The organism is Bacillus marasmi, assembly GCF_902168435.1.
Taxonomy (GTDB): domain Bacteria; phylum Bacillota; class Bacilli; order Bacillales; family Cytobacillaceae; genus Bacillus_BU; species Bacillus_BU marasmi.
The window spans coordinates 1-57,671 of sequence record NZ_LR656166.1 but is presented as its reverse complement, the minus strand read 5'-3'; the positions used below and the strand labels follow the sequence as shown (position 1 = coordinate 57,671).

Sequence of the window (57,671 nt, the reverse complement as noted above, 5' to 3'; positions counted from 1 at the left end):
AAATAAAACTCATCAACCTGATCTGGCGTTAACAAGCCTTTATAAACGATCGTTTGTGATGAAAGGCTGGCGAAATATAAGCGAGAGTCCTTTTCTTGTGCAAAAAATTCAACTTGCTTACGAATTACATATAATTTTCGTTCAAATGCTAATCTCTCGGTAAGCTCTGGATTAGCTCCAATAAACACTTGACGAATAACTGGTTGACTCTGTTTTCCGACAGTTCCAAGTTTTTCGACATTTACAGGCACATCTCTCCAACCAAGTATGGTCTGCCCCTCAAAAACAACTAGATTATTTATATAATCTTCTATCTCATTTCGAGATTGTAAATCATTCGTAAAAAATATCATTCCGACTCCGTAGCTGCCCTTTTTAGGTAATTTAAGCTCCGGACATTCTCTCCTAAAAAATTCATCTGGGATTTGAACCATTATTCCCGCGCCATCTCCAGTAAGCGGATCACTACCTTGACCACCGCGGTGATCCAACTTACAGAGCATTTGCAATCCCTTTTTGACAATATCGTGCGAAGCTTTCCCTTTCACATTTGCATATAGACCGATTCCACATGCATCGTGTTCAAACTCCGGTCGGTAGAGGCCAGTTGCAGATGGAAGTTGATTAAATGACATTTTTTCTCCCCCGTTTCACTTTTTGTTTCCTAAAACAATACTATCTGTTAAAATCGATATTAACAATATATAATTTCGATAAAATCATTCTCAAAACGATATATATAAAGGAGTGGAAGTAATGGAAGTTCGACAATTACGCTATTTTTGTGAAGTCGCAAATCGGGAACACGTGTCAGAAGCTGCCCAATTTCTACATATTGCACAGTCCGCTATTAGTAGGCAAATTACAAATTTAGAAACAGAGCTTGGGGTCCAATTATTCGAAAAGGAAGGTCGAAATGTAAAGTTGACACCGGCTGGGAGGCTTTTTTTAGAACATGCTGAAACTGCATTAAAATCAATTGATTATGCGAAAAAACAGATAGATGAATATTTAGACCCTGAACGGGGAACAATCAAAATTGGATTTCCAACCAGTTTAGCCAGTCACTTTTTGCCTACGGTTATTTCTGCTTTTAAAGAAAACTTTGAAAATGTCAGCTTCCAATTAAGACAGGGCTCTTACCGTTTCTTAATAGATTCGGTAAAAAATAGAGACATTGATATCGCTTTTTTGGGTCCGGTACCATTGGAGGATACAGATATAGAGGGACATATACTTTTTTCGGAAAGTATTTCTGCTCTTCTACCAATCAACCACCGGCTCGCCAAGCGCCAAAAACTACGCTTAAATGAATTATGTCATGATGATTTTGTGTTATTTCCAGAGGGAATGATTCTGCACCGTATTGTCATCGATTCCTGTAAACAGGCTGGATTCGTTCCTCACGCCTCTACAATTGGGGAGGATCTGGATGCCATAAAAGGCCTTGTTTCAGCTGGAATGGGAGTGGCTCTTCTTCCGGAAAGCACCATATTTGATGCTACACCTCCTTTAACTGTAAAAATACCGATTTCAACACCTAAAGTAAGACGATCCGTCGGTTTAATTGTTCCAAAGAAGCGAGAGCTTGCACCTTCAGAGAAAGTTTTTTTTGATTTTGTAAAAAAATTTTATAATCAACTCGAGCAATATAGTTAACGAGAAAAGAAATCGTTTTCATAACTGCCTCAATTTCCTCACAAAATTTTTTTCGATAAAACGAATTCAGTGTCGTTTTATGGTATAATAAAAATGTTACCAAGTTTTAGTACCTGGTAATAGTTGGAGCTTGCTTTTGAGTTGAAATCAGCAATGTTCGAAGGAAGTTTACCAATTATTTTTTTTGAAAAGGGGTATTATGTTGAACTTTCCACAACTAAAAATAGGACATATGACGCCAAAGGTTCCAATTATGCAGGGTGGTATGGGCATTGGCATTTCATTAAGTGGATTATCTGCTGCGGTATCCAACGCAGGCGGAATCGGGATTATTTCCGGTACAGGCATCTCCATTGAAGAAATGCGCTACCATATTAGACGTGCTCGTGAACTGACAAATGGGCAAGGATATATAGGTGTGAATGTATTGTTCGCAATGAACGATTTTGCAGATAAAATGAAAGCAGCAATCGAAGAAAAAGTAGATTTTATTATTTCTGGAGCAGGTATTTCCAGGGATATGTATGCTTGGGGTCGTGAAGCAGGAATTCCGGTTCTCTCAATCGTTGCATCTGGTAAACTTGCAAGAATTTCAGAAAAACTTGGTGCTGCTGCAGTCGTGGTTGAAGGCTTTGAAGCAGGAGGTCACTTAGGAACCGACCGTCCAATGTTTGATATTCTTCCAGAAGTAGTTGAAGCAGTTAAGATTCCTGTAATCGCAGCTGGCGGTATTCTAACTGGAGCAGATATTAAAAAAGCACTCGATATGGGCGCTTCTGGTGTCCAAATGGGTACCCGCTTCGTTGCCTCAGTTGAGTGTGATGCACCAGACGTCTTCAAGCAACGCTATGTTGATGCGTGTGAAGATGATATCGTTCTTGTTAAAACAACTGTTGGCTATCAAGGCCGCGCATTAATCAATCAGTTTACAGATTCAATTAGTGATAATAAAAAGGTTCGTATTAAAAAATGTATCGATTGTTTAAAGAGCTGCTCACATCGCTTCTGTACACTTGACTCACTTCTTACTTCTGTAGGTGGAGATGTTGAGCACGGATTAGTATTTGCCGGTGCACGTGTGACAGAAATTCACGATATTCTTCCAGTCCAAGAGATTATTAATAATCTTACAGCTGAATACGATGCCGCAACGCAATCAGCTTAATTTATGCAAAAATCCAATTCCTAATGAGGAATTGGATTTTTTTATCTGATTGGCAACTCATACTCTCGCGTTTGAGTTCCATCATTTGAATAAACTCTTTCTTTAAAAAATATTTCTGATTCGGTCATTTTTAGGACTGTTGAGCTCCTTGTCCCGTAATTCTCTGACTGGATAAACATCGACGAGAGAACCCTCTCCCACTCCAAAGAAACCCCTGTTTTCGGCAGTTCTTGCTCACAAGCTTGTTCTGCATTTTGCAACAGCGCAAAAAGTTCCTCGTCAAAATCGTTCGACCCTAACTTGATTATTTTCTGCAAACCTGCCTTACCAAGCCTTACTTTCGGCCATTCCGTATCCAACAAATGATTACTTAAGCCGTATACTCCTGGAGCTAATCTTTTTACGATATCCTCAATATTAGAGTAGTAAAACAACTCATTTGTATCCCCCACAAGCAAATTAAAACTAGGATACATTTCTTTATATTCCGCTACTTCTCTTAAATAGTTCTCCGCAGAACTCTGTTCTATAAGGAATTTCCCAACAAGTTCCCCACGTGAACGTTTCCCTTCTGTCTTTTCTCTGGGATTACGATAATTGGTTAATGCTGAAAAATGACCAGATTTCGTAATCCCCATCCATGTTCCCATTTGCTTTAAATCCCGACCAGCCAGTATCTCGGGATGATCCTCCCAATAATGGACGGGTGCAGTCGGTCTTTCGTAAAACTCATCACGATTTGCTGCAACAATCAGTTTATATTTCGGATGTACTTTATAGGCAAATAATATTAAACACAACACTACCACAACTCTCTTTAGGAATTTTTCCGAGGTTTGTCTTCGGCCATGACTACATACTTCACTTCATTTAGAGACATGATAAGGCTATATTAGCAAAAAACACCTTAAATCGCACTCGTTTAAGCTTAACACTATCAGAGCTGGAGGTTGCCTGAATGGCTAAAGAAAAGAATTATTCGGATTTTAAGAATGTTGAAAAACAGCAAGAATTTCTAACCGCTGAAGAATTTCCAGAGGGGCCATATGGGTCACCGACTGGAGTTAGTGAACCCGTCGAAAATAAATCGACGCCTTGGGAAAAAGGGCAGCAATATTATAGCGCATTTACTTATGAGAATCGGAATTTACACGAGGATCTTCCTCGTCAGTATCCCGGCGCCCATCCTCCTCACGATGAAAAGAATAGTGAGGAGTAATAGTGGATTAATGTAGCTTGATTAGTACAAGTTTCCTTTTTTCGATTTAGCATTAAAAATAGGGCACTTATTACCTCTCTTAGTGCCCTGTTTTCAATATGCGTAGAAAAACAGGGCACTTAGCAAACTCCTAAGTACCCTCTTTTAATGTTATTCTAGATTTTAGGGCACATAAGTGGGTAAACCCCTTTGCCCTCAAACACCTCTAACGATATTGCCCGTTGACGTAAAGAAGTGGCTCCCCTTCTTCTTGAACAAATAGATCAATCACCTTACCAATAAATAGTGTGTGATCGCCCTCGACGTGCTCGTTAACAACCTCGCAAACCACCTGTGCTAGCGCCCCATCAATGACTGGTAAATCAGCTAACCTGCTAAACTCGACATCTCGTTTATCCTTGATTTGGCCGGCAAAAATCATCGAAAGCTCCTGCTGATCAGCAGCCAAAATATTCACTGCGAACTTTTGGCTCTGCTTTATTTTCGAGAGCATCTGCGCTCTTCCACCAATGGACACGACTACTAACATCGGTGATAATGATACGGACATAAATGCATTTGCTGTCATTCCATGAATAACACCCTCAGCCTCAGTTGTAATCACCGTTACGCCTGTTGCGAATTTTCCCATTGCCTTTCTGAACGTACGCTCATCCATCATGCAGTCAGCCTCCATTATCTATTTTTCAAACCAACATGTCGGAGTATGATTATCGATAATATCAGCTACATAAACATTGGAGCCTTATATTCATTATTATTCTACCAGGTTCACAAACATGCCATCGATCTGGGCTGTTTTATTAAGCAAACCTTTATCCTTAAACCAATTCGCAGTTTCCTGCCAAGACTCTTCGGTTTGACTTCCAAAGCCCGCTTCTGATTCCATTTTTGGTAACAGTATTTCTAAGCTTTCCTTTTCAATTTTTTCATCTAAAGGATAGTTCGTTTCGTCTTGATATTTCAAGAGAATCGCCAATGCCTCATCCGGGTTTTTCTTCATAAACTCATAGCCTTTTGAAGCTGCGCGCCAAAACGCTTTAATCTCAGCTTGTTCTTTTTCCCAAGTTTTATCACCAGTAACCGCAACTAATTCGTAATAACTTGGCACCCCGTATTGTGTTGGATCAAAATAATCAACTTTACTTCCTTTCGCATTTAAGATAGGAACTTCGTGATTTACATAAGCCCCAATCACAGCGTCTGTCTTTTTCGTAGCAAGAGTCGATACAAGCTCAAAACCAACATCCACCAATTTCACTTTATCGGGATTTCCACCATCGTGCTTAATCATTTCTGCAAGATATACTTCATTTAATGGCGTGCCTGGATACCCGACCGTTTTCCCTTCTAAATCCTTTGGAGAATGAATCGAGCTATCCTTTAAGAAAACCGCTGAATTTAATGGCGAACGGACGATTGCTCCGATTGATTTTACTGGAATATCTTCATTAGTACGAGCCATAATGACATCTGGCTGATAATAAAGACCAATTGTAATTTTCCCGGCAGCTGCCAAATTCAATGGATCTGTTGGATTCGCCGGAAACTGAATGTTTACTTTTACGCCTTCCTCTTTAAAATATCCCTTTTCCTCTGCAACGTATAAGAAGCTATGAACCGCATTTGGATACCAATCTAACATGATATCAATTTGAGATAGGTCCTCTGATTTTTCATCCTTCGACACACCTTCTTGCTGCTTCGCTCCACAAGCTGTCATAACGAAAGCAAGCATGACGCTAATACACGCTAAAATCCACTTTTTCATTCTATTTCCTCCATCTAAATGTTCTTTTTTCCATCAAAATAACCAATAAAAACAAAACAATTCCAAGTAATGACAGGAGAATAATCGGTGCGAATACTCCTGCGCCATCAAACTGCGTCATCATCCTTCTACTAAAATAACCAAGACCTGCTTGAGCACCGAGCCATTCACCAATCGCTGCGCCAATGACGCTTAACGGAAACGCCACCTTCAAGCCAGAATAAAAGAATGGCAGTGCTGAAGGAATATCGAGCTTTAGGAAAATGTCCTTTTTCTTCGCCCCCATTGTCAGCATCAATTCCCGCAATTCCTTATTGCTCGACCGCAATCCGTCAAACGTATTCACCACAATCGGGAAAAAGGTAATCAAAACCGTCACGACCACCTTGCTCCAAATCGAATAACCAAACCACAGCACGAAGATTGGTGCTAGGGCAATTGTCGGAATCGTTTGTGAGACGATCATTAGTGGGTAAAAAGCCCGCTGGACTGTTTTACTTGCGTGCATCGATATCGCCAACCCAACACCTAAAACAATTGATATCAAAAGTCCTATCAATACGATCATTAACGTTGCGGGTAAATGCTCGAGCAGGAGTGTCGTTCGGAGCTCCCAAAGCTTACTGGCAATTTCTGTTGGTGCCGGCAAAATAAATGGCATGGCGATGATACGCGCGCCGATTTCCCAACCCATTCCGAGCACAAGCACCAACAATACAGGAGCCATAAAGTGGTTCTGCGACTTCATAGCGCCACCTTCAATCGAAGCTGTTCAATAAGATTTTGCTTCAAATCAATCATTTCTGGACTATGTAAATCATGAAGCGAGCGTTGGCGATTTATCGGCACCACGATTTCTCGTAAACTTGCAACTGGAGTTTCCGTAAAAATCAGGATTCGATCTGATAGGAATAACGCTTCATCAACATCATGCGTAATAAAAAGCACTGTTTTTTTCCTTTTCTCCCACTGTGCTAGGAGCCATTCCTGCATGCTTAATCTAGTAATAGCATCTAGCGCACTAAACGGTTCATCCAAGAGTAGGACATTACTCCCTGTGAGATTTGTTCGTAAAAATGAAACCCTTTGCTTCATTCCACCTGATAAATCACTAGGATATTTATCCTGGACACCATTTAAACCAAATTCTTCAAACAGTGGCAGCACCAAGGATTCAGCATACTCCTTTTTCATTCCCTTTAATTCAAGCGGGAGTTTCGCATTTTCAAGTATTGTTCGCCATGGCATAAGTAAGTCTTGCTGTGGCATATAACCGACTTGACCAAGACGCGATTGGTACGTCTGACCATTGATTAGTACGTTACCCTGTTCGGGTTCTTCAAGTCCGGTGATAATTCGAAATAATGTACTTTTCCCACATCCACTCGGTCCGATAATACTGACAAATTCATTGTTGTTGATTTGAAGATTAAAATCCTTCAATATCGGGCTTTGGTCCATGTTAGATTGTTGTTGTTTATATCGGAATGTCACATTCGCAAACTCAACTGCGAGATTACTGTTCATCTGTTGGCCACATCGCTTCATTCCATGCCATATCCCAAAACATATACTCATAACGAGTTGTGTTAAGAAAAATCTCTTCTAAACGCGCCAGTTCCTGCTCAGGTTTTCCAACAGTAAGTTCATCGAGTAAGTCAATGCACCATAGTGCAAGTGTGCCGAATTCATCTGATGCGTAATTTTTTATCCATTCACCATACAACTCGTGTTCACTAGCACCTGGATTTCCACTTAATTCCTTGCCAATTTCCCAGTAACTCCACATGCACGGTAATAATGCTGCGACTAGCTCTGACAGTGTTCCATTATTGGCCACATGAAGCATATAGTGAGAGTAAGCTAATGTGATGGGTGAAGGCTTTGCTGTCTCCAATTCAGATTCACTGATGCCGAATTTTTCAGCATAGCTACGATGGAGCGCCATTTCTTCATGTAAAGTAGAATCTAGTAATCTAGCAAATTTAGCCATTGTTGCCACATCTGTAGCTTTTACCGCACCTAACGCAAATAATTTTGCATAATCAATTAAATATACATAGTCTTGAATCATATAAAACCGGAATTTCTGTGGGTCTAAGCTACCGTCCCCCATTCCTTTGACAAACGGATGTGCATGATTTTTCCGCCAAATATGTTGTAATTTTTCGTATAATCGTTCACTAAATTTCATCATTCTTCTCCTCTTTTTCTGTATGGCACCATTGATAAATGAATTTCACCATTACCTTTGTGAAGTCTAGTAATTGTTCAATCGAAACCTGCTCATTCATACGATGCGCATTGTCTAAATCCCCAGGACCATATATCGCAGCAGGAATACCCGCAACACCAAACCAACCTCCATCAGTGACCGATGGCGATACATCCAGCTTGGCAGGAGCTTTTGTGACTGCTTGATGTGAATGGGCCAACAATTGCACACCTGCGTGACTTGGATCTAATTCTAATGAAGGAAAAATTTCACCACGATCTTCAATCATTGAAGTTCCACCCCACTTAAATGTAGGCGGATTTTCTCTCAACCACAGGTCAGCATTTGCAACCTGTATAATATGCTCTTCGATTTCTTTTGTAATTTGCTCATGATGTTCATTTGGATAGTAATGAACAGTAATCCATAAACGACATTCATCGGCAATAAATGCTGCGTGTCTTCCACCTTCAATCACCGCAGGATTAATCGTATTTGTACCTGGCGGGAAGCCTGGATAGCTTTTTGTAATCGACCAGTGTCGCTCCAATTCCTGTAATCCTGTAATAATTTTCATCATTTTTTCGATTGCACTTGCAGCAACTAAGCCTCCACCGGCATGAATCATATTTCTCCGCGTCGCATCGTGATAGGTTTGCTTACTTTTTACCGTAATCCATCCAGTGATGACTCCACCCTGACCTTGAATCTGAAGATCACTCGTATCGACAACGACAGCAAAATCAGCATTATATCCACGTTCACAGCACTGCAAAGTCCCCGCTTCTCCTACTTCTTCACCTATTACCGATTGAAATAATAGATTACCCGGCAAGTCCACACCTGCATCACGCAATATTTTAATCGCAAATAACGCACCGGCAAGACCACCCTTCATGTCTGCCGCTCCCCTACCAATTATGGCTCCATTTTTTACAATTGGAGTAAACGGATCAACTTCCCACTCTTCATCTTCACTAACTTCCGCAACATCGACATGACCGTTAATAATTAAGCTCTGATATTTATCTGGGACACTTCCAGTTAAGGTCCCAACCACGTTTGGGTCATTGTGATACACATCCCACATATCAATGGAAAATCCTAGTTTTTCTAAATAATTGGCAATAAACTGCTGCGCCTGGGCCGTATTTCGTGCCGGAGGAGCAGGTGTTTTATAAGAAATAAGCGCTTTGACTAACTCTATCAATTCATTTTGTCGTACATCGACCTGACCAATTAACTTTTCTAAATCAGGGTTAATGGTTGTATTCATTGACGTTTTTCCTCCTTATTGTTACAACATTTCATAAACATTAACTTCTTTGATTCAAGTTTGCCTCAGCTATTTTCCGAGCTGCCGCAGGATTTTTCATAAATACCTTCAATATGACATACCCAATTGTAGCTCCTGCGAAAGAACTAATAATAAATGCAGGAATAAAACCGAATAAAGTTGCTTCCTTGCCAAGAAAAAGAATTGAAATCGGGTAGCACAATATAGCGCCAATAATGCCTGTACCAACCACTTCCCCAGCATAAGCGAGCAATACTTTACCAGATTTTTTATATAAGTAAGCGGCTAGGAACGCACCAACTATGCTCCCTGGAAAAGCAAATACCGAACCAGTCCCCATAATATTTCGTAATAACGATACAGACAAAGCTTGTGCCACTGCATAATATGGCCCTAATAGCACAGCTGACAAAACATTAATAAAATGTTGCATCGGAAACACCTTTACAACCCCTAATGGAATAAAAAACACATGACTAGTCAATGTTCCAATTGCAATCAGCATTGCAGTTAGTGTTAACTTCTGAGTTTTTCTCAAAAAAATAACCTCCCAGTATCTACACACTGGGAGGCAAACTAAATCTGCATTGAAGGAACAAAAGCGCAAGCACCTTGCTCAGGGGCGACAGGCACAAGGCGAGCCCTGCAGGAAATCCTGATTTCCGGAAGGGATTGACTTGTGACCCCGAGCCCCTAGGCGCTGTAGCTGGACTAATTTAACGTTGAAAAAGTTATTCACAACGTAAAATTTTATAAATTCCTATACTATCAGAAAAACAGACTCCAGCAAAAGGAATCTGTTTATGTATACAAGAATGAATACACTTCCCTACGCTGGTATTACCCAGATCAAGTTTAAGGGTCAAAGATATTGGATCTTTATCTCAGCCGGCCATTGCCCGGCACCCCCAGTGTGAAATGATTGATTTATTTAATTATTTTATACAATATCATAATTTTGACATCTTTCAAGCTTTTTCTACTATTTCTTACAAGCAAATTGGTAAGCTTTGTTTTTTAACCAATATTTTAGCATGAAAAAGGTGAATAGTGGGAACTGCTAACATTATAGATGTTGTGAAAGGACTTAGCTTGAATGCGAACATTTCGTAGAATCCGTAAAAATATTAAATTAAAAAATCAAGAGAAACCCTCACGATCAAAGGAACTTTCTGTTGCTTTGCAAATTACAGGTGATTTCGATTATGACATACAAATCATTCGCAGTACCTTTGAAAAAAGTAAAGATGTTATTATTCGGGAATTCAAAATTGGTCAAGAAAACAAGCTCAATGCAGCGATTATTTATACTGACGGCCTAGCCGATTCGAATATGATACAGCATTTCATCCTGGACCCGCTGATGAATGAGCCGTTCGATGAAGTGCTAGCAAATCACACACTGGAATCTAATAATATTTTGAGATGGTTTGAAAAAAGCAAATTAACAATTGGTGATATTAAGGAAATACCGGACTTTCACGAGCTTAATAATGCCGTTTTAACAGGGAATACCGTAATTATTATCGATGGAAACAAAATGGCGATTTCAGCATCAACGCTCGGTTGGGAAGACCGCGGCGTTACCGAACCAGCCTCTCAAACCGTTGTTCGAGGTCCACGAGAAGGTTTTTCTGAAAATTTCCGGACTAACACAGCACTAATTAGAAGAAAAATAAACGATGCTAATCTTCTTTGCGAGCAGAAAAAGATTGGTAAAGTGACAAAAACAAATGTGGCAGTGATGTACATAAAAGGAATTGTCACCGATAGTATTGTCGAAGAAGTACATCGTCGCTTAGATAGGATTGATATTGACGGAATTTTAGAAAGCGGATATATCGAGGAATTGATACAGGATGAAACCTATACACCTTTTCCAACCATTTATAATACAGAACGTCCAGATGTAGTGGCAGGCTGTCTGTTAGAAGGCCGTGTCGCCATCGTTGTTGATGGTACTCCATTTGTCCTCATTGTACCATCTCTGTTTATCCAAAGCTTTCAAGTCGCAGAGGATTATTATCAACGCGCCGATATTGCAACGCTTTTAAGAATTCTGCGAATTACTTGTTTTTTAATCGCATTAATTGGACCTTCCTTCTACATAGCTGTCACTACCTATCATCAAGAAATGCTGCCAACGCCATTACTAATTAGCTTGGCGGCTCAACGTGAAGGTGTTCCATTTCCTGCTTTTGTTGAAGCAATCATGATGGAAGTAACCTTTGAAATTTTGCGAGAAGCTGGAATTAGAATGCCGAGAGCAGTTGGGCAAGCTGTATCCATCGTTGGCGCATTGGTCTTGGGACAGGCGGCTGTTGAAGCGGGGATTGTTTCAGCCTCAATGGTCATCGTGGTATCCATTACAGCCATAGCTAATTTCGTATTTCCGGCCTATAATATGGCAATTTCTGTTCGGATGCTTCGATTTGGAATGATGGGGTTAGCGGCATCCTTCGGGTTATATGGAATTACACTTGGTCTTTTGGCACTTCTACTACATTTAAATAGCTTAAGATCATTTGGCATTCCTTACATGTCCCCATTTGGACCATTTATTTTAGAGGATCAGCGCGATACATTATTAAGATTTCCACATTGGAAAATGCTGTCACGACCACGTTTAATCAATCAAAACAACCTAAAACGGCAAAAACATTAAAGGTTTGAGTTCGAAGGAAAGGGACGAAATGAATGAAAAACATATTATTTTTCCTGATTTTTATTCCTTGTCTCCTCATTCTTACAGGATGCTGGAACCGTCGAGAATTAAACGAGCTCGCCTTAGTAGTAGCCATGTCTATCGATAAAGGTGATGCAGGATATGAGATTACAGCTCAAGTTGTAGAGCCTAGTGAAGTTGCTTCTCAAAAAGGTGGAAGTGGACGCACCCCTGTCACAACATATTCAGAAAAAGGTCAATATATTTTTGAAGCTATACGAAGAATGACAACCATCAGTCCACGTAAACTTTATTTCTCTCATCTTCAAATGCTCGTGGTCGGAGAGGAGCTGGCCAAGGAAGGGATTAGTAAACCACTGGAAATGTTAACGAGGGACCCGGAATTTCGTAAGGACTTTTATATTGTCGTGTCAAAGGACATAAAAGCAAAAGATGTTCTTGAAAATCTTACATCACTTGAAAAAATTCCTGCTAACAAGCTACATGCTTCATTAGAATCATCAGAATCAGCTTGGGCTCCTACTGTCGCAGTGCAAATGGATGAACTAATCGCGGACATAACCGCTGCAGGAAAGAATGCTGTCTTAACGGGTATTACGATAAAGGGAAATGTTGATAAGGCAGCTACTATGGATAATGTAACAAGAATTGAACCATACGCTCGCCTCCAGTATAAAAACATTGCTGTTTTCAAAACAGATAAGCTAGTTGGCTGGCTTAATGAAAAAGAAAGTAAAGGATTGAATTATATTACTGACAATGTAACGAATACAGTTGGTGATATACCCTGTCCTGATGGTAAAAGCCTCGTGATTGAGATTGTTCGTTCGAAGTCAAAGGTATCCGGGAAAGTAATCAACGGGAAGCCAAATATAGATATTAAAATCAATGCAGAGGCCAATATTGGAGAGGTTGCCTGTAGAATTAATCTAACAAACCCTGAATCCATTAAAAAACTAGAAAAAGCAGTAAATATGGTAAATGAGGACATCATAACTTCTTCCATAAAAAAAGCCCAAGAACTCGGTGTCGATATTTATGGATTTGGCGAAGTCATCCATCGAGCAGATCCAAAAGCATGGAAAAAACTTAAAAATAATTGGGATGAGCATTTCCAAGAACTAGAAGTAAGCGTCGATTCCACTTTTAACATTAGACGTACAGGTGTTTCAAACGAATCTTACACTAACAAAATACAGGGAGAGTAACAATTTGATACCTTCAGCCGGCATTGTCTTAACAAGTCTAGTAATAGCACTTTTTGAAGTCCCAAAACTAAAAAAAGAAAAAGCATACAAAGAACTTTTTGTGTTTTGCTTTTTCTTAGTCAACGGAACGGTTCTTGGAATATTATCGGCTTTAAGAGTTAAGATTCCCAATCCAGTCGATTGGCTCATTGTAGTATTTAAACCTATCAGTTTGTGGATTGAAAGAATGTTAGCGTAAGAAAGGAGGTAGTATCATGATTGAACATGGAAAAATTTCTAATTTGCAACTATCTGTCCTGATCATTACCTATATAATCGGTACATCTATCATAACTGTGCCATCCACTGTCACTATAACCGCTAAACAGGACGGCTGGCTATCTGCAATTCTGGCACTAGGTATTGGCGTATTAATTGCTTATATTAATGGTGTGTTAGCTGAACGATACCCTAGCTTAACCTTACCCCAAACGATTGAAAAAATTTTAGGTAAATGGCTAGGAATCCCGATATCAATTCTTTATTTCCTGTTTTTTTTATTATTAACCACTACATTTCTTCGGGTGGTGGGCGATTTAATTACGACTCATATATTACCCGAAACACCGATACAGGCGATTGAAATATTATTTTTACTAACCATCATCATGGCCGTAAAGTTGGGATTAGAACCAATTGGAAGAACATCAGAAATGCTCTTTCCTCATATCATTTTATTTGTACTATTTGCGGTGCTCTTCCTTTTACCCCATATAGAAATCGATAATTTAACTCCCGTTTTAGAAAATGGGATGGCTCCAGTTTTCCATGGGACGTTTGACATTCTCGGTGCTCCCTATTTAAATATCATTATTTTTCTAATGATTACACCATTTGTAAATGAACGAAAAAAATTCACTTGGAATTTTGTCATCTCAACCATAATCGGCGGCATTATCATTATTGTCATAACCACTTTATCTATATCAGTGCTTGGTGCAGATACCACGTCTCGGTTAAACTTTGCCCCTTTTATGTTAGCTCAAAAAATAGATATTGGTAATTTTATTCAAAGGATTGAGGTAATTTCTGGAGGGTTAATTTTTATTACGCTTTTTTTAAAAACGGTTGTATCCTTCTTTGCATGCACTTTAAGTATCGCGCAAACATTGCGATTAAATAATTATAAAATATTGACTTTCCCCCTTGCCTTCTTTGTTCAAGCATTTTCAATAACTTTTTATCCAAATATCATATATTTTCACGACTTTATTATTCATGTTTGGACACCGTTTACCTTCATTCTTGGCTTGGTTATACCGCTTCTGCTATTATTCGTTGATTTTGCACGGTCTAAATTTCAGAAAAATAAAAACCAAGAGGTATCGAATCCAGTGTCATGAACAAAGGACTGTCTCTGATATGAGCCAGTCCTTTGTTCAATTTAATTTTGGAGTTTTAATAGCTGCTCAAATTCCACAGCTGGCAATGGTTTAGAAAAATAATAGCCTTGGGTTTCATCGCAGTTAAGTGATGTTAAAATCTCGGCTTGCGCTATCGTCTCAACACCTTCAGCAATTACAATTAATTGTAAGCTATGTGCTATCCCGATAATCCCCTTTACAATTTCGGCATCTTGAGGACTATGTTCCAAATCTTTAATAAAAGATCGGTCTATTTTTAAATAATCAACTGGAATATTCTTTAAATAGCTTAAAGATGAATAGCCTGTTCCAAAGTCATCTAATGATAAACTTAATCCAATTTCTTTCAGTCTGACTAGTTTTTCCATGTAACCCTCAATATTTTGGATAGTCATGCTTTCAGTAATTTCTATATTAAAATATTTTGGATCTAATGCATTTTCTATTAACGCGTTTTCAATTACTCCAATTAAATTATCCCCAAGGAATTGACGAACTGAAAGGTTGATTCCAAGTATTAACGGTGAATACCCGCCAGTCTGCCATTGTTTATTTTGCTTACACGCTTCATTAATAACCCATTCACCTATTGGAATAATAAGACCAGTCTCTTCTGCAATCGGGATAAATTCTAACGGAGAAACGAGTCCTCTACCTGGTTCATGCCATCTAATAAGCGCCTCGGCTCCAACAATAGTGTTAGTTTTCAACTCATAAATCGGTTGATAATACAATTCAAAATGCTGTTCCTTTATCGCTTTACGTAGCTTATTTTCAAATATGATATTTTTTTTATTCAATCCATCCCATTCTGGCTGATAAAGTTCGAAATGATCTCGCTTATTATCCTTTGCCCGATTCAATGCCAATCCAGCATTTAAGATCAGTTTTTCAGCAGTGCTGCAATCATCTGGAAAAAAGCTAATGCCGATACTTGCCGTTAGGAACAATTCATATTCTTCGATTATAACAGGCATTTTCGCTCTTTCCAATAAATTTCTGGCAGTCAAAAGCACTTCATTTTTATCCTCTATATGCGTTTGTAATATGGCGAATTGATCTCCACCCATCCGATATAGTATTGCATTTTCACTTAAGGTTTGCCCAAATCTTCCAGATATCTCCTTTAACACTTTATCACCAAATGGATGGCCGAATGTGTCATTAATATATTTAAAACGGTCAAAATCCAAATAAAGCAATGCTATATTTTGACAGATATTCCGATTAGATAGAATGAAAGATTTTAGTTGTTTTACTAGCGATCTGCGATTAGGTAAACCTGTAAGTGCATCGTGAAAAGCTAAATACTCGTTTGTTTCCTGTGTTTTTTTTAGGTCGGTAATATCTGTTACCGTTCCAACTACTTCAATGATTACACCTGATTTTTCAATTGGGGAAAGCTCTACAAAAAAATCGTTTGTTTGGCTTTTATATTCAAAAGTACTTGGTTGTCCAAGAAATGCTTTTTCAAAATTCCCCACTAAGTTATCACCTAATTCATTACCAAATAATTCATCAGGTGTTTTATTTGCAACATTTTCAGTAGTCATCCCGAACTTTTCTGTTAGTTTTCCTTCAAAAAAAGTATAAACAATCTTTCCCTGATCATTTTTACGTAGTTTGAATAATGCATTTTGGAGGTGTTTGACGGTTGTACGAAAATCGTTTTCAAAGGCGATTTTCAATTCTTCTTCTGCTTTTTTCTGCTCAGTTATATCCGTTCTAATTACAACATATTGATAAGGCTTCCCTTCGTCATTTAGAAACGGAACGATTGTTGTATGTACCCAATACAACCGACCATCTTTTGCTCGATTTCTAATCTCACCCTTCCAAACGTGACCGCTACTGATTGTTTTCCATAAGTTTTGAAAGAACTGTTTTGAATGCAATCCCGAGTTTATGATACGGTGATCCTGACCGAGCAATTCTTCTTTGGAATATTTCGATATCTCACAAAATTTGTCATTTGCGTATTTAATAATTCCTTTTTGGTCAGTGATGGCCAGTATGGAGGATTGGTCTAAGGCAAATTTAAAATCTGCTAATTCACTGTAATAAGATCCATTGAGGTTATCCCATACATCTTTTATTTTGTTCATTCACATCACCTCACCAATTCGGTTTACTATATTTTCACCATTTACAAACAATATTAACATTATTACGATATATCTTTTTTACAACATGTGTCGATTTTAGAAAAAAGAAAATCCAGTCAGGGACCAGATTTTCCTCAGATTATTATTCCTTTATACGTTAATTAAGGCAATATCAAAAAATCTTGACCTTTGCTATTTTATACCTTTAATCTATTCAAAATTTATCGTTGAAGCCTTTTCGATACGCGCTTCAGTTATGTAACGAAGATGTGTAGCCCTTTGCCATTTTCTTTCAAAACGATCCCGCTTCATTGCTAAGCAAATTGTATGGCCATATTTCATATGTACAATCGTTGTCTTTTGATCTAACGCTTCATAGTTTCGGATATTCCTTAATGCAAACCAAGTACAGTCTGAACGATAAGGAGAAAAGCATGGAAACCAATAGAGATCCAATGGTGCATAAATAACGAGTGGAAGCATGCTTATATTTCCCAAAACTGACTTTGATCCTTCACAGGCTCCTTTTAGGCTAGAGCAATAGTATTGCAGACTATAATCAATGATTTCCACAGGACTCATGTTTACGACAAAACTTTGGTCTCCTTCTATTACACATGAGTATGGTTGATTTTGCTCGTCATTCCTACCTTCAATACAAACAGTGTGTTCATTAATTAAATAATTTCCCCTAGATTTCAAATAAGTGGCTCCTCCTAAACTAAATAATTTTTTTTGACAATACTTTTCAATTTAAATTATAAAATTTGAAAAATTATTCTTACGATAGTTTTTAAATATTCTTAAATTATACAAAAACATATGAAGATTTATTTACAATTAGTTAGAATTGCGCCAACTACCTATTTGTTCTGAATAATTTTATTTATTTGTCTAGCCGTTTTTGCCAATTCTTGCATTTGAAAAACAACTATTTTCTGATAGGATATATTTTTGTAGAATAATAAAATCAAACATATAAAAGGAAGTGATTAGTTGAAAAAATATGGATTAGCCATTCAAATTTTCATTGGACTAATATTGGGTATTGCGGTAGGGGCAGCTTTTTACGGTAATCCTGCGGTACAAACCTATTTACAGCCAATCGGCGATATTTTCCTCCGACTGATAAAGATGATTGTAATTCCAATCGTAGTTGCAAGTCTAATTGTTGGTGTTGCTGGAACGGGTGACATGAAAAAGCTCGGAAAACTTGGTGGCAAAACACTTCTTTATTTCGAAATTGTAACAACCATTGCCATTATAGTTGGTTTATTGGCCGCAAATATTTTTCAGCCCGGAAAAGGCATTGATATGGGTGAGCTAACGAAAACCGATATTACCAAATATGTCGAAACGACAGAAACTACAGCCCAACACAGTTTTATGGATACTTTTGTAAATATTGTCCCAACAAATATTTTTCAATCACTAATGGACGGCGACATGCTTGCAATCATCTTCTTTTCTGTCTTTTTCGGAATTGGAATTGCTGCCGTTGGTGAAAAAGGAAAGCCTGTGTTGAATTTCTTCCGAGGCACAGCTGATGCAATGTTTTACGTTACGAACCAAATTATGAAGTTTGCACCGTTTGGCGTTTTTGCTTTAATTGGTGTAACTGTATCTAAATTCGGCGTCACATCACTTATTCCCCTTGGAAAACTTATTATTGTTGTTTATGGAACAATGTTGTTTTTTGTTTTTGTCGTACTGGGTGGTATTGCAAAATTGCATGGAATTCCCTTCTTTAGCATGATTAGAATGTTAAAAGATGAATTAATTCTCTCATTTAGTACAGCAAGTTCTGAAACGGTCCTTCCAAAATTAATAGAAAAGATGGAAAAATTCGGTTGTCCAAAATCAATTACCTCTTTCGTAATTCCTACAGGATATTCTTTTAATCTTGATGGCTCAACATTGTACCAGGCATTAGCAGCAATATTTATTGCGCAAATGTACGGAATTGATATGTCGATCATAGATCAAATTACGCTTATGTTAGTGTTAATGCTTACATCAAAAGGGATTGCGGGCGTACCAGGCGTTTCATTTGTAGTCTTATTGGCAACGCTTGGAACGGTCGGCATTCCTGTAGAAGGACTTGCCTTTATTGCGGGTATTGACCGGATTCTTGACATGGGAAGGACGGCCGTTAACGTTGTTGGAAATTCGTTATCAGCAGCGGTTATCTCCAAATGGGAAGGCGAGTTTAGACCTCAAAAAGCCTTTGTCCAAGATGTCGAAAAAGTATCATAAAATAAAAAAGCTGCAATTTTGCAGCTTTTTTATTTTATCCCGCCTTAACGGGCAGTAATACCCCCACCTCAAGATTATGAGTATACAAAGAAGATTGGTGGGGGATAAACTGCCCATAGAGGTCCGGTTAGTTCAACTAACCATCAGTGGGGTTGAAGAAAAACCCACTGATGGTAGTTTCACTTTATATAAGAAGTTTCTCGTTCGTGTTGTTGCATTGTTATTAGCTGAGCCGGCATTAAAATTCGATGATCATACATTTTTTGTGCAAGCAATTCCTTCGCTTCCCGTGCTACCAACAAGTAATTGACATCCTTTACAGTCGCCGTAATCGTAAATTTATACCCAATCGGACTCGCGTCCAATGAGTGCAGACCATATAATTGATAGGGCTCACGATAGGTTCCCGTCACTTGATCAACTAACAAAAAGTCCTGGTGTTTTTCATTTAACTCATCACAAACTGCTTGCAACAACTCTTTTACCTTTCGTGGGTTTTCGTTAAATGAGACAATAACACTTTCAAACACGCGCCTCATTTCAACTGAACCATTCACAAGCTTACGAATTTCACCATTGGAAACGGTCACTAGCTTCCCATTTATTAATCGTATTTTGACTACCCTAAAGCCTAATTCCTCAACAGTTCCGCCCTCTTGCTCTTCATTAATCTGAATAAAATCTCCTTTTTGAATCGTTCGCTCAAAAATAATAAACATACCGCTTAACAAATCATTTATGACCTTTTGAGCACCAAAACCAACAACCGCGGCAATAATCCCCCCTGCCATGATGAAATCTTTTAAGTTACCAACAAACGGTTGAATTGCCGCAAAAAGAACTAAAAAAAACAAAACATAGTTCGCAGTGTTTCGTACAACACTTAAAATTGTACTTTCTTTTTTCTCATCAATAATATTGGTCCTTTTAAAAAACTGATAAAGAAAAAAACGGAGCAGTCGTATGATTATATAGGAGATAATTCCTGTCATGATTAATGAAACGAAATAGTCCTTTACAGTTTCCCAATTTATATCAAAGAAACCTAATATTGTATCAGTCCAATTATCCACTTGTAAAATCCTCTCCCAGGTTTATTTTTATAGAGAAAATTATAATGCATTTTGAGTGTCCTAGGTTACCTTTTTGTTATCATTCCTCATCTTTTTCCTGTTTTATCACCACTGCAACATTATTCCAAATTTCCAAGTTTGTCATTTGTGACCTTTGTCACAAATTAGTCAAACTTTGTTCACTTTTCCTCCTTTATTGCCTGGTTTTTTATGTTATCATCGTACGTATAGTGTTAATAGTTATTATTCAGTAATAATAATTTTTATTTAATATTTAAAATTTAAAAATAACTACTTTACATTAATGAAAGGAGAAACAAAATGAAAGCCCCCAAACTGATATTCATTGCATTCCTTACCATCACATCCTTGTTGCTACTAAGTGGATGTGATTCTAAAATGGTCGTATTTGACCCACAGGGTCCAGTCGCACGAAGCATTTTAGATTTAATCAACTGGTCACTAATATTTATGTTACTCGTCGTTGTTGTTGTTTTTGGTCTATTTGGGTACATTGTTTGGAAATATCGAGAGAAGCCAGAAAACAAGGATTATGAGCCCCCTGAGGAACACGGCAGTACCCTTCTCGAAATTATTTGGACCGCAATACCCATTCTTATTGTGATCGCCTTAACAATTCCTACTGTAAAAACCATCTATGCTCTCGAAAAGGTACCAGAAGGATATGAAGAAAAAGAGCCCCTTATCGTTCATGTTACTTCTGCTGATTGGAAATGGATTTTTAGTTACCCTGAACAAGGCATTGAAACAGTAAACTACGTAAATATACCCGAAGATCGCCCTGTTCAATTTAAATTGACCTCAGCCGGAACAATGCAATCATTTTGGATTCCTGCCCTTGCAGGTCAAAAATACACAATGAATAAAATGGAAACGCAAATGTACGTTGTCGCTGATCATCCTGGCTCTTACTTTGGCAGAAACACAAATTTTAATGGTCGTGGCTACGCTGAAATGGAATTTGAGGTTCTGGCGCAAACAGAAATAGATTTCGAAAACTGGGTGAAGGACGTTAAAAAAACTGCTCCTAAGCTTACAGAAAAGAAATATGAAGAATTATTAGAGCCGACTCATTTAGGTAGACTTACTTATTCAAATACGCATTTAGAATGGGTTAACCACGCTGAAATGGACTCTAAAACCTACACAAACCCAGAGCTCTATAAAACACATGGTTACCAAGGTGAAATTTTTAAAGAAGAAGATGAATCTGAAAGCTCTGAGAAACATGATATGAACCACGATGATGGAGGTGTACAGCATGGACATTAATTGGAAGGAATTTTTCATGCTGAATGGTGATCCGTTAATTATTGGATCCCAGATTTCGATTTTACTATCAATGGTTGGAATTGTTGCTGGTGTTACTTATTTTAAAAAATGGCGCTGGTTATGGACAGAATGGATTACGACTGTAGACCATAAAAAAATCGGGATTATGTATATCCTTTCTGGCGTCTTAATGTTTTTCCGCGGTGGAGTTGATGGGCTATTAATGAAGGCCCAAACTTCACGTCCCGATATGCAATTTTTAGATGCTCAGCACTATAACGAAATTTTCACAACACATGGCGTTATTATGATACTGTTTGCAGCTATGCCACTCTTAATCGGAATTATGAACGTGGTAATACCTCTGCAAATTGGTGCGCGGGACGTCGCTTTCCCGCAACTGAACGCGCTAAGCTTTTGGCTTTTCTTTGTCGGAGCGATGCTTTTCAACATTTCCTTTGTAGTCGGCGGTTCACCTGACGCAGGCTGGACTTCTTATTTCCCACTGGCCGGTAAAGAATTCACACCAGGCATTGGAAATAACTATTATGCAATCGCCTTGCAAATAGCCGGTATTGGTACATTAATGACCGGAATTAACTTTATTGTGACAATTCTAAAAATGAGAACAAAAGGCATGACCTTGATGAGAATGCCGATGTTTACTTGGACATCATTTATCGCTTCGGTTATTATTGTTGCTTCATTCCCTATCTTCACGGTTGCATTAGCACTCATGACCTTTGACCGTATTTTTGGTACACACTTTTTCACTTTATCTGGTGGCGGTCTTGATATGCTTTGGGCAAATCTATTTTGGCTATGGGGACATCCTGAAGTATATATCGTTGTCCTCCCTGCATTTGGTATGTTTTCTGAAGTCATATCAACATTCTCGCGCAAAACTTTATATGGTTATAAATCAATGGTCGTTTCGATCGTTGCAATTGCTGTTTTGAGCATGCTCGTTTGGGTTCATCATTTCTATACAATGGGCGCAGGACCTGCTGTTAACTCTGTATTCTCAATAACTACGATGATGATTGCGATTCCTACTGGTGTTAAGGTTTTCAATTGGCTTTTCACAATGAGAAAAGGACGGATTCAATTCTCAACTGCTATGCTTTGGGCACTAGCATTTGTACCTTGCTTTATAATTGGTGGGGTTACGGGTGTTATGCTTGCGATGGGTGCAGCCGACTATCAATATCATAATACGCTGTTTCTAGTTGCCCACTTCCACTACGTATTAATTCCTGGTGTTGTATTTGCGGTATTTGCTGGGCTTTATTACTGGTGGCCTAAAATGTTTGGCTTTATGTTAAATGAAAAAATTGGAAAATGGCATTTTTGGTTATTCACAATTGGGTTTAATGTGACGTTTATGCCAATGTTCTTCTTAGGTCTTGATGGTGCTGTCCGCCGTGCTTACACTTATTCGGCTGAGTCAGGCTTCGCACCATTGTTCTTAGTTTCAGCGATTGGCTCTGTTATCCTTGCTGCTGGATTCGCTGCTTTAGTCTATAACATTTACTGGAGCGCTCGTTTTGCAGATCGCAATATTTCCTCTGACCCTTGGAATGCACGCACGCTTGAATGGGCTACCGCTTCCCCTGTTCAGCATTACAACTTTGCGATTCAACCGGAAGTAAATTCACTCGATGCGTTTTGGTATATGAAGAAAAACAATATCGACATGCATTATGAAGACAAAGAATACAAAGAAATCCACATGCCAAGTAATACTGGCTTGCCATTCATTATGAGTGTCGTCTTTGGAGTAGCTGGTTTCTTCCTTGTTTTTGAGTGGAAAATTGCAGCTGCAGTTGCCTCTATTGGAATTATCGCATGCCTAATAGCTCGTTCCTTCGATTATAACGATGGCTACCATGTACAAATCGATGAAATCATCCAAACTGAGGGCAAATGGAAAAAGGTTGATGAAGAGGTGAAAAATCATGTCAGCTAAGCTTGATGCAACATTACCATTAGAATATCAGACGGAACAAAATCGCTTAAATATCTTTGGTTTTTGGATTTTCTTAGGTGCTGAAATCGTCCTGTTTGCTACCCTTTTCGCAGTATACGGTGTTTTAGGTGAGCGACATGCTGGAGGACCTACCCCACAAGATATCTTTATTTTAAAAGATATCCTGATTGAAACGGTTCTTCTGCTTACGAGTAGTTTCACTTGCGGTCTAGCAATCTATGAAATGCGCAGAGCTAACCTTAAAGGTTTATTAACGTGGTTAGTGATAACATTGCTGCTCGGTGCTGGTTTTATTTATATGGAAGTCACAGAATTTATTCATTATGTGAGTGAAGGTGCTACAATGCAAACAAGTGCCTTCCTATCAAGCTTCTTTGTCCTCCTAGGAACACATGGATTACATGTCAGCTTAGGAATTGGTTGGGCAGTGTTAATTATCATCCAGCTTTTGCAAAGAGGATTAACTCCAGTTACTGCTCGTAAAGTGTTTATTATTGGTTTATATTGGCATTTTCTAGATGTTGTCTGGATTTTTATTTTTACATTTGTTTATTTAGCAAGGATGGTGTCTTAACATGGAACAAAATGCAAAGGGCTTTCCGATTAATCACGTCATCGGCTTTTTGACTTCCCTGATACTAACATTTGCCGCTGTATTTTTAGCATTTAAAACATCGCTCCCTGTTAAAGCGATTATTGGGGTAATCGGTACTTTAGCTGTAATTCAAGCTGGTCTTCAACTATATATGTTCATGCATATGAATGAAGGTGAAGATGGAAAAGCCAATGTTATCAATATTGCATATGCCTTTTTCATCGCAATTGTCACTGTAGCCGGCTCCATCTGGGTCATGTCATTCGGACATCATATGTAAATAGAAAAGCGGAAGGTGCCCGTTTATCGGCGACAAGCATAAGACGAGCCGACTAGAAGGTTTGCTTTTTAACCATCTAGTCGGATTGGCTTATGACCTCGAGCCGATGGCGCCTGCAGCTAGACATAGAAAAGCGGAAGTGGCTTGCTCAGCCCCGACCAACGCTGGAGGTCAAGCAGCTGAAGTCGGCTTTTTGACTTCAACTGATTGACCGAAGCGTTCGAGGGGCTAGCCACTGCAGCTAGAAATAGAAAAGCGGAAGGCGCCCGTTTATCGGCGACAAGCATAAGACGGGCCGACTAGAGGGTTTGCTTTTTAACCATCTAGTCGGATTGGCTTATGACCTCGAGCCGATGGCGCCTGCAGCTAGACATAGAAAAGCAGTAAAATTCCAATTGTGGATTTTTACTGCTTTTTCTTATAGTATTATGAGTTTTTGGTAAGAATATAGCACTAGTTAACAAATCGAGATCATTTAGAAAGGAAGACTTCTAATAGCCATGATAACCTCTATCCTGTATACGATAATCGTTGGAATTCCTTTGCTCATCATAGTTATGTACACTTACGACCTTCTCTTTGGTGAAAAGCGTGATAAGCAGCTAAAAAAACTTGAGAAACGCTTTGCCAAACAAGGTGTAATTAAAATTGATGTCCTAGATTATCAACCGAAACAGTTCACGATTTTTCAAGTGAAAACCAACTCAGGGACAGAAAAAATAAAAATGAAACCAGGTTACAGAATCGTCAAGCTTGTTAAAAAGGACAAATAACATCTGTTGGTTAAATGACTACAATACCCATCTTCGAATGGCTACTGCCACTCCATCCTCACGATTGGTTTCGGTAATCCAATCTGCTTCCTTTTTCACAGCATCCTGCGCGTTCCCCATCGCTACCCCGATACCACAAGCTTTAATCATCGACAAATCATTTAAGCTGTCACCGATTGCCAATACCTCCCCCATAGAAATCCCCAATTGCCGGCAAACCACTTCCACTCCAAAAGCTTTATTTACACCTTTTGTATTAATCTCTAAATTAATTGGGCTGGAATTACTTATTTCAAATAAATCTCCCTTGTTTTGTAGCTGTTTAATAATTTGCCCACGAATATTATCGTCTGGAATTTCGTATCCAAATTTCAGCCAAGTGTGATTTTCAATATCGTCTGGCATTTCTCTTCGCCAAACGCGATCGGTTGCTGCTGCCCAATAATGCACACGATATTCTTTTGCTAGATTGTACATCCAACTTATATGCTCCCAATCGATCATTTTGCGCAAAATCAGCTCTCCATTTTCATCCCATATTTCGCTTCCATTTACGGCGATATGGTAAGAACTTAGGTTTAAATCCTTTATATAATCACGCGAAGTAATAATCGATCTACCAGTACTACAGATAACATGCACACCTTTAGCTTGAGCTGCTTTGATTGTTTCTCGATTAGCAGCCGACACTTCCCCATTTTCATTTAGCAGTGTACCATCCATATCTAATGCGATGAGTTTAATTTCTTTTTGATTGTTCATGATTACCATCTCCAAACATAATAGACTGCAAGTACAACATGATTTATTTTACCATTTCTCTGTTATGAAAACAGTTCATTGAATTTTAAAGATTTTTTACAAATATAAACATTTTTCGCAGAAAATCACGAAACTTTTACACACTAAAAAATTAAAACAATTTTTTATGTTGAAAATTATCAAATTTTTTATTAGACTTGTATCAAAGTGATTAATGTCACATTTTGGCATTTAACTTTATTTAATTGAAGAGGAGGTGAAAAAAGATGAAAAAACGGATTTTTTACGTTTTGTCTACCTTGTTTATCTTTACCGCTCCTTCAATGGTACAAGCTGAAGAAAAAGGAGGAACCGTTGACTCTATCCCTAATTCAAATTCATATTCTTCTCATCAATCTTTGTTAGGCTTACATAAACTTACAAATATTATTGATGGACTAGGAAGCTTATTGGTGAAAGATTCAGATTCAGAGTCAAGCTCAACCAATGAACAGGCTAACCAAGTTGAAGTAACATCTGAAAATTTGGACGCCGCAGCTCAAGTGGTTGAAACAGCAGTAGTTGAAACTTCACAAGCTGTTACTCAAGAGGTCAAATCGGGAAATGTTATTCGTGAAACTGAAGCACAAGCTGCTCCAACCTACACAGTTTCAAATTCTGTGATTCCTAATACCCCTACTAACGTAACTTCGGTTGACGAAGGACCATCAACTGATGTACCAAGACCAAAGCCGTTATTAAGTATTGGTTTGTTAGGCTTAAATATTAATCTGTTAGGCGGCCAAAGCAGTAACTCTAGTATGCCAACATCATTATTAAGCATCGATGCTTCTGAACCCGGTTCAAATTTACTAAATCTTAATCTAGGATTAGGCTCACTTGGTAACGTTGGATTGGATTTATTTTCAGGACCATCAGTTCAAGCTGGTAATGGTGAATCATCAGTTCAAGCTGGATTACTTGGACTCGCTGTAACTGATTCAGCACTTTTAGGTAACTTGAATGTCGGATTGCTCTCTAATACGAAGAATCTTACAGAAGATGGATTTGCTTCAAGTGCAAGCCTTGTCAATTTAGGTATTAATAACTCGTTATTAACAACCAATGTTGGCGTACTTGAAAGTAGCAAAACTGTTTCAGGCGACACTACGACCTATGCAGGAAGCATAGTATCGGCTGGGGTTAGTGCTCCATTAATTGGTGATATTCACACAGGTATTGGCGAAGTATCCGGACTAATCAGCCCTGAACGAACTGAAATTCATACAGGATTAATAGTAGCTGATGTTAATAACGACATATTGGGCAATCAACACATTGGCGTCGGTGAGTATAACGAAGTCGTCACTGATGAAGGTAAAACTTCTTCAGGAGGTCTTGTTATCGTTGATGTAGAGGATTCACCTGTAGGTGATGTCCACGTTGGTGTTGGGGAATTCGAGAATCCTGGCGATAAATATATTCCGCCAGTCGTGATCGGTCCTTCATTACCAGGTACAGGCACTCCTACTCCTAGTGAAAAAGGTAGCGATCCAGGAAAAACTGTTCCAGGAAAAGAGATTGGCGGTAATGAATCTCAATCACAACAGGATGCTACACAAACTGATTTAGCAGATAATACCGTTTCTACTGATAGTCAAAGTCTTGACTTATTAGACGTAATCAATTCTCCTGTTGGTGAATTCTTACAAGCATTACAAGATGATGGAAATCATTCAGTATTATATCAAGATGTTGATGAAACGGCGCAATTAGGATTAGAGATAGAGAAATTAAACAAAAAAACAGCCGATTCAACAGGTATCACTGTAGCGGTATCCGCTCCTTCTGCTTCAAGCAGCAGCACTTCTTCAAGTACTGCAGGTCTTAGCGGAGGTTCAGGAACATTTGCAGACCTAATCTTTGGCTATAACCTTGAAGTGTCAAAAAACAACGAGACACAGGGCGTTTTAAAAACCTTGTCTACACAGTGGACTGAGTCTCCACCAGTTCAGCCACCGATAGCTCCCTTCTTCTTAGCCATATAAAAATAATTAAGAAGAAGGAGATAATCATGAAAAAACAAACTGTTGTTAAATCGTTAAAAAGTATTGTCTATACTGGAGCATTTGCTTTAGGTCTATCATTATTCGGAGGTCATGCAGGCGCAGAAGAGCTTGATGTAACAAAAGAATTAACAAATGTTACTCCTGTAGTTGAACAGGTTGCAGCACAAAACGTGTTATCAACACTTGCAGCACCAGTTGCTGCTACTGAAGAAGTAGCTGCTACAGCTCTAGAAACGCCAGTTATCCCTACAAGTGCACCAGTTGTTACTGGAAATCCTGAAGGAATTGACCCAAGTGTTACTAGCTTTTCTAAAAGCTCTTTAGTTAATGTCGACTTAAACCTTCCTATCGTTGGAAACTTAGGTTTAGATCTTCTTGGGAAAGAAGAAGTTGTAACTGAAGATGGTACAACTACTTCTGGTGGTGTACTAGGAGTTGACCTAAAGGATTCACTAATCGGTGATACTCATGTAGGTGTAATTGAAGCTAATAACTCTACTACTGAAGATGCTACTCATACTAAGAGTGGACTAGTAACTGTAGATACAAGCCTTCCAGTTGTTGGTGATGTTCACGCTGGTGTTGGTGAACTTGAACACTATCAAACTGAAGATGTAGAATATACTCACGGCGGTTTAGTAATTGCTGACGTTGAATCACCAGTTCTTGGTGACCTTCACGCAGGAGTTCTTGAAGGAACAGAAATCATTACTGAAGACTATGAATATACTCATACTGGTGTAGTAATCGTAGATGCAAAGGATACTCCTATCGGAGATGCTCATGTTGGTGTTATTGAAAAGGAAAAAGTTGTTACTGATGAGTACACTTGGGAACATGGCGGTTTAGTAATCGTTGATACTAAAGACACTCCAATCATTGGCGATCAACATATTGGTGTTCTTGAAGAAGAGAATTATACTAAAAACCCAACAAACGGTGACGACAATCAAAACCCTGGTGATGACAACCAAAATCCGGGTGACGACAATCAAAACCCTGGTGATGACAACCAAAACCCTGGTGATGACAATCAAAACCCTGGTGACGACAATCAAAACCCTGGTGATGACAACAACAACCCTGGTGATGACAACAACAACCCTGGTGATGACAACAACAACCCTGGTGATGACAATCAAAACCCTGGTGACGACAACAATAACCCAGGAGATCAACAACAAACTCCTAACAACGATACTAAAAACGATAACAACAAGAATAACAATGAAGTGAAAACTGACAACGCTGACAACACATTACCTAAAACAGGTTCTGTAATGGACGCTAGCATTCTATTAATGCTTTCTGCATTGTTATTATCCGTTGGTATCGCTTTAAGAAGATTTAATGTAAGTAAAGCTTGCTAATCAAGTTTAATTTTTCATTTGTGTAATAAGGATTAATTTTTACATCCAGGAGGGCTGATCACCCTCCTTTTTTTTAATAAGGTGGTGAAAATGATGAAGAAACTAGGAAACTTATTTATTTTTACAGGAATAGCAGTGTTAATCTTTATTGTTTATGTAAAAGGAAAGACATATTTTGAACAGAAGCAATTAGTAGAGGAATACACATCATTATCTTTTACCGAGACAGCGCCAAATGAAAAAACAGGTGTGGCACCAAAAGAAGGCGATACGATTGGCATTTTAGAAATTCCAAAAATCGAATTAAAAACTCCAATGACAGAAGGAGCTGGACCAGAACAAATAAAATTTGCGGTTGGACATCTTCCATCAAGCTCCTCCACCCATGAACTTGGCAAAATGAACACAAATTTCGCAATTGCCGGCCACCGCTCCTTTACTTACGGACAGTTTTTCAATCGTTTAGACGAACTGGGTAAAAATGACAAAATGACGTTATACACACAAAACAAAGTATTAACTTATAAAGTGATTGATAAAAAAATCGTTGACCCCTCCAATGTTGAAGTCATATATCCGATCAAGGAAAAATCAATGGTCACACTGATTACTTGTCACCCGGAACGTTCAGATAAACAAAGATTGATTGTATCCTGTGAGTTGGTTTCAGAAAAAGTTCTTGATGGACATGAGATTGAAAAAATGATTAAAGATTAGCCTATATCATTTTTTCAATCTCTCTTTTTTTAGACTTGATCGTCCTGATTCCGCAAATGCCCTGAACGAACAATTTTCGTTTCTAAGTACTTCCGGTTATATTCAGACACATCACCCCATAACGCCACTCGTTTATCAACGTTTGCACCCGTATTAATTAACGCGTCCATTTTACGAGGGTTGTTGGTTATGAGTGTAACTGGCTTCGTTCTTAATTTTTTTAATACTTGAATGGCATCAAAATAATTTCGGGCGTCATCTACAAATCCTAGCTGTAAATTAGCTTCAACGGTATCGAGGCCATTTTCCTGTAAAATATAAGCCATCGCCTTTGAAAATAAACCTATTCCCCTCCCCTCATGATTGGCTAAATAAAATAATGCACCAGCACCATGGTTGACAATCATCTTCATCGCTTGCTTTAATTGGAACCCACAATCACAACGTTTGCTTCCAAAAATATCACCCGTATGGCAAATACTATGTAAGCGAATTAAAGCCTCTTCTGCGCCTGCAAAATCTCCATAAATCAATACACTTGATTGCTGCATTTCTGCTAAATTTGATGAAGATAAGGTTTCAATGATTTTTTCAGTATCATAAGTGCCATCCCCACAAAAATGACCAGCCATATTTTCACATTTTAACCAGCAGTACCATTGAAAAATGCTCGTTTCACCATCTAAATTTACAGGTAAATTGATCGGACCAACAAGATATACTGATTTTTCATTATTGGGAATGACCATGATTTTTTCCTTTAAGGTTTCTATCACTTTTGAATCAATCATTTAGTTCACCTCAAATTATTAGAATATATTAAATCCGCCTTAGCCTAGTTTTCCATCTTCTTGTTTGATTTACTTGTAACTCCAACAATTAAAAATAAGCCAAGGAGCAAACATTCTAGCACCAATCCCTCTGTGGCCCACGAAAAAAAAGAGTACTCTAAATGGTCGAGATTATTTTTAAAAAGTATAACAGAGAAAATTCCCAGTAACAGGCACAGAGGAGTGATGACAATATTAAAAGGTACTTCGTCATTTTGAAAAAATAGACCGAATACCTTGTTTATCCCGTATAGGGTGATGGCCAATCGTGCAATAAATGTTGGAAGCCACACCGTTACAATGACTAAATCAAGGCGATCCAAAAAATCCGTTATATTTATTTGTTGAATGAGCGCCAAATTCGGATATGTCGTTTCTTTAACAAGATTAACTCCAAGTACTGTGATGTCCAAAAATGTAAGGATAACAAATAATAATGTGCCAATTCCAATCCCCAAAACCGTTCCACGTTTTATTTTTTCTGGAGATTTAACATCAAGTAAAAGAATTAAGGCGATGATAGCCTCCCCAATCCAGGAAAACATTAAAAATGTAGACTTTAGCATCGATGTACCAAAGCCTGGACCACCGATTGGCTCCAAATTTTCTAGTTTAATTTCATTTAAAAGCATAAATGGTAGCAGAAGGATGATTCCTCCAAAGATAATGATTTGGATTACCGTAACGCGACTTATTACCTCCAAGCCACTAACCGCCATGTATATTAATGCAAGTGACAGAATGATCATGATGGCATCTCGTGGTGTATTCGGAAGTAATACTGTCGTTATAAAATCAAGAATAGCCCGAAAATCTTTTACATAAACAAATACTAAAAACAAACCCATCAACACAATAAAGCTTTTTTGTAAAATTGTTTTATCACTTCCTTGAAACGATTTTTGGAGCTTTCTGACTCTATCACTATTCCCCATCACAAAAATAAGCAAAAAAGAAATGATTGGAAAAACAAGGATTGGCGCCATCCATGTATTTTGTTCTCCAACTTGTGCGATAATTTGTGGCAAGGTATTCAGAATCCCTGATATTAAGAAATTTACGATTAACGCTATATACTGAAATAAAGAAATTTGTTCTCTCATTGGGCAATCACCCTCTTTGTCCAACTTCCCACCGTTTCATTAAGGTATTTTGCACTTGCTCCTAAAGAAACGTGAAATCCCATCAATATTGAAACACCGATTGTTGCTATTACCATGAATAGGACTAAAACCCATAGTTTTTTCTCTAAGGTGGAGCTATTCTTCAAAATAACGATATACATAATAAGACTTATGATGACCCCAATCGTCCCAAACATATGATCATTCCTTTATTTTTAAAGCTGAATTTATCGCTTCATCAATTTCTGCATCAACGTTAATCTTTACGTCAAGCTCAGTTAACAGCTTGTCCCAATTCTTCTCCCATTTTTGTTTCCATAATTTACTTTCCTTCCTTGATAAATACCAGCCAAAACCAAAAATATCAATTCCCTCTGATTTGGAGTGTGTAAGAATTGCTTCTATTTCACTTTTTATCTGTTCCTCCATGATTTTTATTACTTTTCGATAATTTTTTGGGTCATTCATTTCTAGATTTGCCTCATTTTGCATCATAGTGGCTGAGACATTCACATTAACTGTAAAATTTGGCAAATTATTTTTCAGCTTATACTTAGGACGAACCTTCGATTTAATAATGCCGACATTTATTTCACCATCATCTTTAATCGTAAATGTATAACCACGCCGACGCATTTGTTCAAGCAACCAATAAACTCCTGTGGATTCTTTCTTATTAGTAATGAACTTTAATTTATCATCTTTAAAAATAGCTAATTTATTGATTGAGACTTCTTGTTGTTTTTGTCCTTTTTTATTATTTGTAAGACTCACCTCAACCAATGGGATAACGGGATCCTTACCAGGTCTCGAATAATCGTTCAAAATATCACGTACATCGCGATGAAAACCCGCCTTCGTTAATTCTCGAATTGCTTCAGCAGGGAGCTTCTCCAAATGAGGCGAAGCATTTAGTACATCAATCGCATCACCCTTCGTTACTAAAACAAAAGTTGTTAATCGTGATTGAGGCTGTTCAACAATTACATCCATTGATTTCTTTAAGCCCGCTCGTGCCAGTTCCTCACCAAATACAATCACTCTACGATGTGCAAAGTAATTTTTCCGGGACATCCTACCTTGTAATAAATCATTGGCTTCTCGTACATTCCTGCCTACAGTTGAATCAATATAGTATGGTTTGTTACCGCCAGTACCTCCCCCACCTCCGCTTGAACCCGCTCCCCCCAAAGCACTTGGGAGAGGAACTTGAACAGACACGCGGATTTGATTTTCTTTTAATAAATCAAATCCTGTTCCGTTTATGAAAGCTAAATCATTGACCTCGATCCGGTCCCAACAACCTGACAATATTAGTACACTCATCCACAGTGTGAATTGCACCCTCCACCGCTTCATGACTCGTTCCCCTTTTTATCATTAGTTGAACTTCCACTTGTTCCAGGAAATAGGCCAAATGCTTGTCTGACTACATTCTCTTTTATCACCTGAGTCGGACGCTTATCTAAAGCCCACCACGGTGCACGAATAAAAACATCCTTTAATTCATCCCACTTTAAAGGTCCAACAGGCGAAAAATATGGTACGCCAAATGAGCGTAGTTTACAAAGGTGGGTAAGCAAAAAGATTGAGCCAATCACAATTCCAAGTAAACCGAACGCTGCCGCAAGCATCATCATCGGGAAACGGAGCAAGCGAATCGAGATCGCCATATTAAACCTCGGAATTGTGAATGAAGCAATCCCAGTAAGTGATACTACAATGACCATCGGTGCAGAGACAATTCCGGCCTCAACAGCAGCAGAACCGATTACCAAAGCACCCAAAATGCTGACTGCTTGACCAATAACTTTTGGCAGACGGACTCCTGCTTCTCGTAATGCTTCAAAGGCTAGTTCCATAATCATTGCCTCAATAAAAGCTGGAAACGGTATGGCTTCACGACTCGCTGCAATACTATACAGCAATGTCGTCGGAATCATTTCTTGATGATAGGTCGTAATCGCAATATAGAAAGCTGGTAACGCTAATGCCAAAAATATGAGAATGATGCGGAGCCATCTTAAGAAAAATGAAATATGGAAACGTTGATAATAATCTTCACTAGCCTGTAAAAACATCCAAAATGTTGCCGGTAAGATGAGCGAAAATGGTGTACCATTTATTAAGATGCATACCCTACCTTCTAGGAGATTGGCAGCAACAGTATCCGGCCTTTCGCTGTTTTGTATCTGTGGGAAAATACTCCATGGATTATCTTCGATTAGTTCCTCAATATAACCACTCTCTAAAATCCCATCTATTTTAATTCGATCAATCCGATTGAGAACCTCATCAACCAACTCCTTAGGAGCTAAGTGATCCATATATAGGATCACCAAAGAGGTTTTTGTTTCCGTCCCCACCTCTTTGCTAATCATTTTCAGATGACTAGAACGGATTTTTTGTCGTACCAAAGCAGTATTAACACGTATATTTTCGGTAAATCCCTCGCGTGGTCCACGAATTGATGTTTCCGTTTCCGGCTCTGAGACTCCTCGACGAATTCCTCCCTTGGCACTCAACACCAATGCTTCTCGTATGCCATCAACTACCAACAGCGTTTCCCCTAGAAGAACCTTATTAATCACATCTTGTAAATTATCTGTCGTATCAACTTGCGCAATCGAAACTATTTTTTCTTTTAACTGTTCAAGCTCAATCCGTTCACCGAGAGCAAAATCTTGTAAATTCATTAAACCGTGTAGCTCAATGTCCTTCGTTTCTACAATCCCTTCAATAAAAATAAGTACAGCTTCATGTCCTCCGATGCGAAGCGAACGGAATACAATATCAGAACAATGTTGGAAAACATCCTGTAATATCTTCTTATTTAATTCTAGCTCACTTGAAAATTTTGTTGATGTGTCTGTTGTAGGTTCGATGAGCTTTGATATTGGCTTCGGTCTTAATAGTTTTCTCATATTCCCAGACTCCGTTTGTTTTTTGATAATATTCCCTCGTTTTCAATGTTTATCCTATTAAGTGAAACTTCCATCTGTATGAGGACTACTGTCCGTTAAGATGGGATAAATGCAATAGCTTGGATTAGACAGTGGAAAAATAGTGAAAATACATATAAAATAAGTAAAAGCGTACATATAGAAAGGTTGATTACTTTTGGAACATAATTCCTCAAATTTTATCAAGAGTATTATTAAAGAAGATTTAGAATCCGGGAAAAGAGATCATGTTATTACCCGCTTCCCTCCAGAGCCAAACGGATATTTACATATTGGTCATGCAAAATCAATCGTAATAAACTTTGGTCTTGCAGATGAATTTAACGGAAAAACCAATTTACGTTTTGACGACACAAATCCTTTAAAGGAAGACCAAGAGTATGTTGATTCGATAAAAGAAGACGTAAGATGGCTTGGCTATGAATGGGACGGCTTATTTTTTGCATCTGACTATTTTGATGAAATGTTTAATCGCGCAGTGCTATTAATTAAAAAAGGAAAAGCTTATGTGGATGATTTGTCGGCTGAAGAAATTCGAAGCCTTCGCGGGACACTTACAGAGCCAGGCAAAGAAAGTCCTTATCGTAATCGTTCTGTCGAGGAAAATTTAGACTTATTTGAACGGATGAAGAACGGTGAATTTGGAAATGGAGAGAAAGTTCTTCGTGCCAAAATTGATATGACTTCTCCTAATTTAAATTTACGTGACCCAGTATTATACCGTATCTCTCACGCTACACACCATAACACTGGTGACAAGTGGTGTATTTATCCTATGTATGATTTCGCCCATCCGCTCGAAGATGCAATTGAGGGTGTTACACACTCACTATGCACAACTGAATTTGAGGACCATCGTCCCCTTTATAATTGGGTTATCGAAGAATGCGAAACAGAAAGTAAACCAGAACAAACTGAATTTGGTCGTTTAAACATTACAAATACGGTGATGAGTAAACGCAAACTAAAACTTCTAGTCGATGAAGGATTTGTTGATGGCTGGGATGACCCACGCATGCCGACCATTTCTGGTTTAAGAAGAAAAGGTTACACACCTGAGTCAATTCGTGAATTCGTTAAAGAAACGGGTGTTTCAAAAAGTTCTGGAACAGCGGATTCAGCTATGCTTGAACATTTTGTCCGTGAGGATTTAAAATTGAAAGCACCTCGGACAATGGGAATTCTACGTCCACTTAAAGTGGTCATTACAAATTATCCAGAGGGTCAAGTTGAGTGGCTTGATGCAGAAATCAATCCTGAGGTCCCTGAAATGGGAATGAGAAAAATTCCTTTTTCACGCGAAATTTACGTTGAACAAGATGACTTCATGGAAAATCCGCCCAAGAAATATTTCCGTCTCTTCCCTGGAAATGAAGTCCGTTTAAAGCACGCGTATTTCATTAAGTGTGAAGAAGTTGTCAAGGATGAAGCAGGAAACGTAATTGAACTTCGTTGCACTTATGATCCTGAAACAAAGAGTGGCACTGGCTTCACAGGACGAAAAGTAAAAGGTACTCTACATTGGGTTGAAGCAAGTCAAGCTGTCCCAGCTGAATTTCGTCTTTATGAGCCGTTAATTTTAGATAATGATCCTAATGAGGAAGAACAGGAAACTGGTGAAGAGAAGTCCTTCCTTGAGCTAGTGAATCCAAATTCCCAACAAATCATTCAAGGTTTCATTGAGCCAAACATGAAGGATGTTAAACCACACGACAAATACCAATTCTTCCGTCATGGCTATTTCAATGTGGACCCAAAACTATTCACCAGCGATAAAGCAGTCTTTAATTTAATTGTTTCATTAAAAAGCTCGTTTAAACTATAAATTCTTCAAGGAGAAAAACAGATGGATAAATCGTTTAAGGCTTTTGTAGTAAATAAATCAGATGAAAATTTCTCGGCCGAGGTACGTATAATGTCAACGGACGACCTACCTGCTGGGGATGTATTAATTAAAGTTCATTATTCCAGTGTGAATTTCAAGGATGGATTGGCGAGTATTCCAAATGGGAAAATTGTTCGCTCTTACCCATTCATTCCTGGCATTGATTTAGCAGGAGTGGTCGCTCACTCAACCGATCCCCGTTTTAAAGTGGGTGACGAGGTGATTGCCACCAGCTATGAAATCGGTGTATCTCACTTTGGTGGATTTAGCGAATATGCAAGAATTCCTGGTGATTGGATTGTACCACTACCTGTAGGATTAACTTTAAAGGATGCGATGATATTTGGTACGGCCGGTTTAACAGCTGCCCTTTCGGTTGATGCGTTAGAAAATCGCGGTTTAACACCTGAGTCTGGCAAAGTACTAGTCACCGGAGCAACGGGTGGAGTTGGCAGCATTGCCGTTGCCATTCTCGCAAAACGCGGCTACCATGTTGTAGCAAGTACAGGCAAGCAAACCGAACATGAATTTCTAAAGAACCTTGGTGCAAAGGAAATTCTCTCACGTGAGGAAATTACAGGTGAAAAAATAAAACCATTAGATCAACAACTATGGGCTGCAGCAATTGATCCAGTTGGCGGAAATACGTTAGCAGCTATTTTGAGCAAACTTCAATACGGCGGTTCAGTTGCAGTAAGTGGATTAACTGGTGGTACCGATTTACCAACCACTGTGTTTCCCTTTATCTTGCGAGGAGTTAGTTTATTAGGCATTGATTCTGTTTACTGCCCAATGGAAACTAGACTAAAGGTTTGGAATAGAATGGCCACAGATATGAACCCAGCAGAAAAACTAGAGCTTATCAAGCGCGAAATTTCATTTCCAGATTTAAACAAGTCTTTATCTGAAATCCTTCAAGGACAATCGCGCGGTCGAAATGTCGTCGTCTTTTAATTCTTTTATAACAAAAAGCTGTCCTCATCTATCATTAAATGGATGAGGACAGTTTTTTTTGTGCAAAACGCTTAACCCATAAGCCAAGTACTTGCTCTCCTTCATATTTCCTAATTTGTACTAAAATAAATAATTTTCTGATATAATATTGTTTGTAAATCTAGTTCATTTATTCAGAACGATTGATTCTATAAAGCGCTCTATCATTCCCGCGTTTAAGGGAGATTATCATATGAATATATTTAAGAAGATCAAAAAATGGATAGATTCTCAATTTACCTTTATGCAACGAAAAAATGAATTAGCGCTGAATGAAGAAAGGTATAAATCCTTATTTGAGCATCATCCTGACGGTGTATTTTCCTTAGACCTTAAAGGAAATTTTATTAGTAGTAATACACCATGGGGCGATTGGGTTGGATTTTCCCCAATGGAATTAATCGGGAAGCCTTTTCTTGACGTAATCCCCGACAGAGACAATCACTATGTGTTTGTGAATCATTTTACAAAAACGATAAATGGCAGTAAAGAAAGATACGAGCTTTCCTTTATTAATAAAGAAGGAAAAATGTGTCACATACAATTTACTAATATACCGATATATGTAAAAAATGAAATTGTAGGAATTTATGGAATTGGGAAAGATATAACTGAAAACAAGATAAATGAAGAAAAAATTAAACAGATGGCCCTACACGATTCATTGACAGGCTTACCAAATCGTGTCTTGTTTTCAGAAATTATTCAGCTGGCGTTGGCAGACGCAGAAAGAAATAAAGAAATGCTGGCAATTATGTTGCTTGATTTAGATCGATTCAAAACCATCAATGACATTTTAGGACATGATGTCGGTGATCAACTTCTCAAGCAAACGGCCAAGCGATTAGTTGCGTCACTTCGCAAAAATGATACTGTATGTAGACAGGGAGGCGACGAATTCAGTATTTTACTAAAAGGGATTAACCGGCCTGAGGATGTAATGATTATTGCTTCAAAAATCCTCCATTCTTTAAATAAGCCGTACATCATTAATGACAATGAAGTAATTACAACACCAAGTATGGGCATAGCTGTTTATCCAATTGATGGTGAAACTTCAGCTGACCTTTTGCAAAAGGCTGATTTCGCTATGTATGCTGTAAAGGAGCAGGGAAGAAATCATTTCCGCTTATATTCAAAGGAGAAACACCATGATTATTCAAAACAATATCTACTAGAAAAGGAACTTCGCAAAGCTTTAGAAAAAAAAGAATTTACCGTTTTTTATCAACCGCAATTCGATATACCAACAGGGAAAATGATTGGGGTTGAGGCTCTATTAAGATGGCACCACCCTGATCTCGGTATGATTTCACCTGTTGATTTTATTCCAGTGGCCGAACAAGCTGGAATGATTGTTCCGATTGGTGAATGGGTATTAAAAACCGCTTGTCAACAAGCAAAAATATGGCACCAAAACGGTTTCCCATTAAAAATGGCAGTAAATTTATCTCCACGGCAATTTCGACAAAAGGATCTTGTCGAGCTTGTAAAAGAGGTATTACATAAGTATGAGCTTAAGCCAAAATATTTAGATTTAGAAATTACTGAAGGTATTGCGATGAAAGATATTCATCTATCCATTCAAAAGCTTAACGCTTTAAAGGCTATCGGTATTAACATTTCAATTGATGATTTTGGCACAGGATATTCTTCACTTTCTTATTTATCGAATTATCCTGTTGATACTTTAAAAATTGCTCGTGAATTTATTGAAAAAATTGGGCAAGATGCAGGTAATGAAGCAATAATTAGTTCGATCATTGCTTTGGCGCACAATCTTAAATTGAATGTTCTTGCCGAAGGTGTAGAAGAACCCACTCAATTACAATTCTTAAAGGAGCGCAACTGTAATCAAGTTCAAGGTTTTATGTTTGGAGTCCCAATGCTCGCTGGGGAATTAGAGGAACAATTTCTTAATAAAAATATGCAAAATCTTGAAAGGAGTTAACATGAAAGAATTTCAAACATTTGGTTGGTACGCAGCAAGAATTTCTCCTTATCTTCCTAAAGAGGCTTTTCAGCCCGTTCCCTCCAGATTGCTTGGAGGTCTAGCATATTTAATTATTATTATCACATGTATGATTTCAATTAGTTTATTTCATTTCAATATATGGATAAACATGTTACTTTCGCTCGTAATTGGTTTTAGCTTTTCCGGAATTGGATTCTTAGGGCATGAAGTGTTACATGGGTCCGTGGTTAAAAACGCCAAGCTGAGGAATATGATTGGTGCGATTTGCTTCTGGCCATTTACAACCGGTCCCCTCCTTTGGCGTAAATGGCACAATAGCACACATCATGTTCATACTCAGCATACGGAGAAAGATCCAGATACGTGGTCGACCGCAGAGGTGATTATGCGAAAACCAATATTAAAGGCACTGTTTCGCCTACCGAAGCTTTTTCGGTCCATCAGTTACTGTTTGTTTCTATTTATTAATTTTAATACTCATTCAACTCGAATGTTCCTTCGATTCATTAAGGAATTCAAACCAGAAAATCGGCGCTCTGTTTGGTTTCAATTTCTGTTACCGTGGGTTACATGGATAGGTTTAGCTTTTATCATTGGCCCTGCAAAATGGTGCTTCGTGTATCTCATACCAGCTTTAATCGCCAACTTTATTGTTAGCAGCTACATTGCTACAAATCACAATTTAAACCCGCAAACTGACACAAATGATCCGTTAGCAAATAGCCTAACAATAACTGTACCGAAATGGATTGATGTCCTGCATTATCAATTCTCGTTACACACTGAGCATCACATGTTTCCAAGTATGAATCCAAAATACTATCCGTTAGTTCAAGCACATATCAAAAAGATGTGGCCAGAACGCTATCATGAAATGTCATATTGGAAAGCGATGCTTACGCTAATTAAAACACCAAGAATCTATCTAGAAGAACGACATTTAATTGATTTTCAAAAAGGAAAGATATATGGTTCATTAGGAAATGGGCTAAATCCTGATCATATCAATTACCAAAAAATCGATACTGAACATGCAATCCCAGGAAAAATCTCCCCTAAACAAACCACCTAATCAAAACGTAAAAACGGCTAAACATTCATCATTGAGTGATTTAGGCGTTTTTTTGTCATTTCATATGAAATTTCTTTTGGTCACGTTAAAGTGTGACTTTCGTCATAACAATACAATAATAATTATCTATATATTAAAATTATGTTTGTCTTCATATATTAAACTCATTTTTACATACAGCACAACTAGAAAAGGAGAATAACATTTATGCTAAAGAATGTGTCAATGAATGTGAAACAAATGGGAAGTTATATTATTATCATTCTATTCTTTATTGTCATTACGAACACTTCCTACAACAATGTCAATCACCTTAGAGACCAGACCGTATCAATCGGAGAGCAAGATGTCCCGAAAATTGTACTAACAGGAGAATTAAAGGAGGATTTTGCACGTATAGGTCAATCCACGACGAAGCATGCATTTGAGCAGAACGTGAATGAAAAAAACAAAATTGGAGAAGCAATTTCAAAAGATATTAGCGCGGTTAAAAAGAACTTAAAAGAAGCTGAGAAACTTAACTATACAAAAGCTGATCGTCAGCTATTAGCTGATTTGAACCAAAAAGTTGTAGATTACAATAATCAACTTAACCTCTTTTTAACGGAGTCCAAGAAAAATCAATACAATGAAACCAAGGCACAGCTAGACAAATTAAGTATTATTTCAAACAATGGGACTGCTACACTCGAAAAGCTATATAAGTCCGCACAGGACGAGGCAGAAGTGACCTTGGCTAATTCCTACAAAGATTCAAATAAGTTCAATTATGAAATATTGATTCTTGCCGTTACAGCTTCCATTTTTAGTACGATAATTGCATATTTTACAACCCGATTAATTTCAAGAACGGTTAGACGATTTGCACAAAATGTTGATAAAACGAATAAATCAGTTGCAGAAATCAAAAAATCAATCGATAAAACTTCCGAAAGCGCACAGCAGCTTGACGCATCCATGAACAATGCCAATCATTCAATTACTGAATTAGTTGAGTCGATTCAACATGTTGCGGTAAGTACAAATGTAACTGCATCTGGTGTAGACGAAATCTCAGCTGCAATTGAACAAATGAGCGCGTCAATTTCTTTAGTGGCTGGAAGTGCAAGTACGCTTGGAATTTCAGCTGAAGAAACATCTTCAGCTATCCAGCAAATGATGGCTTCCGTTGAACAAGTAGCAGACAATGCCGGAAGCGCTAGCACTGGCATTGAGCAAATCTCAGCTGCAATTGAAGAAATGAGTCAATCGATTAAAATTGTTAGTGAAAATGCGCGTGGATTAACTAACACTGCAGGTCAAGCATCAGACGCGATCCAACAAATGATTCATTCTATTAAACAAGTTGATGAAAGAGCTCAAACCGTAAATAAATTAAGTAACTCCGTAATGCATGACGCACATGAAGGTACCCTATCGCTAAATGAAACCTTAAATGGTATGAAAGAAATTTCTCAAGTCATAAACCATGCAAGTGACGTGATGCAAAGCCTTGGCAAAAGCTCTGAAGAAATCGGTAGCATTATTGCCGTAATCGATGAAATCGCTGATCAAACCAATCTATTAGCTCTTAATGCTGCAATTGAGGCGGCGCGCGCTGGTGAACATGGAAAAGGATTTTCAGTAGTTGCTGAGGAAGTTAGAAAGCTGGCAGAACGCTCTGCACAAGCAACAAAAGAAATTTCTTTTCTCATTAAAGGTATTCAAGCTGAAACAACCGTTGCTGTCACATCTATCAATGAAGGCGCGCAAAAGGTTATGATTGGAAATCAACTTGCAGATAAGACAAAGCAAGCAATTGAAAAAATTACTGAAGGAATTACTCAAGTAACCGAGGAAATGGACCAAATCGCTCAAGCAACAGAAGAACAACAAAAAAATAGTGAACTGATTACAAAAGCTGTGAAAAATGTACTAAACCAATCAGAAGCTATGACCCATTCAACGAAAGAACAATCTATTACTGCAGAAGAAATTGTTAAAGGCATTACCTCAACTAAAGACATGGTTCAGCAAATATCAATTGCGACTAATGAACAATCAAAAGGTGGCCATGCTATTGTAGAAGCAGTTGGCAATGTAACTAGCCAAACTAGCTCCGTGACGAATGCAACGAAGGAACAGGCCTTTACTTCTGAGGAAATCGTAAAGAATGTTAGCAAAATTAAAGAAATGGTTCAGCAAATGATGGTAGCTACAAATGAACAAGCTCGTTATGGACAGGACATCGCCTTAGAGGTTGGAAATGTTCGTAAGCAGACAAGCGAGCTCGAAGCTAGCATTGAAACACAAACGAAAGAAGTGGAAGATGTCGCAATCGCCATCAACGAAGTAAACGATCAAGTTAAGACACTGGGATAAACAAAGCAAAAAGGCTATCAACCGCGATAGCCTTTCTTTATTTTTCCAGTCTGTAGTATATCTTTCTTTTCCATTTCAAGAATTCTTCATCAAAAAATAGACTCTCATCGCGTGGACGATTAAAAGGAACCTGAAACTCTGCGATAATGGATGCTGGTTTTTGTGAAAGAACGATAATTCGATCAGAAAGAAACAAGGCCTCTTCAATCGAGTGGGTAACAAAAATGATTGTCCGCCGGTATTCCTCCCAAATCGCTAGCAGCCATTTTTGCATTTCCAGCCTGGTTAGTTCATCTAATGCCGAAAAAGGTTCATCAAGGCAAATGAGAGATTGTGGACTTAATAAAGCGCGAATAAACGCAACTCTTTGCTGCATTCCACCTGATAGCTGGTCAGGAAGTGCATGTATGTAGTCCCCTAATCCAGCCTTATTCAGCATTTCTATCGCTTTGACTGGATCTTTTTTCCCCTTTATCTCAGCAGCCAATAAGACATTTTGAAGAACGGTACGCCAAGGAAGCAAGCTAGGTGATTGCGGCATATAACTTATGGCACCACGAGCTCCGACAATATTAATTCCTTCAAGCCAAATTTCACCGGAATCTGGTGTTAATAGTCCGCCTATTAAATTAAAAATTGTACTTTTCCCACTGCCTGATGGACCAAGTATTGAAATAAATTCTTCTTTTCCTACTGAAAAGTTAAGATCTCCTAGAACCTCATTTGCAGAAAAACGTTTACTTACATGAGATATTGTTAAATGACTCACTCTCTCTTCCCTCCTTTACCGTTCCAGCGAATGAAATATTTTTCCAAAGCGATGATCACGAGGAAAAAAAGTAAGCTTAAGAGCATAATCGCTAATATCGCTACAAATACCTTATCTGTTCGAAACGAAGATGAAGCTAAGGTCATGTACACACCGATACCTTTTTCAGAACCTAGCCATTCAGAAATAACCGCCCCCATCACACTATACGTTGCAGATATTTTGAGCCCAGAGAATATCGCAGGTAGAGCATAAGGCCACTCTAGCTTCCAGAATAATTGCCCTCTTGTTGCGCCGGCCATAAGCATATAGTGCTTGTAGGATTGGGGGACTTGCCTAAATCCATCTAAAGCTGCAACCGTTATTGGGAAGAAGCAAACAAGTGTTATCACAATTAGCTTCGGCAATAGACCAAAACCAAACCAAATCACTAACAATGGTGCAAGTACAATAATCGGAACGTTTTGTGATAGAATCAGGAGCGGATACACCGCATCGCGTACCCAAGGCAACAAATGAAGGAATATCGCTACCAGTAAACCGACAGCCACCCCAATTGCATAACCTTCAATAGAAATCCAAACTGTTGCCAGTAAGTCAGGATAAAATTGGTTCCAGCCCACAAATGCTTCAGTCAGAATTTTTGAAGGTGCTGGCAAAATCCAATCATCCACTAAATATTTTATTGCTATAATTTCCCAGAAAATGAATAAAAGGAGGAGTACCGCTACCGGTCTCCAACCTTTTATTAAAAAATATTTAAGCTTCATCGATATTTCTCCGTCAAGGTATCCATCGTAATTCCTTGCGGCTGATATAATACTTTAATTTGTGAAATAACATTTGTACTGCCTATTTCCATCATCCGCACATTCATTTTCTCAATGATTGAAAATAAATGTGTCAGTTCACCTTCCATCGTTGTTTCTAGCGGGTGGACTTCATATTTCACACCAGATTCATGAATGATTGCAATTGCTTCATCAACGTACGGAATCACATCTCCACCATCAGCTGGCTTCGGAATAATTTGAATACTTACTAATGCATTAGCCATTCATACTCCCCCCTATTCTGGCAAAAAATCATTCGTAAACGCTTTTTTTGCATCAAGCTCTTTTTCTAATAATCCGTTCTCAAACATCCATGATGCATAGTTTTCCCAAATCTCTAGTTTTTGTTCACCCCACTGCTCAGCATCATCCTTATATTTTGCTGCAAGCCATTTCTGGCTTTCTTTTACAAGTTCAGCATCCAAATCTGGAACTTCCTTTATAAGGATGTTCGCTGCATCTTCGGGATTTTCAATCGCATATTCGTAGCCTTTCGATGTTGCCTTGATGAACGCTTTAACTACATCAGGATTGTTAGCGATCATTTTTTCGTTCGTTGTTAAAACAGGCGTATAATAATCTAGTTTTTCCGAGTAGTCGGTCAAATACATCATATTGATTTTTTCGCCCCGTAACTCCGCTTCAATGCCTGTCCATCCATAATAAATCCAGGTAAAATCAATATCCCTTTTAATAGCCGTAAAAAAGTCAGCATCTCCAATATTCACAATATTAACTTTGTTAACATCCGCATTTTCAGTTTTCATTAAAGAGTCAATGACTGATTTCTCAGCAGGTGAACCCCAGCCTCCATATGATTTTCCTTCAAAATCCTTCGGTGACTTAATATTTTTGGCGGCTGGTGATGCAAAACCAGATGTATTATGCTGTATGACAGCGGCAATCGAAACTAGTGGTACCCCTTGAATCCGCGCCTGAGTGACACCTTCTTGATAACCGACACCAAACTGAGCTTTTCCTGAAGCGACTAACTGGTCAGCACCCGCTTCCCCTGGCATAATGATTTTGACATCTAAGCCCGCTTCTTCAAAATAGCCTTTTGCTTTCGCGACGTATAAACCCGTATGATTTGTATTAGGTGTCCAATCGAGTACGACCGTTGCTTTTTCTAGCTGTTTTCCCTTATCCTTGTCTTTTGAATCATTTCCTTCTTCTTTTTTCGTACCGCAACCCGACATAACTAACATTGCGACGACCAAAAATAGCATCCATTTTTTCATGATTTTTCCCCTTTCTTCACTCCGTCAAGACCAAAAAAGTATGTATGGACTATCCCTAAAATAAAAACGCCTAGCTAAAAGCATGGGCGCATACCAACAAATATTTGTTAAAATATGTTCCCTCCGCTGGCACTAACCAGATCAGGTTCAAAGGGTCATTATCTTCGAGATAATTTCTCAACTGGCTCACCAGTTCCCCTACATAGATATTTTGATTTTCAAATCATTCATATTATATCATTATAAAAATTTAATGTCAGTATCTTCGCAAAAGATAATCAAACGCTAATTTAGTTAAGAATGTTCATAGAATGGTCATAATAATGTAAAATAATATCTCATTATGAAATATTCGTTAATGTAAACTGAATATTAGAATAATGTTTTTTGTCGGAGGAGAATGGTATGAACCACGACGGTTTACTTGATAACAGTAATGTGGAACTAAACATGATCGAAGCCAACATTATCAATCCCCAGAATGTAAAATACAATATTAAACCAGGACAAGATGATTGGGCACATACACAAGAACTTGATCCAGAAAAAATCCTCATAAATGAAAAAACCGTTTATGCAGTTGACCAAGCAATGAACGTTGTCATTACCGACGCAAATGGCTATGTCCTTTATGGCAATCAAAATATTTTCGATTTAACGCTATATTCACCTGCTGAATTAATCGGAGGACACACACGAATCTTTAACGCCAACTACCATTCAAAAGAATTTTTTCAAGAAATGTGGAACACGATAAAGTCCGGGAAAATCTGGCGAGGTGACTTGAAAAATAAACGAAAAGATGGAGCGATTATTTGGGTCCGCTTAATCATAACTCCATTGTTAAACAATGATGGTGTACCGTACCAGTTTGTTGCCCTGAAGGAAGATATTACTGAAAAAAAGGAAATCGAGTTTCAGCTTGCTCAAAAAGATAAACAGCTAAGTGCACTGACCTATAACTCCTACGATATTGTAGGTATTATCAATCAATATGGGGAAATCACTTATTTAAATCCGGCTTTCGAACGGGTTTTAGGCTTTCCTTCTTTTGAAACGATTGGCTCAAATCTTGTGTCTTTTTTAGTGGACGATGATTTACCGTTTTGGTCGAAGATGCTCAAAGAAATCATTAAACAGCCCACCGATCCAATTCGACATCAACTCAAAATAAAGCACAAAAGCGGTTCAATTCGTTGGTGTGATGTTGCTTTTACAAATTACTTAGACGATCCACATATCAAAGGGATTGTTTTTAATTTCCGAGATATTACCAATCAAAAAGAAGCAAATGATAGAATTAATCACTTAGCCCATTTTGATTTTTTGACAGGTTTACCTAATCGGAGACATTTTGAGCACTATTTACAAGAATCACTCCTTTCAACCAAGAATACAGATTCAATGATTTCAGTTTGGTTTTGCGATTTAGACGGCTTTAAACATATTAATGATACGCTTGGCCATGACATCGGTGATGGGCTATTATCAGAGGTAGGAAAGCGCATTCAACAATTTTTTGAAGGAAAAGCCTTTGTGGCTCGGCTCGGTGGAGATGAATTTGCGATTGTAATGCCAAACTCAGATGATTTCAATCAGTTAAACGACTTAGCTGACAAATTAATTAATGCGATTAATCAACCTTTCACAGTCGATGAATATCATTTAAATATATCAGCTAGCATCGGAATCAGTACATATCCAATGGCTGGAGAAGATATGAAAACCTTAGTGAAAAATGCGGATGTAGCGATGTATCAAGCTAAGCATGACGGCAAGAATCATTTTCAAATGTACATACCTTCAATGGATCAAAATAGTTATAAATCATTTATTATTAAAAATGATTTAAACTATGCAATCGAAAAGAATCAGCTCTTCGTCATGTATCAACCAAGAATCCATACGAAAACGAATAAAATTGTCGGAGCAGAGGCATTAATCCGCTGGGATCATCCAAAATTAGGACTAGTCTCACATTCTGAATTTATCCCATTTGCAGAGGAATCAGGCTTTATTATCCCGCTTGGAAATTGGATTATTAAAGATGTCTGCTTACAGTTGAAGCGATGGCAATCAATCGGATTACCCCCAATTAAGGTATCCGTGAACATTTCCGTAAAGCAATTAATTCACCCAAAATTCAGCCAAAGGGTGAAACAAATTCTTGATGAGACAGGACTCGATCCAAAATGGCTGGAAATTGAGATTACAGAAGGCGTATTACTTCATAAGGAAGGTCAAGCAATCCTCTCTCTTCAGGATTTAAAGAAGCAAGGTATATCAATAACACTTGATAACTTCGGAGCTGGCTATTCTGCTTTTAATTATTTAATTAAATATGATTTTGATGTGATTAAAATCGATAGAAGTATATTTGAAAATATCCATGAGGAACCTCATACTTTTGAAATCGCCAATGCAATTATTAATCTGGCAAAGCGATTAAATAAAAAGGTCGTTGCTGAGGGAATCGAAACACAGTCACAAATGGATGAATTAGTAAAGACATCATGTGATGAATTCCAAGGTTTTATTTTTAGTAAGCCTGTCACTGCTCACGATTTCGTCCAATTTTTAGAGAGCGACCAATTAATGTAATAAACCATTACCATCCAACAGAAAAGCTCAGTTCAAGCCTAAAATGCTTGAGCTGAGCTTTCATTGTCCTTACGGCTTATCCTTATGTATTTTTTAAGATTAACATTAGTTTTTGGTTTCGGCTTTGCTGTTCATCCTTTGAAGCTAAATCGTATTTTTTTAATAGATGAAATACTTCGTTTAGTAGTTCTTGTGTGTGTTCTTTTTGAAAGAACTGTTCAAATGGTTGATTGAGCTCATCTGGTAAAAATGAACGCTGTGATTCATATTTCTTTTTAACATCTTCAAGAGAATGATCTAAATTACATTGACTCATCTCTGTTGCCCCCCTTCACGTATCAATACTTATTATACTAAATCGTATTTTTAATGCAAAAAGAGAAGCTTAATTTACTTATAAGTAATTTAAGCTTCTCTTATAAATTTATTTCTCAGATTTGGATTCTTTGCCTTTGATGTACTCATAATCCTTTGGGTCAATTGGTGTAAAACCTTCTGGTGTGTAGAATCGCAGCAAGTCCTTCGTGACAATTTCATCAGAAATACTTAGCTTTGTGCTCACTTGATCGATTAGTTCTTTTGTTACTTCACCATCCACTTGTTCACCTGTCGTATTGCTGTAGGTTTTTCCGCTTACAACAGTGTATTCTGGTGTTACAAAGTCGCCATTTCTAAATGGTACAACCTGTTGATGTGCTGGTGAAAGCAAGTCTGTACCCATTTGCATATAATCCTTCGTATCAATACCTAACAAGTGAAGAACTGTCGGCATTACATCGACTTGACCACCGTATGCGTCTACTACTCCACCTTGAACGCCTGGTGCTACGATAAACACCGGTACACGTTGTAGCTGTGTACTTTCAAAAGGTGTAATCTCTTTTCCGATAACCTCAGCCATAGCTTCATTATGATTCTCTGAAATACCATAATGGTCACCGTACATGACAATGATTGAGTTTTCATAAAGTCCAGCTTCTTTTAAATCATTAAAGAACATTTCAATGGCTCTATCCATATAATTGGCAGATTGGAAATAGCTATTTACAACATCGTTATTTCCAAAATCACCCTTAGGGAAGTCCGTATCGCCTTCATCCATTCCGAATGGGAAGTGGTTTGAAAGCATAATAAATTTAGAATAGAATGGTTGTTTTAGACTAGTTAATAACGGCATTGATTGTTCAAAGAAAGGAATATCCTTCATTCCGTAATACTTTGTATTCTCTTCGCTCATATCATAATATTCTGCGTCAAAGAAATGATCGTAGCCAAATGCTTTATAAATTACATTGCGGTTCCAGAACGTCTTATAGTTTCCATGGAATGCTGCAGATGTATAGCCGCTTCCTTTCAAAATTCCCGGCATGGCTTGATACGTATTTTGCGCTTTATTGACAAAGACAGAGCCCTGTGACATTGGGAATAATGAAGTTTCCATCATAAATTCAGCATCAGATGTTTTCCCTTGTCCAGTTTGATGGAACAGGTTATTGAAATAAAAAGCCTCTCCGCTATGAACAAGTGAATTCATGAATGGCGTTACTTCTAAATTATTAATTTTATAGTCAATAATAAAGGATTGCAGTGATTCCAATGAAATATAGATAACATTCTTACCTGCTGCCTTCCCAAAGTATTCAGGATTAGGTGCGGCGTGATTCGCTTTAATATAGTTTTCAACATCTACTATATCACTGCTGTCTGCCATTGCTCGTTGACTAGATGACCTAGCATTCTGAACGATATCATAGATGGTAAAGTTATAGGCACCAAGATACTTAACCAAATAGTTTCTATCAAATGAACGGGTTAACAAATCTGGTCGATCTTTTTCTGCTAAGCCTAAGTTGAATAAGAAAACAATAACAGCTGCTGCTAAAATAAAACCAGCTGGTCTACGATTGTTACCACTTAATGGTTTTACCTGTTTAAAGACTAATAACAAGATTAATAGAATCGTATCAGTAAAATAAAATACATCCCAATACGACATAAGCGACAATACACTATCTCCGAGCTGTCCTGCATTTGTTTTAGTCTGTAACAAAACGGGAACCGTAATGAAATCACTGAAGAAACGATAATATACGACGTTTGCGTATAATAGGAATGACATTAAAAAGTTGATTATTAATAGCATTGCATTTTGACCACGTTTCTTAAATAGCAATGCAAATCCTAAAAACAATAATGTCGAGCTTAACGGATTAATAAACAACAAGAATTTTTGTATACTATTATCTATTCCTAAATCAAATTCAATTTGGTACGCAATGTATGTCTTTATCCAAAAAAGGAATACCGCTAAGAAGAACAACGAAAGTGTTCCGCTTAGAAGAGTTTTAGGAGACTTTATAAACTTTTTCATTTTTTGCACCTCGATTATTACATATAAGCTAATTGAATGAATACTACATTAACATAATCTTTTGCGGATTTAAACGAAGATTGCTAGCAATTCATGAATGTGTCGTTTTTTCCTTACTATATATTAGACGAATAAACCCATGAAAAGTTTCACTTTTATTTATATTTTTGTTCGTTATAAGAAATTTTTTGATAGTCTCCTAAATGATTTTATCATTATTAATGTAAACTTCAAGTAAATTCGACTTACTACTAGGAAAAATGTGCTATTAGAACTAGAACTTGGCTATACGTTTGTCACATGGATTATTCCCAATTTTGGATGACGACAATCCCATTTGTAATATCGATCGTATTAAATTCACCATCGTAATAGAGTTTTCCATCCTCTTCCACAAGTAAGTTCTCATAGGTTTGGATTTCCTTTCCATCTGGGAGTTGAACAATTACTTTACGCCCTAGCTCAACTTTAGGTGCTTCAATTTGGATTTGGCTTTTAAGATAATAATGGATGGCGACAACAAGGCCGGCCAATAACAGTAATAATATAAGTATTTTTGTTTTAATGAAGCGTAATGATTGTTCCTCGACCTTATTTGTTTCCACATTAGCTCTCCTCTGCTTTTTGAAAATTTTAAATTGTTTTTTATCCAAATTAATTTATGCGGAGAGCAGGGAAAAATGACCTTAATTTTTAAAAGGGAGATGCTTGACTTTTTCCTTTTCACTTTTTACTTCAATAAACAAGGCTGTGTAAAAATTGGATGTTGATTTCCACTTCAGACACGTGCGGTTCATGGGGCTAACTGGGAGCCTGTCTAGCTCCATCGGCTAGGAGCTCGGGGTCACAAGTCAATCCGCCCAGAAGGTTAAAGGACAACCTTCTAGTCGGCTCGCCTTGTGCCTGTCGCTCCTGAGCAAGCCGCTTCCGCTTTTCTGACTGTCTATCTCCAGCGGCTAGGAGCTCGGGGGCATAAACCAAATCACTCCAGAGACTAACGTCTCTTGCCCGATTCGTCTTATGCCTGTCGCTCCTGAGCAAGCCGCTTCCACTTTTCGTTCTCCTCGGAGCTTTGCGCCTGTGGGGTCTCCAATGCCAGCTACTCCCATAGGAGTCTTCGTGCCTTCCGCTACAATCAACGTGAACAAAAATCAACAATTATCCATTTCCAAAGCAAAAAAAAGGCCTGAATCGCTTTATCCATTTTTGTGGAGAAGCGATGCCAGACCATTTTTCGTTATTGAGCTGATTTATTATCTTGTTTTAATGAACATTTGTACCCAGGCACCATGATAAAAACCGACACCAATGGCATTATAATCACGGTTCAGAATATTGGCGCGGTGACCAGAAGAATTCATCCAAGAATTCATGACTTGCTGCGGTGTTGTTTGCCCTTTAGCAATGTTTTCACCTGCACTAGCATACGAAATCCCAAACGTCTTCATCATATCAAATGGCGACCCATAGTTTGGACTCGTATGTGAAAAATAATTTGAGTTAATCATATCCTCAGCTTTTTTCTGTGCGACGTTTTTCAAGTCGGCTCGATGAGTTAATGGAGCTAGGCCATTCTTAGCCCGTTCTTGATTAACTAATTGTACGACTTGGTCCTGGAAGTTACTCGGACTTCCTGCTGAAGGCTTTAAGCGAATGATTTCGCCAACATGCATGTTCATTGGATCAACATTCGGATTTAACGTCATCAATTGCTTATAATCTAACCCATAGCGTTGAGCAATAAACCAAAAGGAATCCCCTGGGGAAACCTTATAAAATTCAAACGGCGGCTCCTTAAACATTTTTATTTGAGCTTGTGAAAATGCAGGTGCTGACATACACATTAGTAACACGGAAAGGACAATTTTTTTGAGCATGGTTCTACCTCCAATTAGCCTCTAGAAAGTTGTACTTTATCATTTTCTTCAATTATTAATAAATTATTGATGGAGATTAATGCCATGTTATAAAAAAAGCATGCTCCCTTTATAAGGAACATGCTTTCAACACATTCTGACATGTGCAATTTTTCGATTGGCTTCTTTTACTCGGTCTAATAATATATTTTTCAAAATCGGGTGATAGCCAAGATAATTGGAGAGAATGACTTCCTTCCGGTTATCCTTACTGTAAAGCTGTATCGTTTTTGCAATTTTACCCATTAAAATACCTGTAAAAAGGATGTATGGGACTACAATAATTTTGTTGTAGGAGCTATTTATGGCCTTTTCAAGTCCGTCCTCAAAGCTTGGACTCGTCCCAACTAAAAAACTTGTTTCAACTTTTGAAATGCCACTTTTTCCCTGTAATTGACTGGCTATTTTGTACAAATCTCTTTTGATATCTGGATCGCTGCTCCCTCTCCCTACTAATAGAATCATCGTATCTTCACTAATATGAGTATGTGTTTCATTGATTCTTTCAATTAACACATCACTTATTGCCGGATGAACTCCGATTGGATTACCCAGCACCACTTCCGTTTCCGGAAACAACTTATTTAGTGTTTCCAATTCAAAGGGAATATCATGCTTTGCATGTCCTGCTGAAAGGAGCAAGACAGGTACTGCAATAATTTTTGTCGCACCCTTCTCCACGCAGTTACGATAAGCTTGTTCAATACTAGGGGATGCAAGCTCGAGGAAACCGTATTCCTGAATCCGATACGAATTCTCGAGCATGCATTGGTGAACAAAGGCAGCTGCTTCAGCTTGCGCTTTTTTTAGACGACTCCCGTGACAAATATATAAAACAGCTTCCATTTGAACACCCCCATTTTTTTAGTTTCTTATTATATAGCGTTTCTAACAGATAAATATTGAATGATTTGCTCCACACATTCTTCCACAGATGACTCACTTGTATTCACAACAATTTCTGGACTTAATGGCTCCTCGTATGGAGAATGAATTCCCGTGAAATCAGGGATCAAACCTTTTCGTGCTTTATCATATAACCCTTTTGGATCTCGTTTTTCACATTCCTCAAGTGGGCAATTCACAAAAACCTCAATAAACTCTTCTTTTTCGAGCAGATTACGAACCAATTCACGATCTGCAATAAATGGTGAAATAAATGCAGTAAGGACCACTTGACCGCTATCAACAAATAATTTCGATACCTCACCAATACGGCGAATATTCTCAGTCCGATCTTCATCAGAAAAGCCTAAGTCCTTATTTAATCCGTGGCGAATATTATCTCCATCCAATACATAATTACGTATACCTGTTTCAAACAGTTTTTGTGCAACAGCATTTGCAACTGTTGATTTACCTGAACCCGAAAGTCCAGTAAACCATAGCACGAAGCTTTGGTGACCATTTTGCTTGCGTCGTGCTTCCTTAGATAAGGATAACTCATGCCATGTAATATTAGTACTTTTTCCCACAATGTTTTCCTCCTATTCTAGATTATGCCTTTACAGCATGCTGACGCAAACCTTTGATTAATACTTCAACAACCTCTTTACGGCTGAATGTACTTGGTGGAATTTCACCATTTCTTAGTAATTCACGGACCTTTGTACCAGAAAGAATGGCATGGTGTTCCTTCCCGTGCGGGCAAGTTTTTGTTGAAGCCATGTTTTCGCATTTTGCACAATAAAAGCTATGCTCGAAGAACATTAAATTAATGCCAAGCTCTTCTGGTGTAAAATTGCTAAAGATAAGTTGAGCATCATATGTTCCGTAGTAATCACCGACACCAGCATGATCACGACCAACGATGAAATGTGTGCAGCCGTAGTTTTTACGCACCATCGCATGGAAAATCGCTTCTCGCGGGCCTGCATAACGCATTGCTGCTGGGAATACCGCTAAATAGACACGGTCTTGTGGGTAATAATTTTCAAGCAGTACTTCATAGCTCTCCATTCGAACATCCGCAGGAATATCATCAGATTTTGTTTCACCAACAAGCGGATTTAAGAAAAGTCCATCTACCGTTTCCAAAGCTGTCTTTTGAATGTATTCATGGGCACGGTGCACTGGATTTCGCGTTTGGAAGCCAACAACTGTGTTCCAACCCTTTTCTTCAAAAATGGCTCTTGTTTCAACTGGGTCTAAATAGTAGCTTTTGAATTGTTCTCTTTCTAAGCGTTTTACAAGAATGATTTTTCCACCAATGTACACATTACCGCGATCAAACATCTTTTTCACACCAGGATGAGCTAAATCAGTTGTGCGATAAACATTTTCTGCTTCAACTTCCTTATTTGGTATGAATTTATCAGAAACAGTAATGACTCCATAGGTTTCGTTTTGAAAAACAAGTCGATACTCTTCCCCGATTTCAATTGTGTTTGCTTGGGTTTCTGTAACAGGTAGTGTAATTGGAATACTCCAAACACTGCCATCAGCTAATCTCATGCTGCTAACAACTGATTCATAATCCGCTTGAGATAAGAATCCTTCAATTGGGCTATAAGCACCTGTCGCAATCAACTCTAGGTCACTTAATGCCATATTATCAATTTGAATTTCCTTACTAATATTTTCAACGTTATACTCCGGGTTCCAACGATTGATTAAAGTTCCGCCATGTGGTGTACTTAAAGCCATGTTAAAATACCTCCAAATAAAGTTTATATGATTTATTAATCCTATATTTTAAGTATGATTTATACACAAAAATACTTCACTATTCTTATCACAATAGTAGGGTTAAGACTTAGATGCCTCCACCCTCTTCGTAAATGGTACGGGAGTCCTCCCTAATTGTTTTCATTAAACTAATAATCCCAAGGGTTGCTGCGCATACACTAACAAGAACAACAATTGAATAGATGTCACTATCGACGAATAACTTCACAAGTCCGTAGGATATTACTAACGAAAGAATCGGTGAAACAATCCATACTTTTAAAATTTTACTAATAATATTCTTTTTTAAGGCATTTGCACCATTTTGCACGGTGCTAATACCGATGATCGCAGTGCTTGTTACTTGTGTAAGCGGAACTGGTAAACCAAAAATGGATGCCACTGTAACCAAAAATGCTCCGGTGCCCGATACAGCGCCACCTTCAAGCAAAGTAAACTTGGTAATCTTTTTCCCATTGGTTTCTAAGACTCGGCCACCGAGTGTCATCGCGCCAATCGCGATAAAGATTCCGCCAACAATTGTACCTGTATTAAGGGATATTAATCCCGCACCGACCATTGGTCCGGCAGCGTTTGCAACATTATTCATACCGGCTGAAAATGCTTCGAAAAATCCAACAACAATAACAAATATTGAAAGTGCTCGCTGGTGCTTGCTGCCATTTAGACTTGGAAATCGTATCTCTAACCTTTTGATTGCCTTACCCAAAATAATCGCAATGACAAAGGCGATTGCTGGGACGAGAAACCAAAAGCTGACGATAACCAAAATATTGTCAATAAATAACGCCTTATAGGCAACACCTACGCCTACTACAGATCCAACCGTTATTTCACTTGTTGAAAGTGGAATTCCAATCAAATTAGCGATAAATAATGATAAGGCCGCTGAAGATAAAATAATTAGCACGACTTTTGCAGTCAATAATGACTGTGGAATTAACCCTGAACCAATCGTTTTCGTTACTTCTGCTCCACCTATGAACGCTCCGGCAAAAATAGCCACGCCGCATAATAGAAGTGCTTTTTTACGACTGGATATAGCACCAGAACCATAGGCAACACTGACTGAAGCAGCAGCGCCACTTGCTCCAATATTCATCGCAAAAAATAACGCAATTGCTCCAGCTAAATATGTTAAGGTCATCGGTCGCTACCCCTTATAAATGAAGACCACACTCTGTTTTACCAGAACCAGTCCAACGACCAGAACGCATATCATCGGCATTGAAGGCTGGCTGTGTACAAGGTTTGCAACCAATGCTTGGATAGCCATTGTCGTGCAAAATATTGTACGGTAAATCATTTTTATGAGCGTATCTCCAAATATCCTTCCACGTCCAATGAATTAGAGGACAAATTTTAATTGATTGAAATTTTTTGTCTTGATTAAAGAAATTTGTGCTTTTGCGGGTTTCTGATTGCTCTCTTCTCAGTCCAGACAACCAAGCGGTTGTTCCTGATAGAACGTCATTTAGTGGAATGACCTTCCTAATTTCACAGCACTTATTTGGCTCGCGCTTCCAAAGCTCATCACCATATTCTGCTGCTTGCTGCTCAAGTGTCAAACTAGGCTTTCTTAGCTCAATTCTTAACTTGGGATAACGTTTTTTAACTTCATCAATCAGCTTGTACGTTTCTTCAAAGTGAAGGTCAGTGTCAAGAAATACGATTTTAGCAGTGTCATTTACCTTTGAGATTAAGTCAATTAACACAATTCCTTCAATCCCAAAGCTACAAGCATACACTAATTCATCATCATTATAATGTTCGTACGCCCAGGTTAAAACGTTTAAAGCTCCTTTTGTCTGGTCATCTTCAACAATATCAATTTGAGGATAAGCCTCAAACTTGTCGAATGTCAGCTTTTCGGTCAAGCGTTCCTCCTCCATTCCTCTGTTAACTCTCTTTTAATATTTTAAATTTTAACACAGTTTGATTCCATGTCAACATTATTTCTATTAGTTTACTAGGAATTAAAACAAAGAAAATTTACAACATTCCATCTCTTTTAACGCAGTAAAGCAGTGGGGGACTGTCCCACTAGCGTTGCACGACTTGAAAAATATGTAAAAGTGACTTAATTAATTTCTAAAAAATAAAAAGGCTCCTATTGTAGAAGAGATAGACCATACTTGTTCCCTCATCTTCTACAAAAGGAGCA

Annotated in this window: 53 protein-coding genes, 1 pseudogene and 2 riboswitches (1 of these 56 running past the window's edge); of the genes and pseudogenes, 24 read left to right on the top strand and 30 right to left on the bottom strand. The window is 38.1% G+C overall.

Annotation, left to right across the window (positions count from 1 at the left end; genetic code table 11):
• On the bottom strand, window positions 1-635 hold the 5' portion of the coding sequence (gene gltB, locus FXW34_RS04550) for a glutamate synthase large subunit (RefSeq protein WP_147532785.1). The gene continues 3,931 nt to the left of window position 1, outside the view; only the first 635 of its 4,566 coding nucleotides appear in the window; the start codon lies at window positions 633-635; its stop codon lies off the left edge, out of view.
• A gap of 121 nt (window positions 636-756) precedes the next feature.
• Between gltB and gltC the strand changes: the two genes are divergently transcribed.
• Window positions 757-1,659 (top strand): glutamate biosynthesis transcriptional regulator GltC, encoded by a 903-nt coding sequence (gene gltC / locus FXW34_RS04545; RefSeq protein ID WP_147532784.1) that lies wholly within the window; start codon window positions 757-759, stop codon window positions 1,657-1,659.
• A 184-nt stretch (window positions 1,660-1,843) separates the two neighbouring features.
• Window positions 1,844-2,824, top strand: coding sequence for an NAD(P)H-dependent flavin oxidoreductase (locus FXW34_RS04540; protein WP_187118828.1), 981 nt, complete (start codon window positions 1,844-1,846; stop codon window positions 2,822-2,824).
• Window positions 2,825-2,865: 41 nt separating this feature from the next.
• On the opposite strand, the gene FXW34_RS04535 is transcribed toward FXW34_RS04540, so the two are convergent.
• A complete protein-coding gene (locus FXW34_RS04535; protein ID WP_342780674.1) occupies window positions 2,866-3,627 on the bottom strand; it encodes an NRDE family protein in 762 nt (253 codons plus the stop codon).
• 155 nt (window positions 3,628-3,782) lie between these two features.
• On the opposite strand from FXW34_RS04535, the gene FXW34_RS04530 reads away from it, so the two are divergent.
• Complete coding sequence (locus tag FXW34_RS04530; protein ID WP_147532782.1) at window positions 3,783-4,043, top strand: hypothetical protein; 261 nt, start codon at window positions 3,783-3,785, stop codon at window positions 4,041-4,043.
• 205 nt (window positions 4,044-4,248) lie between these two features.
• Here the strand turns inward: FXW34_RS04530 and FXW34_RS04525 are convergent, their stop codons facing one another.
• The 7 genes from FXW34_RS04525 to thiW all read right to left on the bottom strand — a co-directional run bounded on the left by FXW34_RS04525 (window position 4,249) and on the right by thiW (window position 9,864).
• Entirely contained in the window at window positions 4,249-4,701 is a 453-nt protein-coding gene (locus FXW34_RS04525) for a flavin reductase family protein (protein WP_147533035.1), read from the bottom strand.
• A gap of 99 nt (window positions 4,702-4,800) precedes the next feature.
• The gene (locus FXW34_RS04520; protein ID WP_147532781.1) at window positions 4,801-5,814 is read right to left on the bottom strand and encodes an ABC transporter substrate-binding protein; all 1,014 of its coding nucleotides are present in this window, start codon (window positions 5,812-5,814) and stop codon (window positions 4,801-4,803) included.
• A 1-nt stretch (window position 5,815) separates the two neighbouring features.
• Window positions 5,816-6,562, bottom strand: a complete 747-nt coding sequence (locus FXW34_RS04515) for an ABC transporter permease (RefSeq protein ID WP_147532780.1) — start codon at window positions 6,560-6,562, stop codon at window positions 5,816-5,818.
• A complete protein-coding gene (locus FXW34_RS04510) occupies window positions 6,559-7,341 on the bottom strand; it encodes an ABC transporter ATP-binding protein (RefSeq protein WP_147532779.1) in 783 nt (260 codons plus the stop codon). The genes FXW34_RS04515 and FXW34_RS04510 overlap by 4 nt, the downstream gene beginning before the upstream one ends.
• Complete coding sequence (tenA, locus tag FXW34_RS04505; RefSeq protein WP_147533034.1) at window positions 7,331-8,008, bottom strand: thiaminase II; 678 nt, start codon at window positions 8,006-8,008, stop codon at window positions 7,331-7,333. The genes FXW34_RS04510 and tenA overlap by 11 nt, the downstream gene beginning before the upstream one ends.
• The gene (locus tag FXW34_RS04500) at window positions 7,998-9,305 is read right to left on the bottom strand and encodes an acetylornithine deacetylase (RefSeq protein ID WP_147532778.1); all 1,308 of its coding nucleotides are present in this window, start codon (window positions 9,303-9,305) and stop codon (window positions 7,998-8,000) included. The genes tenA and FXW34_RS04500 overlap by 11 nt, the downstream gene beginning before the upstream one ends.
• 40 nt (window positions 9,306-9,345) lie before the next feature.
• The gene (gene thiW / locus FXW34_RS04495) at window positions 9,346-9,864 is read right to left on the bottom strand and encodes an energy coupling factor transporter S component ThiW (RefSeq protein WP_147532777.1); all 519 of its coding nucleotides are present in this window, start codon (window positions 9,862-9,864) and stop codon (window positions 9,346-9,348) included.
• Between the two features lie 271 nt (window positions 9,865-10,135).
• Window positions 10,136-10,246: riboswitch (TPP riboswitch) on the bottom strand.
• Window positions 10,247-10,422: 176 nt separating this feature from the next.
• Between thiW and FXW34_RS04490 the strand changes: the two genes are divergently transcribed.
• Genes FXW34_RS04490 through FXW34_RS04475 form a run of 4 tightly spaced genes read left to right on the top strand, consistent with a single transcriptional unit; the run spans window position 10,423 to window position 14,602 of the window.
• Complete coding sequence (locus FXW34_RS04490; protein ID WP_147532776.1) at window positions 10,423-11,991, top strand: spore germination protein; 1,569 nt, start codon at window positions 10,423-10,425, stop codon at window positions 11,989-11,991.
• A 32-nt stretch (window positions 11,992-12,023) separates the two neighbouring features.
• Window positions 12,024-13,220, top strand: a complete 1,197-nt coding sequence (locus tag FXW34_RS04485) for a Ger(x)C family spore germination protein (protein ID WP_147532775.1) — start codon at window positions 12,024-12,026, stop codon at window positions 13,218-13,220.
• Between the two features lie 4 nt (window positions 13,221-13,224).
• Window positions 13,225-13,458, top strand: coding sequence for a hypothetical protein (locus tag FXW34_RS04480; protein WP_147532774.1), 234 nt, complete (start codon window positions 13,225-13,227; stop codon window positions 13,456-13,458).
• 16 nt (window positions 13,459-13,474) lie between these two features.
• A complete protein-coding gene (locus FXW34_RS04475; RefSeq protein WP_147532773.1) occupies window positions 13,475-14,602 on the top strand; it encodes a GerAB/ArcD/ProY family transporter in 1,128 nt (375 codons plus the stop codon).
• A gap of 41 nt (window positions 14,603-14,643) precedes the next feature.
• Here the strand turns inward: FXW34_RS04475 and FXW34_RS04470 are convergent, their stop codons facing one another.
• Together FXW34_RS04470 and FXW34_RS04465 are read right to left on the bottom strand one after the other, a co-directional pair.
• Window positions 14,644-16,728, bottom strand: a complete 2,085-nt coding sequence (locus FXW34_RS04470; RefSeq protein WP_147532772.1) for a sensor domain-containing protein — start codon at window positions 16,726-16,728, stop codon at window positions 14,644-14,646.
• 210 nt (window positions 16,729-16,938) lie between these two features.
• Complete coding sequence (locus FXW34_RS04465) at window positions 16,939-17,430, bottom strand: competence protein ComK (protein WP_187118827.1); 492 nt, start codon at window positions 17,428-17,430, stop codon at window positions 16,939-16,941.
• A 294-nt stretch (window positions 17,431-17,724) separates the two neighbouring features.
• Between FXW34_RS04465 and FXW34_RS04460 the strand changes: the two genes are divergently transcribed.
• Complete coding sequence (locus tag FXW34_RS04460) at window positions 17,725-18,984, top strand: cation:dicarboxylate symporter family transporter (RefSeq protein ID WP_147532770.1); 1,260 nt, start codon at window positions 17,725-17,727, stop codon at window positions 18,982-18,984.
• Window positions 18,985-19,163: 179 nt separating this feature from the next.
• Here the strand turns inward: FXW34_RS04460 and FXW34_RS04455 are convergent, their stop codons facing one another.
• Window positions 19,164-20,057, bottom strand: a complete 894-nt coding sequence (locus tag FXW34_RS04455) for a mechanosensitive ion channel family protein (RefSeq protein WP_147532769.1) — start codon at window positions 20,055-20,057, stop codon at window positions 19,164-19,166.
• A gap of 321 nt (window positions 20,058-20,378) precedes the next feature.
• On the opposite strand from FXW34_RS04455, the gene qoxA reads away from it, so the two are divergent.
• From qoxA to FXW34_RS04430, 6 genes are all read left to right on the top strand, one after another.
• Window positions 20,379-21,350 carry a cytochrome aa3 quinol oxidase subunit II gene (gene qoxA, locus FXW34_RS04450; protein WP_147532768.1) on the top strand — a complete coding sequence of 324 codons (972 nt, stop codon included), beginning with the start codon at window positions 20,379-20,381 and terminating at the stop codon, window positions 21,348-21,350.
• Window positions 21,340-23,319: a cytochrome aa3 quinol oxidase subunit I gene (gene qoxB, locus FXW34_RS04445; protein ID WP_147532767.1), complete on the top strand. Its 1,980-nt coding sequence runs from the start codon at window positions 21,340-21,342 to the stop codon at window positions 23,317-23,319. Before qoxA ends, qoxB begins: the two co-directional genes overlap by 11 nt.
• The gene (gene qoxC / locus FXW34_RS04440) at window positions 23,309-23,914 is read left to right on the top strand and encodes a cytochrome aa3 quinol oxidase subunit III (RefSeq protein WP_147532766.1); all 606 of its coding nucleotides are present in this window, start codon (window positions 23,309-23,311) and stop codon (window positions 23,912-23,914) included. The genes qoxB and qoxC overlap by 11 nt, the downstream gene beginning before the upstream one ends.
• A gap of 1 nt (window position 23,915) precedes the next feature.
• Window positions 23,916-24,215 (top strand): cytochrome aa3 quinol oxidase subunit IV, encoded by a 300-nt coding sequence (gene qoxD / locus FXW34_RS04435; protein WP_147532765.1) that lies wholly within the window; start codon window positions 23,916-23,918, stop codon window positions 24,213-24,215.
• 61 nt (window positions 24,216-24,276) lie between these two features.
• Window positions 24,277-24,426 carry a hypothetical protein gene (locus FXW34_RS22805; RefSeq protein WP_187118826.1) on the top strand — a complete coding sequence of 50 codons (150 nt, stop codon included), beginning with the start codon at window positions 24,277-24,279 and terminating at the stop codon, window positions 24,424-24,426.
• A gap of 289 nt (window positions 24,427-24,715) precedes the next feature.
• A complete protein-coding gene (locus tag FXW34_RS04430) occupies window positions 24,716-24,988 on the top strand; it encodes a hypothetical protein (RefSeq protein ID WP_147532764.1) in 273 nt (90 codons plus the stop codon).
• A gap of 18 nt (window positions 24,989-25,006) precedes the next feature.
• Here the strand turns inward: FXW34_RS04430 and FXW34_RS04425 are convergent, their stop codons facing one another.
• A complete protein-coding gene (locus FXW34_RS04425; protein ID WP_425457401.1) occupies window positions 25,007-25,759 on the bottom strand; it encodes a Cof-type HAD-IIB family hydrolase in 753 nt (250 codons plus the stop codon).
• Window positions 25,760-26,016: 257 nt separating this feature from the next.
• Between FXW34_RS04425 and FXW34_RS04420 the strand changes: the two genes are divergently transcribed.
• From FXW34_RS04420 to FXW34_RS04410, 3 genes are all read left to right on the top strand, one after another.
• Window positions 26,017-27,777: a hypothetical protein gene (locus FXW34_RS04420; protein ID WP_147532762.1), complete on the top strand. Its 1,761-nt coding sequence runs from the start codon at window positions 26,017-26,019 to the stop codon at window positions 27,775-27,777.
• Between the two features lie 26 nt (window positions 27,778-27,803).
• On the top strand, window positions 27,804-29,168 hold the full coding sequence (locus FXW34_RS04415; protein ID WP_147532761.1) for an LPXTG cell wall anchor domain-containing protein: 1,365 nt from the start codon (window positions 27,804-27,806) through the stop codon (window positions 29,166-29,168).
• Between the two features lie 90 nt (window positions 29,169-29,258).
• The gene (locus FXW34_RS04410; RefSeq protein ID WP_147532760.1) at window positions 29,259-29,885 is read left to right on the top strand and encodes a class D sortase; all 627 of its coding nucleotides are present in this window, start codon (window positions 29,259-29,261) and stop codon (window positions 29,883-29,885) included.
• A gap of 29 nt (window positions 29,886-29,914) precedes the next feature.
• On the opposite strand, the gene FXW34_RS04405 is transcribed toward FXW34_RS04410, so the two are convergent.
• The 4 genes from FXW34_RS04405 to FXW34_RS04385 form a co-directional block, all read right to left on the bottom strand.
• Window positions 29,915-30,676, bottom strand: a complete 762-nt coding sequence (locus FXW34_RS04405) for a GTP cyclohydrolase II (RefSeq protein ID WP_147532759.1) — start codon at window positions 30,674-30,676, stop codon at window positions 29,915-29,917.
• A gap of 44 nt (window positions 30,677-30,720) precedes the next feature.
• Window positions 30,721-31,818, bottom strand: coding sequence for a GerAB/ArcD/ProY family transporter (locus tag FXW34_RS04400; RefSeq protein WP_147532758.1), 1,098 nt, complete (start codon window positions 31,816-31,818; stop codon window positions 30,721-30,723).
• 222 nt (window positions 31,819-32,040) lie between these two features.
• Window positions 32,041-33,198 (bottom strand): Ger(x)C family spore germination protein, encoded by a 1,158-nt coding sequence (locus FXW34_RS04390; RefSeq protein ID WP_147532756.1) that lies wholly within the window; start codon window positions 33,196-33,198, stop codon window positions 32,041-32,043.
• On the bottom strand, window positions 33,195-34,763 hold the full coding sequence (locus FXW34_RS04385; protein WP_147532755.1) for a spore germination protein: 1,569 nt from the start codon (window positions 34,761-34,763) through the stop codon (window positions 33,195-33,197). Before FXW34_RS04385 ends, FXW34_RS04390 begins: the two co-directional genes overlap by 4 nt.
• 196 nt (window positions 34,764-34,959) lie before the next feature.
• Here FXW34_RS04385 and FXW34_RS04380 point away from each other — a divergent pair, with 196 nt between their 5' ends.
• From FXW34_RS04380 to FXW34_RS04360, 6 genes and pseudogenes are all read left to right on the top strand, one after another.
• Complete coding sequence (locus FXW34_RS04380; RefSeq protein WP_147532754.1) at window positions 34,960-36,627, top strand: glutamine--tRNA ligase/YqeY domain fusion protein; 1,668 nt, start codon at window positions 34,960-34,962, stop codon at window positions 36,625-36,627.
• A 21-nt stretch (window positions 36,628-36,648) separates the two neighbouring features.
• Window positions 36,649-37,641 carry an NADPH:quinone oxidoreductase family protein gene (locus tag FXW34_RS04375; protein ID WP_147532753.1) on the top strand — a complete coding sequence of 331 codons (993 nt, stop codon included), beginning with the start codon at window positions 36,649-36,651 and terminating at the stop codon, window positions 37,639-37,641.
• Window positions 37,642-37,873: 232 nt separating this feature from the next.
• Window positions 37,874-39,631, top strand: coding sequence for a sensor domain-containing protein (locus tag FXW34_RS04370; RefSeq protein WP_147532752.1), 1,758 nt, complete (start codon window positions 37,874-37,876; stop codon window positions 39,629-39,631).
• A gap of 1 nt (window position 39,632) precedes the next feature.
• Window positions 39,633-40,727 (top strand): Delta(10) desaturase DesB, encoded by a 1,095-nt coding sequence (gene desB / locus FXW34_RS04365; protein ID WP_147532751.1) that lies wholly within the window; start codon window positions 39,633-39,635, stop codon window positions 40,725-40,727.
• A 207-nt stretch (window positions 40,728-40,934) separates the two neighbouring features.
• Window positions 40,935-41,441: pseudogene (locus FXW34_RS23670) on the top strand (MCP four helix bundle domain-containing protein); the annotation flags it as partial.
• Between the two features lie 243 nt (window positions 41,442-41,684).
• Entirely contained in the window at window positions 41,685-43,088 is a 1,404-nt protein-coding gene (locus FXW34_RS04360; protein ID WP_425457399.1) for a methyl-accepting chemotaxis protein, read from the top strand.
• Between the two features lie 37 nt (window positions 43,089-43,125).
• Here the strand turns inward: FXW34_RS04360 and FXW34_RS04355 are convergent, their stop codons facing one another.
• The 4 genes from FXW34_RS04355 to FXW34_RS04340 are packed head-to-tail and all read right to left on the bottom strand — an operon-like array spanning window position 43,126 to window position 45,931.
• Window positions 43,126-43,857 carry an ABC transporter ATP-binding protein gene (locus tag FXW34_RS04355; RefSeq protein WP_147532749.1) on the bottom strand — a complete coding sequence of 244 codons (732 nt, stop codon included), beginning with the start codon at window positions 43,855-43,857 and terminating at the stop codon, window positions 43,126-43,128.
• Window positions 43,854-44,627, bottom strand: a complete 774-nt coding sequence (locus tag FXW34_RS04350; protein ID WP_147532748.1) for an ABC transporter permease — start codon at window positions 44,625-44,627, stop codon at window positions 43,854-43,856. The genes FXW34_RS04355 and FXW34_RS04350 overlap by 4 nt, the downstream gene beginning before the upstream one ends.
• Window positions 44,624-44,914 (bottom strand): thiamine-binding protein, encoded by a 291-nt coding sequence (locus tag FXW34_RS04345; protein WP_147532747.1) that lies wholly within the window; start codon window positions 44,912-44,914, stop codon window positions 44,624-44,626. Before FXW34_RS04345 ends, FXW34_RS04350 begins: the two co-directional genes overlap by 4 nt.
• A 12-nt stretch (window positions 44,915-44,926) precedes the next feature.
• Entirely contained in the window at window positions 44,927-45,931 is a 1,005-nt protein-coding gene (locus FXW34_RS04340; protein ID WP_147532746.1) for an ABC transporter substrate-binding protein, read from the bottom strand.
• Between the two features lie 101 nt (window positions 45,932-46,032).
• Window positions 46,033-46,141: riboswitch (TPP riboswitch) on the bottom strand.
• A gap of 195 nt (window positions 46,142-46,336) precedes the next feature.
• Here FXW34_RS04340 and FXW34_RS04335 point away from each other — a divergent pair.
• Entirely contained in the window at window positions 46,337-48,532 is a 2,196-nt protein-coding gene (locus FXW34_RS04335) for a sensor domain-containing protein (protein ID WP_147532745.1), read from the top strand.
• 82 nt (window positions 48,533-48,614) lie between these two features.
• Here the strand turns inward: FXW34_RS04335 and FXW34_RS04330 are convergent, their stop codons facing one another.
• From FXW34_RS04330 to FXW34_RS04290, 9 genes are all read right to left on the bottom strand, one after another.
• A complete protein-coding gene (locus tag FXW34_RS04330; protein WP_147532744.1) occupies window positions 48,615-48,848 on the bottom strand; it encodes a group-specific protein in 234 nt (77 codons plus the stop codon).
• 108 nt (window positions 48,849-48,956) lie between these two features.
• Window positions 48,957-50,903, bottom strand: a complete 1,947-nt coding sequence (gene ltaS / locus FXW34_RS04325) for a lipoteichoic acid synthase (protein WP_147532743.1) — start codon at window positions 50,901-50,903, stop codon at window positions 48,957-48,959.
• Between the two features lie 305 nt (window positions 50,904-51,208).
• Window positions 51,209-51,508: a hypothetical protein gene (locus FXW34_RS04320; protein ID WP_147532742.1), complete on the bottom strand. Its 300-nt coding sequence runs from the start codon at window positions 51,506-51,508 to the stop codon at window positions 51,209-51,211.
• Window positions 51,509-52,156: 648 nt separating this feature from the next.
• A complete protein-coding gene (locus FXW34_RS04315) occupies window positions 52,157-52,780 on the bottom strand; it encodes a CAP domain-containing protein (RefSeq protein ID WP_147532741.1) in 624 nt (207 codons plus the stop codon).
• A gap of 126 nt (window positions 52,781-52,906) precedes the next feature.
• The gene (locus FXW34_RS04310) at window positions 52,907-53,665 is read right to left on the bottom strand and encodes a sirohydrochlorin chelatase (RefSeq protein ID WP_147532740.1); all 759 of its coding nucleotides are present in this window, start codon (window positions 53,663-53,665) and stop codon (window positions 52,907-52,909) included.
• A gap of 29 nt (window positions 53,666-53,694) precedes the next feature.
• A complete protein-coding gene (cysC, locus tag FXW34_RS04305) occupies window positions 53,695-54,294 on the bottom strand; it encodes an adenylyl-sulfate kinase (protein WP_147532739.1) in 600 nt (199 codons plus the stop codon).
• A 22-nt stretch (window positions 54,295-54,316) separates the two neighbouring features.
• The gene (sat, locus tag FXW34_RS04300) at window positions 54,317-55,465 is read right to left on the bottom strand and encodes a sulfate adenylyltransferase (RefSeq protein ID WP_147532738.1); all 1,149 of its coding nucleotides are present in this window, start codon (window positions 55,463-55,465) and stop codon (window positions 54,317-54,319) included.
• Between the two features lie 109 nt (window positions 55,466-55,574).
• The gene (locus FXW34_RS04295) at window positions 55,575-56,654 is read right to left on the bottom strand and encodes a sulfate permease (protein WP_147532737.1); all 1,080 of its coding nucleotides are present in this window, start codon (window positions 56,652-56,654) and stop codon (window positions 55,575-55,577) included.
• Between the two features lie 13 nt (window positions 56,655-56,667).
• The gene (locus FXW34_RS04290) at window positions 56,668-57,399 is read right to left on the bottom strand and encodes a phosphoadenylyl-sulfate reductase (protein WP_147532736.1); all 732 of its coding nucleotides are present in this window, start codon (window positions 57,397-57,399) and stop codon (window positions 56,668-56,670) included.
• Window positions 57,400-57,671: the final 272 nt, after the last annotated feature.

What these genes read in the sequence shown, in the direction of transcription:
- gltC (WP_147532784.1), top strand. Translation starts at nt 757, where the DNA reads ATGGAAGTTCGACAATTACGCTATTTTTGTGAAGTCGCAAATCGGGAA.
- FXW34_RS04530 (WP_147532782.1), top strand. Translation starts at nt 3,783, where the DNA reads ATGGCTAAAGAAAAGAATTATTCGGATTTTAAGAATGTTGAAAAACAG.
- FXW34_RS04525 (WP_147533035.1), bottom strand. Translation starts at nt 4,701, where the DNA reads ATGGATGAGCGTACGTTCAGAAAGGCAATGGGAAAATTCGCAACAGGC.
- FXW34_RS04520 (WP_147532781.1), bottom strand. Translation starts at nt 5,814, where the DNA reads ATGAAAAAGTGGATTTTAGCGTGTATTAGCGTCATGCTTGCTTTCGTT.
- FXW34_RS04515 (WP_147532780.1), bottom strand. Translation starts at nt 6,562, where the DNA reads ATGAAGTCGCAGAACCACTTTATGGCTCCTGTATTGTTGGTGCTTGTG.
- FXW34_RS04510 (WP_147532779.1), bottom strand. Translation starts at nt 7,341, where the DNA reads ATGAACAGTAATCTCGCAGTTGAGTTTGCGAATGTGACATTCCGATAT.
- tenA (WP_147533034.1), bottom strand. Translation starts at nt 8,008, where the DNA reads ATGAAATTTAGTGAACGATTATACGAAAAATTACAACATATTTGGCGG.
- FXW34_RS04500 (WP_147532778.1), bottom strand. Translation starts at nt 9,305, where the DNA reads ATGAATACAACCATTAACCCTGATTTAGAAAAGTTAATTGGTCAGGTC.
- FXW34_RS04490 (WP_147532776.1), top strand. Translation starts at nt 10,423, where the DNA reads ATGCGAACATTTCGTAGAATCCGTAAAAATATTAAATTAAAAAATCAA.
- FXW34_RS04485 (WP_147532775.1), top strand. Translation starts at nt 12,024, where the DNA reads ATGAAAAACATATTATTTTTCCTGATTTTTATTCCTTGTCTCCTCATT.
- FXW34_RS04475 (WP_147532773.1), top strand. Translation starts at nt 13,475, where the DNA reads ATGATTGAACATGGAAAAATTTCTAATTTGCAACTATCTGTCCTGATC.
- FXW34_RS04470 (WP_147532772.1), bottom strand. Translation starts at nt 16,728, where the DNA reads ATGAACAAAATAAAAGATGTATGGGATAACCTCAATGGATCTTATTAC.
- qoxA (WP_147532768.1), top strand. Translation starts at nt 20,379, where the DNA reads ATGAAAGCCCCCAAACTGATATTCATTGCATTCCTTACCATCACATCC.
- qoxB (WP_147532767.1), top strand. Translation starts at nt 21,340, where the DNA reads ATGGACATTAATTGGAAGGAATTTTTCATGCTGAATGGTGATCCGTTA.
- qoxC (WP_147532766.1), top strand. Translation starts at nt 23,309, where the DNA reads ATGTCAGCTAAGCTTGATGCAACATTACCATTAGAATATCAGACGGAA.
- qoxD (WP_147532765.1), top strand. Translation starts at nt 23,916, where the DNA reads ATGGAACAAAATGCAAAGGGCTTTCCGATTAATCACGTCATCGGCTTT.
- FXW34_RS04430 (WP_147532764.1), top strand. Translation starts at nt 24,716, where the DNA reads ATGATAACCTCTATCCTGTATACGATAATCGTTGGAATTCCTTTGCTC.
- FXW34_RS04425 (WP_425457401.1), bottom strand. Translation starts at nt 25,759, where the DNA reads ATGGTAATCATGAACAATCAAAAAGAAATTAAACTCATCGCATTAGAT.
- FXW34_RS04420 (WP_147532762.1), top strand. Translation starts at nt 26,017, where the DNA reads ATGAAAAAACGGATTTTTTACGTTTTGTCTACCTTGTTTATCTTTACC.
- FXW34_RS04415 (WP_147532761.1), top strand. Translation starts at nt 27,804, where the DNA reads ATGAAAAAACAAACTGTTGTTAAATCGTTAAAAAGTATTGTCTATACT.
- FXW34_RS04410 (WP_147532760.1), top strand. Translation starts at nt 29,259, where the DNA reads ATGATGAAGAAACTAGGAAACTTATTTATTTTTACAGGAATAGCAGTG.
- FXW34_RS04405 (WP_147532759.1), bottom strand. Translation starts at nt 30,676, where the DNA reads ATGATTGATTCAAAAGTGATAGAAACCTTAAAGGAAAAAATCATGGTC.
- FXW34_RS04400 (WP_147532758.1), bottom strand. Translation starts at nt 31,818, where the DNA reads ATGAGAGAACAAATTTCTTTATTTCAGTATATAGCGTTAATCGTAAAT.
- FXW34_RS04390 (WP_147532756.1), bottom strand. Translation starts at nt 33,198, where the DNA reads ATGAAGCGGTGGAGGGTGCAATTCACACTGTGGATGAGTGTACTAATA.
- FXW34_RS04385 (WP_147532755.1), bottom strand. Translation starts at nt 34,763, where the DNA reads ATGAGAAAACTATTAAGACCGAAGCCAATATCAAAGCTCATCGAACCT.
- FXW34_RS04375 (WP_147532753.1), top strand. Translation starts at nt 36,649, where the DNA reads ATGGATAAATCGTTTAAGGCTTTTGTAGTAAATAAATCAGATGAAAAT.
- FXW34_RS04370 (WP_147532752.1), top strand. Translation starts at nt 37,874, where the DNA reads ATGAATATATTTAAGAAGATCAAAAAATGGATAGATTCTCAATTTACC.
- desB (WP_147532751.1), top strand. Translation starts at nt 39,633, where the DNA reads ATGAAAGAATTTCAAACATTTGGTTGGTACGCAGCAAGAATTTCTCCT.
- FXW34_RS04360 (WP_425457399.1), top strand. Translation starts at nt 41,685, where the DNA reads ATGAACAATGCCAATCATTCAATTACTGAATTAGTTGAGTCGATTCAA.
- FXW34_RS04350 (WP_147532748.1), bottom strand. Translation starts at nt 44,627, where the DNA reads ATGAAGCTTAAATATTTTTTAATAAAAGGTTGGAGACCGGTAGCGGTA.
- FXW34_RS04345 (WP_147532747.1), bottom strand. Translation starts at nt 44,914, where the DNA reads ATGGCTAATGCATTAGTAAGTATTCAAATTATTCCGAAGCCAGCTGAT.
- FXW34_RS04340 (WP_147532746.1), bottom strand. Translation starts at nt 45,931, where the DNA reads ATGAAAAAATGGATGCTATTTTTGGTCGTCGCAATGTTAGTTATGTCG.
- FXW34_RS04335 (WP_147532745.1), top strand. Translation starts at nt 46,337, where the DNA reads ATGAACCACGACGGTTTACTTGATAACAGTAATGTGGAACTAAACATG.
- FXW34_RS04330 (WP_147532744.1), bottom strand. Translation starts at nt 48,848, where the DNA reads ATGAGTCAATGTAATTTAGATCATTCTCTTGAAGATGTTAAAAAGAAA.
- ltaS (WP_147532743.1), bottom strand. Translation starts at nt 50,903, where the DNA reads ATGAAAAAGTTTATAAAGTCTCCTAAAACTCTTCTAAGCGGAACACTT.
- FXW34_RS04315 (WP_147532741.1), bottom strand. Translation starts at nt 52,780, where the DNA reads ATGCTCAAAAAAATTGTCCTTTCCGTGTTACTAATGTGTATGTCAGCA.
- FXW34_RS04310 (WP_147532740.1), bottom strand. Translation starts at nt 53,665, where the DNA reads ATGGAAGCTGTTTTATATATTTGTCACGGGAGTCGTCTAAAAAAAGCG.
- sat (WP_147532738.1), bottom strand. Translation starts at nt 55,465, where the DNA reads ATGGCTTTAAGTACACCACATGGCGGAACTTTAATCAATCGTTGGAAC.
- FXW34_RS04295 (WP_147532737.1), bottom strand. Translation starts at nt 56,654, where the DNA reads ATGACCTTAACATATTTAGCTGGAGCAATTGCGTTATTTTTTGCGATG.
- FXW34_RS04290 (WP_147532736.1), bottom strand. Translation starts at nt 57,399, where the DNA reads ATGGAGGAGGAACGCTTGACCGAAAAGCTGACATTCGACAAGTTTGAG.